At 51.9% G+C, this 57,671-nt stretch carries 38 protein-coding genes (1 of these 38 cut by a window edge); 18 read left to right on the forward strand and 20 right to left on the reverse strand.

The features are described from left to right. The 4 genes from lepA to AC5FXQ_RS13410 form a co-directional block, all read left to right on the forward strand. Positions 1–829, forward strand: the end of a protein-coding gene (gene lepA / locus AC5FXQ_RS13395; protein WP_493602932.1) for a translation elongation factor 4. Its footprint begins 956 nt before the window's first position; 829 of the gene's 1,785 nt are visible here — the last part of the coding sequence; the start codon falls outside the window, past its left edge; the stop codon is at positions 827–829. Positions 830–962: 133 nt separating this feature from the next. After that, the gene (locus tag AC5FXQ_RS13400; RefSeq protein WP_493602933.1) at positions 963–1,844 is read left to right on the forward strand and encodes a bifunctional 5,10-methylenetetrahydrofolate dehydrogenase/5,10-methenyltetrahydrofolate cyclohydrolase; all 882 of its coding nucleotides are present in this window, start codon (positions 963–965) and stop codon (positions 1,842–1,844) included. Between the two features lie 368 nt (positions 1,845–2,212). Beyond that, entirely contained in the window at positions 2,213–2,866 is a 654-nt protein-coding gene (locus AC5FXQ_RS13405) for a 7-carboxy-7-deazaguanine synthase QueE (protein WP_493602934.1), read from the forward strand. A gap of 7 nt (positions 2,867–2,873) precedes the next feature. Then, positions 2,874–4,799, forward strand: a complete 1,926-nt coding sequence (locus AC5FXQ_RS13410; RefSeq protein ID WP_493602935.1) for an OmpA family protein — start codon at positions 2,874–2,876, stop codon at positions 4,797–4,799. 194 nt (positions 4,800–4,993) lie between these two features. On the opposite strand, the gene AC5FXQ_RS13415 is transcribed toward AC5FXQ_RS13410, so the two are convergent. The 3 genes from AC5FXQ_RS13415 to AC5FXQ_RS13425 form a co-directional block, all read right to left on the reverse strand. Beyond that, the gene (locus AC5FXQ_RS13415) at positions 4,994–6,280 is read right to left on the reverse strand and encodes a citrate synthase (RefSeq protein WP_493602936.1); all 1,287 of its coding nucleotides are present in this window, start codon (positions 6,278–6,280) and stop codon (positions 4,994–4,996) included. Positions 6,281–6,485: 205 nt separating this feature from the next. Continuing rightward, entirely contained in the window at positions 6,486–6,806 is a 321-nt protein-coding gene (locus AC5FXQ_RS13420; RefSeq protein WP_493602937.1) for a hypothetical protein, read from the reverse strand. A 57-nt stretch (positions 6,807–6,863) separates the two neighbouring features. Next, entirely contained in the window at positions 6,864–7,325 is a 462-nt protein-coding gene (locus AC5FXQ_RS13425) for a hypothetical protein (RefSeq protein WP_493602938.1), read from the reverse strand. A 518-nt stretch (positions 7,326–7,843) separates the two neighbouring features. On the opposite strand from AC5FXQ_RS13425, the gene AC5FXQ_RS13430 reads away from it, so the two are divergent. The 3 genes from AC5FXQ_RS13430 (at position 7,844) to AC5FXQ_RS13440 (ending at position 13,022) form a co-directional block, all read left to right on the forward strand. Further along, positions 7,844–9,772 (forward strand): PrkA family serine protein kinase, encoded by a 1,929-nt coding sequence (locus AC5FXQ_RS13430; protein WP_493602939.1) that lies wholly within the window; start codon positions 7,844–7,846, stop codon positions 9,770–9,772. Between the two features lie 176 nt (positions 9,773–9,948). Further along, on the forward strand, positions 9,949–11,214 hold the full coding sequence (locus AC5FXQ_RS13435; protein WP_493602940.1) for a YeaH/YhbH family protein: 1,266 nt from the start codon (positions 9,949–9,951) through the stop codon (positions 11,212–11,214). A gap of 293 nt (positions 11,215–11,507) precedes the next feature. Then, positions 11,508–13,022, forward strand: coding sequence for a SpoVR family protein (locus AC5FXQ_RS13440; RefSeq protein WP_493602941.1), 1,515 nt, complete (start codon positions 11,508–11,510; stop codon positions 13,020–13,022). A 645-nt stretch (positions 13,023–13,667) separates the two neighbouring features. Here the strand turns inward: AC5FXQ_RS13440 and AC5FXQ_RS13445 are convergent. Both AC5FXQ_RS13445 and AC5FXQ_RS13450 read right to left on the reverse strand, forming a co-directional pair. Continuing rightward, complete coding sequence (locus AC5FXQ_RS13445) at positions 13,668–14,909, reverse strand: cysteine desulfurase-like protein (protein WP_493602942.1); 1,242 nt, start codon at positions 14,907–14,909, stop codon at positions 13,668–13,670. A 35-nt stretch (positions 14,910–14,944) separates the two neighbouring features. After that, positions 14,945–15,412, reverse strand: coding sequence for a MaoC family dehydratase (locus tag AC5FXQ_RS13450; protein ID WP_493602943.1), 468 nt, complete (start codon positions 15,410–15,412; stop codon positions 14,945–14,947). 924 nt (positions 15,413–16,336) lie between these two features. On the opposite strand from AC5FXQ_RS13450, the gene AC5FXQ_RS13455 reads away from it, so the two are divergent. Next, positions 16,337–17,233 (forward strand): aldo/keto reductase, encoded by an 897-nt coding sequence (locus AC5FXQ_RS13455; RefSeq protein ID WP_493602944.1) that lies wholly within the window; start codon positions 16,337–16,339, stop codon positions 17,231–17,233. Positions 17,234–17,237: 4 nt separating this feature from the next. On the opposite strand, the gene AC5FXQ_RS13460 is transcribed toward AC5FXQ_RS13455, so the two are convergent. From AC5FXQ_RS13460 to AC5FXQ_RS13495, 8 genes are all read right to left on the reverse strand, one after another. Further along, a complete protein-coding gene (locus AC5FXQ_RS13460) occupies positions 17,238–17,957 on the reverse strand; it encodes a hypothetical protein (RefSeq protein WP_493602945.1) in 720 nt (239 codons plus the stop codon). 4 nt (positions 17,958–17,961) lie between these two features. Next, positions 17,962–19,794, reverse strand: a complete 1,833-nt coding sequence (locus AC5FXQ_RS13465) for a hypothetical protein (protein ID WP_493602946.1) — start codon at positions 19,792–19,794, stop codon at positions 17,962–17,964. 380 nt (positions 19,795–20,174) lie between these two features. Then, positions 20,175–20,498 carry a hypothetical protein gene (locus AC5FXQ_RS13470; protein ID WP_493602947.1) on the reverse strand — a complete coding sequence of 108 codons (324 nt, stop codon included), beginning with the start codon at positions 20,496–20,498 and terminating at the stop codon, positions 20,175–20,177. A gap of 98 nt (positions 20,499–20,596) precedes the next feature. Next, complete coding sequence (locus AC5FXQ_RS13475; RefSeq protein ID WP_493602948.1) at positions 20,597–22,840, reverse strand: FUSC family protein; 2,244 nt, start codon at positions 22,838–22,840, stop codon at positions 20,597–20,599. A gap of 53 nt (positions 22,841–22,893) precedes the next feature. Beyond that, entirely contained in the window at positions 22,894–23,658 is a 765-nt protein-coding gene (locus AC5FXQ_RS13480) for a hypothetical protein (RefSeq protein ID WP_493602949.1), read from the reverse strand. A gap of 39 nt (positions 23,659–23,697) precedes the next feature. Next, a complete protein-coding gene (locus tag AC5FXQ_RS13485; RefSeq protein ID WP_493602950.1) occupies positions 23,698–24,093 on the reverse strand; it encodes an NUDIX hydrolase in 396 nt (131 codons plus the stop codon). A gap of 26 nt (positions 24,094–24,119) precedes the next feature. Next, on the reverse strand, positions 24,120–27,284 hold the full coding sequence (locus AC5FXQ_RS13490; RefSeq protein ID WP_493602951.1) for a DEAD/DEAH box helicase: 3,165 nt from the start codon (positions 27,282–27,284) through the stop codon (positions 24,120–24,122). A gap of 41 nt (positions 27,285–27,325) precedes the next feature. Continuing rightward, positions 27,326–28,276: an HNH endonuclease gene (locus AC5FXQ_RS13495; protein ID WP_493602952.1), complete on the reverse strand. Its 951-nt coding sequence runs from the start codon at positions 28,274–28,276 to the stop codon at positions 27,326–27,328. Positions 28,277–28,929: 653 nt separating this feature from the next. Here AC5FXQ_RS13495 and AC5FXQ_RS13500 point away from each other — a divergent pair. Beyond that, complete coding sequence (locus AC5FXQ_RS13500; protein ID WP_493602953.1) at positions 28,930–32,838, forward strand: hypothetical protein; 3,909 nt, start codon at positions 28,930–28,932, stop codon at positions 32,836–32,838. A gap of 183 nt (positions 32,839–33,021) precedes the next feature. Beyond that, positions 33,022–33,852, forward strand: coding sequence for a hypothetical protein (locus tag AC5FXQ_RS13505; RefSeq protein ID WP_493602954.1), 831 nt, complete (start codon positions 33,022–33,024; stop codon positions 33,850–33,852). 77 nt (positions 33,853–33,929) lie between these two features. Here the strand turns inward: AC5FXQ_RS13505 and AC5FXQ_RS13510 are convergent, their stop codons facing one another. From AC5FXQ_RS13510 to AC5FXQ_RS13520, 3 genes are all read right to left on the reverse strand, one after another. After that, positions 33,930–35,198: a cation:proton antiporter domain-containing protein gene (locus AC5FXQ_RS13510; protein ID WP_493602955.1), complete on the reverse strand. Its 1,269-nt coding sequence runs from the start codon at positions 35,196–35,198 to the stop codon at positions 33,930–33,932. Between the two features lie 137 nt (positions 35,199–35,335). After that, positions 35,336–35,770 (reverse strand): VOC family protein, encoded by a 435-nt coding sequence (locus tag AC5FXQ_RS13515; protein WP_493602956.1) that lies wholly within the window; start codon positions 35,768–35,770, stop codon positions 35,336–35,338. 25 nt (positions 35,771–35,795) lie between these two features. Then, positions 35,796–36,683, reverse strand: coding sequence for an SRPBCC family protein (locus tag AC5FXQ_RS13520; RefSeq protein ID WP_493602957.1), 888 nt, complete (start codon positions 36,681–36,683; stop codon positions 35,796–35,798). Between the two features lie 361 nt (positions 36,684–37,044). On the opposite strand from AC5FXQ_RS13520, the gene AC5FXQ_RS13525 reads away from it, so the two are divergent. The 6 genes from AC5FXQ_RS13525 (at position 37,045) to AC5FXQ_RS13550 (ending at position 46,961) form a co-directional block, all read left to right on the forward strand. Beyond that, positions 37,045–39,639, forward strand: coding sequence for a phosphoenolpyruvate carboxylase (locus AC5FXQ_RS13525; protein ID WP_493602958.1), 2,595 nt, complete (start codon positions 37,045–37,047; stop codon positions 39,637–39,639). A gap of 73 nt (positions 39,640–39,712) precedes the next feature. Further along, positions 39,713–41,347 (forward strand): transglycosylase domain-containing protein, encoded by a 1,635-nt coding sequence (locus AC5FXQ_RS13530; RefSeq protein ID WP_493602959.1) that lies wholly within the window; start codon positions 39,713–39,715, stop codon positions 41,345–41,347. Beyond that, positions 41,311–42,819 (forward strand): hypothetical protein, encoded by a 1,509-nt coding sequence (locus tag AC5FXQ_RS13535; protein ID WP_493602960.1) that lies wholly within the window; start codon positions 41,311–41,313, stop codon positions 42,817–42,819. Before AC5FXQ_RS13530 ends, AC5FXQ_RS13535 begins: the two co-directional genes overlap by 37 nt. An 89-nt stretch (positions 42,820–42,908) precedes the next feature. Continuing rightward, positions 42,909–44,237 (forward strand): ferredoxin reductase family protein, encoded by a 1,329-nt coding sequence (locus AC5FXQ_RS13540; RefSeq protein WP_493602961.1) that lies wholly within the window; start codon positions 42,909–42,911, stop codon positions 44,235–44,237. A 157-nt stretch (positions 44,238–44,394) separates the two neighbouring features. Further along, on the forward strand, positions 44,395–44,766 hold the full coding sequence (locus AC5FXQ_RS13545; RefSeq protein WP_493602962.1) for a SpoIIAA family protein: 372 nt from the start codon (positions 44,395–44,397) through the stop codon (positions 44,764–44,766). 221 nt (positions 44,767–44,987) lie between these two features. Beyond that, positions 44,988–46,961 carry a tetratricopeptide repeat-containing sensor histidine kinase gene (locus AC5FXQ_RS13550; RefSeq protein ID WP_493602963.1) on the forward strand — a complete coding sequence of 658 codons (1,974 nt, stop codon included), beginning with the start codon at positions 44,988–44,990 and terminating at the stop codon, positions 46,959–46,961. Positions 46,962–46,968: 7 nt separating this feature from the next. On the opposite strand, the gene AC5FXQ_RS13555 is transcribed toward AC5FXQ_RS13550, so the two are convergent. Continuing rightward, positions 46,969–47,523 (reverse strand): 3'-5' exonuclease, encoded by a 555-nt coding sequence (locus AC5FXQ_RS13555; RefSeq protein ID WP_493602964.1) that lies wholly within the window; start codon positions 47,521–47,523, stop codon positions 46,969–46,971. Positions 47,524–47,740: 217 nt separating this feature from the next. Here AC5FXQ_RS13555 and AC5FXQ_RS13560 point away from each other — a divergent pair, with 217 nt between their 5' ends. Beyond that, positions 47,741–50,056 (forward strand): GH92 family glycosyl hydrolase, encoded by a 2,316-nt coding sequence (locus tag AC5FXQ_RS13560; protein WP_493602965.1) that lies wholly within the window; start codon positions 47,741–47,743, stop codon positions 50,054–50,056. A gap of 699 nt (positions 50,057–50,755) precedes the next feature. On the opposite strand, the gene AC5FXQ_RS13565 is transcribed toward AC5FXQ_RS13560, so the two are convergent. Next, positions 50,756–52,180, reverse strand: a complete 1,425-nt coding sequence (locus AC5FXQ_RS13565; RefSeq protein WP_493602966.1) for a sugar MFS transporter — start codon at positions 52,178–52,180, stop codon at positions 50,756–50,758. Between the two features lie 27 nt (positions 52,181–52,207). Further along, the gene (locus tag AC5FXQ_RS13570; protein WP_493602967.1) at positions 52,208–54,526 is read right to left on the reverse strand and encodes a GH92 family glycosyl hydrolase; all 2,319 of its coding nucleotides are present in this window, start codon (positions 54,524–54,526) and stop codon (positions 52,208–52,210) included. 292 nt (positions 54,527–54,818) lie between these two features. Here AC5FXQ_RS13570 and arr point away from each other — a divergent pair, with 292 nt between their 5' ends. Next, positions 54,819–55,250, forward strand: a complete 432-nt coding sequence (gene arr / locus AC5FXQ_RS13575) for an NAD(+)--rifampin ADP-ribosyltransferase (protein ID WP_493602968.1) — start codon at positions 54,819–54,821, stop codon at positions 55,248–55,250. Between the two features lie 11 nt (positions 55,251–55,261). Here arr and pbpC read toward each other — a convergent pair whose 3' ends face one another. Beyond that, positions 55,262–57,610 (reverse strand): penicillin-binding protein 1C, encoded by a 2,349-nt coding sequence (pbpC, locus tag AC5FXQ_RS13580; RefSeq protein WP_493602969.1) that lies wholly within the window; start codon positions 57,608–57,610, stop codon positions 55,262–55,264. Positions 57,611–57,671: the final 61 nt, after the last annotated feature.

The following is a 57,671-nucleotide window of genomic DNA, read 5'->3' on the forward strand; positions in this document are numbered from 1 at the left end:
TGCTTCACTCGTGTGGGAGCCGGAGACATCAGCTGCGCTTGGTTTCGGTTTCCGTTGCGGCTTCCTGGGTATGCTGCACATGGAAATTGTGCAGGAGCGTCTGGAGCGCGAATTCGACATGACGGTAATCACTACCGTGCCGTCGGTACAGTTTCATGCCTATTCCACCAAAGGCGAATTGTTGAAGGTGAATGCGCCTTCCGAAATGCCGGAACCGAATTACATTGACCGTATTGAGGAGCCTTTTATTAAAGCGCAGATTATTTCGAAGGCAGAGTACGTAGGCCCGATCATCACGCTTTGCATGGACAAGCGCGGTATTCTGAAAAACCAGACATACCTGACCAGCGACCGGGTGGAGCTCTCTTTTGAGATGCCGCTTGCCGAGATCGTATTTGATTTCTTTGATAAACTGAAGACCATTTCCAGAGGCTACGCCTCCCTTGACTACGAACTGATCGGTTTCCGTCAGTCGAACATGGTGAAGCTGGATGTGATGCTCAACGGCGAGAAAGTGGATGCCCTGAGCGCCATCGTGCACCGCGACAAGGCTTACGATTGGGGCAAGCGCCTTTGCGAAAAGTTGCGTGAACTGCTGCCGCGTCAGATGTTTGAGATCGCCATTCAGGCGGCTATCGGTCAGAAGATCATTGCCCGTGAGACGGTGAAGGCCCTGCGCAAGAACGTACTGGCCAAGTGCTACGGCGGTGACATTTCGCGTAAGCGCAAGCTCCTCGAGAAACAGAAGAAAGGTAAGAAACGCATGCGCCAGGTAGGTAACGTGGAGATCCCACAAGAAGCCTTCTTAGCTGTGCTTAAACTCGACTAACAATACCAAGCCCCGACGTGCCCCTGCACGTCGGGGCTTGTCGCTTATAGTTGCCTGGCAAAGGTACCATGTCAAAGCCCTTCGCCCTATACATCAACACAGAACTCTTAACTCATAACTTTTAACTAAAAACATGATTCTGCTCGACGGTAAAAAAACATCCGAAGCCATTCAGCAAGAGATTGCAGCTGAAGTTGCCGAAATTAAAGCCAATGGAGGCAAGGTGCCGCATCTGGCGGCGATACTGGTAGGCAATGACGGCGGCTCTGTCACGTATGTGAACAACAAAGTGCTGGCCTGCGAAAAAGTAGGTTTTGGTTCTACGCTGGTACGTTATGAAGACGATGTGACCGAAGAAGAATTGCTTAACAAAATACAGGAGCTGAACGAGAGCGAGGAAGTGGACGGTTTTATTGTACAGTTGCCACTACCCAAGCACATCAACACGCAGAAAGTGCTGGAGGCGGTTGATCCCAAGAAAGATGTGGATGGTTTCCACCCGGCGAACGTAGGACGTATGGTTGCTGGCCTGACTTCTTTCCTGCCAGCCACTCCTTACGGCATCCTGCAGCTTATCGAGCGCTACGGCATCGAAACGAACGGCAAGCACTGCGTTGTGATCGGCCGCAGCAACATTGTGGGTTCTCCCATGAGCATCCTGATGGCCAAAGCCGCTTATCCTGGCAATGCCACCGTGACGCTTTGTCACCGCAACACCGTCGACCTGCCGTACTATACCCGCCAGGCTGATATCATAATAGCGGCCGTTGGCCTGCCTGGTCTGGTGACTGCCGAAATGGTGAAAGAAGGTGCCGTGGTGATTGACGTGGGTACTACTCGTGTACCTGATACTTCCCGCAAGTCTGGTTACAGGCTGCGTGGTGACGTAGACTTCGACAATGTGGCGCCTAAGTGCAGCTACATCACCCCGGTTCCGGGCGGTGTTGGTCCGCTAACCATTGCCATGCTGCTGAAGAATACACTGCGAGCTGCCAGAAAAGAGGTATACGCGTAGGTATTTTGCACCTCTTGAAATTTACTTAACCCCCTCTTGGAAACAAGAGGGGGTTTTTTATTTAAAAGAGCCGTTGCTCCAAAGACCTTTCAGCGTGCGCAGCTCCTGTGAGTGTCTATGCCGATCGCCGCGCTATACCCATCCTGTCTATACCTTGCTTCGTAGCTAATAAGACTCCCACATCACCTACTTACCAGAACTTATTAACTGCTCAGGTATTACGGAACATAAGTTGCTCTCTACCTTGTTGCTTTTTTAACTAACTTTGCAAGTTCGGTGCAGGCTTATAATAATGACAGGTATAGCTGCACCATCATTTAATGAAGGCCTGTACCTGACCTTTCAGGTATAGCCAAAGGAATACAGATTTGGAAACGACAAAAGCATACAAAACCGCCTCCATTCATTCAGTGCCCAAAGATGGCAGTGAACTTCCGCTGATGGAGGCTTTTTACACGATTCAGGGTGAAGGTGGCAACACAGGCACAGCAGCTTACTTTATCAGGCTTGGTGGCTGCGATGTGGGCTGTCACTGGTGCGATGTAAAGGAGAGTTGGGACGCCGAACAGCATCCACTCACTCCTGTAGGGGAAATTGTGACAACCGCTAAAACCTTTCCGGGCAAAACCGTCGTAGTAACAGGAGGCGAACCGCTGCTTTATAACCTCAACCCGCTGACAGCCGGATTGCAGGAAGCAGGTATACGCACCATGATCGAAACCTCCGGGGCTTATCCCATAAGCGGTTACTGGGACTGGGTGTGTTTGTCTCCTAAGAAGTTCAAGGCGCCCGATGCTTCTGTATATCCTTTTGCAGATGAGCTAAAAGTCATTATATTTAACAAATCGGATTTTGCATGGGCCGAAGAGCATGCGGCAAGGGTAGGAGCTGACTGCAAGCTATACCTGCAGCCAGAGTGGAGCAAAGCCGGGCAATTGATGCCACTTATTGTCGAATACGTTAAAAACAACCCCCAATGGCGTGTGTCTTTACAGACACATAAGTACATGGATATCCCGTAAAAAAGCTATGCTTAAGCCGCTGCTTCTTCTGATTCTGATCACATTAAGTACCGTTACCACCTGTCTGGCTCAGGGCAGACCGGCCTCCAATTCCAGAAAAGCAGTTACACTTTACTACAAAGCAGAAGAAGCCGCACAGGCACGTGATTTTAACAAGGCGCTTGCCTACCTCGACGAGGCCATCGAGCGTGACCCAAAATACGCTGATGCTTACCTGAAAATTGCGCATCTGCACCGGGCCATGGGCAATAAGCCGGAAGTGTTCGAAAACCTGCAGAAGGGCCTGACTCTCAAGCCATTTAACGCCGGACTGATGAACAGTTACTTCGACCTGGCTGACCTTTACTTCGAGCGGGGCGACTACGAAAACGCCCGCAAGTATTTCGAGCTTTTCCTGCGTGGTAAGCCGCGCAACGGGCGTATGGCAGACTTTGCCCGTCAGCAGATCCAGTCCGCTGACTTTGCTGCGGAGGCCATGAAGAAGCCAGTGAGCTTTAACCCGGTCAGGCTGCCTGACGATGTCAATCGCTTCGAGCTGCAGTACTTTCCCTCCACCACTGCTGACCAGCGTCATCTGATCTTTACAGCACGACTAGGCCATCGCCCTGACCAGGACGAGAACATATTTGTGAGCCAGTACCGCGACAACAAGTGGAGTCCGCCGAGCTCTATTTCCCCTGCCATCAATACCACTGCAAACGAAGGTGCCGCTACCATTTCCGGTGACGGCAAAACGCTTGTGTTTACCTCTTGCAACCGTTCCGACAGTCAGGGTGATTGTGATCTGTACATCTCTTTCAGAAGCGGGGATGAGTGGAGCAAGCCCAAGAACATGGGATCGGTTGTGAATTCCAAAGCATGGGACTCCCAGCCAAGCCTGTCTGCCGACGGACGTACCTTATACTTTACCTCTACACGACCTGGCGGCATTGGCAAAGAAGATATTTGGGTAACCCGCCTGAAAGAGGATGGCTCGTGGCAAAAACCTGAGAACATGGGGGAGCCCGTGAACTCCCGGGGACGTGACATGGCGCCTTTCATACATGTGAGTGGTAGCACCCTCTACTTTGTAAGCGATGGACACCTGGGTATGGGCGGCCTCGACGTGTTTATGACGACACAGGACAACAGGAGCAAGTGGAGTGAACCCGAGAACATGGGTTACCCCCTGAACACGCACGCTGACGAAGGCTCACTCTTCATTACCGCCGACAATAAAAAAGGCTATTACTCCCGTCAGGAGATGACGGAGGCGGGTGCCTCAACTATACAACTTTACGAGTTGGACGTGCCGGAGAACTGGCGCAGCAAAGTCAACAGCACCTATGCCCAAGGCCGTGTTTTCCACGCCGATACCAAAAAGCCGATTGCTGCCGTGGTGCAGCTCTATGATGTAAGTGCCGACTCGCTGGTACAGCAGGTTAACTCCGATAAGGTGTCGGGTGATTATACAATCGTGCTTTCGGAAGGAGGGCAGTATGCCCTATACGTTTCAGCTCCCGGGTTCCTGATGAACAGCCTGAGCTTTGACTATACCTCTGAAAAAGCACTGAGCCCGGTGGCGCTTGACGTATACCTGAAACCGATCAAATCCGGGGCAGCGATTGTGCTCAATAACCTGTTCTTCGACACAGGGCAGTATAAGCTGGAGCGCAAGTCGAAGACTGAGCTTGATAAGCTGATCACGTTCATGCAGCAAAACCCCGAGGTGCGTATCGAGATATCGGGCCACACCGACGACATCGGCTCCGACGCTGACAACAAGGTGCTCTCTGAGCGCCGTGCCCGTTCTGTCGCTGACTACCTGCGCAGCAACAAAGTGCCAAAAGACCGCATCACCTCAGTCGGTCACGGCGAGAGCCGACCGGTCAAGCCAAACACCTCAGAAGAAAACCGCAGCCAGAACCGTCGCATCGAAATGCGGGTGCTGTAGGACTTGTATAAACTTAGAATTTTCCTGTCATTGCTTATACCCGGGCCAGCGGCCCCACTATCGTAGACACGATCGTGGACCCGAATCTAGTCCGGGATCTGCGACTCGCGCCATAATCGCTTATTAGCATAAGCATAAAAAAACGGCCCGCTGCAAATCTGCAGCGGGCCGTTTTTTTATGAATCACAAAGAGATTATCTGTTCTCGATATCTACATAGTTACGCTCTGTTTCACCAGTGTAGATCTGACGCGGACGACCGATTGGCTCTTTCTGCTCACGCATTTCCTTCCACTGTGCGATCCAGCCTGGCAGACGGCCCAAAGCGAACATTACTGTGAACATGTCGGTAGGGATACCAAGCGCACGGTAGATGATGCCTGAGTAGAAGTCTACGTTAGGGTATAGCTTGCGCTCTACGAAATACGGATCATTCAGGGCAGCCTCTTCCAGTTCCATCGCAATGGTCAGGATCGGGTCGTTGATGCCAAGAGCTGATAATACTTCGTCAGCAGATTTCTTGATGATACGGGCACGTGGGTCGAAGTTCTTGTACACACGGTGACCGAAACCCATCAGACGGAACGGATCGTCTTTGTCCTTTGCTTTCGCAATGAACTTCTTAGAGTCGCCACCATCCGCTTTGATTTGCTCCAGCATTTCGATTACAGCCTGGTTGGCACCACCGTGCAACGGACCCCACAGGGCACTGATACCGGCAGATACAGAAGAGTACAGGCTGGCGTTGGCAGAACCTACCAGACGCACAGTAGACGTAGAGCAGTTTTGTTCGTGGTCAGCGTGCAGGATAAGCAGTTTGTTCAGCGCGTCTACTACCACCGGGTTGATCTCGTAATCTTCCGTAGGGAAGGCGAACATCATGTGCAGGAAGTTAGAGCAGTAGTCCAGCTTGTTTTTAGGATAGTTCACCGGATGACCTACAGAGTTCTTGTAAGACCAGGCAGCTATCGTAGAGATCTTCGCCATCAAGCGGATGATAGAAAGATCCATCTCCTCTTTTGTCTGGTTCGGGTTAAGTGACTCCGGATAAAAAGCAGTCAGGGAGCTGATCATAGCAGAAAGGATGCCCATAGGGTGCGCCGCAGACGGGAAGCCGTCCAGTATCTTGCGCATGTCCTCGTTCACGAGGGTGTGCATCTTGATCTTGCCGCTGAAATCATCGAGTTCCTGCTTGGTTGGCAGGGCACCGTAGATCAGCAGGTAAGCCACTTCAATGAAGTTTGACTTCTCAGCCAGTTGCTCGATCGGATAACCTCTGTAGTGCAGAATGCCCTGCTCTCCGTCCAGGAAAGTGATCGCACTCTTGGTAGCACCTGTATTTTTATAACCTGAGTCCAGGGTGATGTAGCCTGACTCCGAGCGCAAAGCAGCTATATCAATTGCTTTTTCATTCTCAGTACCAGTTACAACCGGGAACTTGTAGGACTTCCCCTCTAAAATTATTTCAGCGTGTTCTGACATGCCTGTATTTTTTATGTGTCCGTGAATTGTCTCTTATCGAAGCGAAATTATGTAAAAATGTAATTAAAATGAAATGGAATGACGGGATATATGGTAAATTAACAATGTTTTAACCCGCAGACCAGACCAACCATTGTATAAACGACAATCCGGTAAAAAGTTTGGCCCATTTGCGCGTTATCTTGCATTTCTTCGGCCAATTCCATTACCACGGACCGGAATTATCTTCCTCTTCTGATGATCCCCCAAAACCGTAGCGTGGTGTATAGGGAGTGCCGCGGCCTTCCAGGTGGTTCTGCATATCGAGGTGCAGCTTGATGCGGTCCAGTCTGATAAACTCCGCCCATAGCTCCTGGTCACTTTCTGACATCCGGTCGACCAGGTCTGCCAGTTGCAGGCCACCTGCTGCTTTCTGCAGCTCCCGGATGTAGGGGTCGGAGTCAACCATGCCCTGTATTTTTATCCTGAAATAGGTGTTCAGCTCCATATACCTAGCTTCATCCCAGCTTTCCATTTCCTGCTTCATGATCACCTTCTTTTTTGGTTTATACTCATTCCTGTGCCATATGGCTGCATGCACTTCTTAAAAGCCGTCCAGTCCCTTGTCCGGATCCGGGTCATCAGGCTGCACACCGGGCGGGTTGAACAGTCCCCAACGATCGACGGCGTAGTTCCAGGCGTCAAAGGTTTTGACCCATTCCACAAACAGCAGGCGGTACTCCTCCAGCGCTTCTTTGATCAGGTGCAGGTAGTGTATGTGCTCAAAGCCAAACATGGTCAGCGTGTTGCAGTGGTTCTGCAGGTCGCGGGCCGCCTTGCGGATCAGGGTGGCGCATTCCATCCGGATATCATACAGGTCACCACCCTCAGCACCTGCCACTTTCACGCTCAGCAGTGCGGCATCCTCCAGCATAAAAGCTTTGCTACTGGCAAGGCGGCGGTCATCATCAGGTATAAGGTCACTGATTTTTAGCGTCAAATCATAGATCTCGCGTCCCTTCTGGAAAAGCGGCATCTGGCGTGGGTTCAGGTGTTCTTCGTGCATAGGTGTCGTATTATTCTGCCATGCCCGGCCTGCAACAACAGGTATAGGGATAGACAATTTTGTACAAAATACGTATAGATGTGAAGTTATAAAATATTACCGTTTTTGAATTTAAAATGCAAGTGCGCTGTTCTGCAAATAAAGAGGGGCCGCACCTAACCACAAGGAGGTAAAATTCTTCGTATAACATAACATAGGGCACAGGGGACAGCCCATTTTGTCGCCGAGCCACTCTTCCCCTGTTCCGGGCAATGGAAAGCAGCGCCCTGCTTCATGTGTACGTGTACGCATTTCCTGCCCGCAGACCTGTGCATAAGCACATAGCCTCCTAATATCAAAGGCCTGGCCGATGCGCAGGTACCAGATATACAAACTTGCAAAGCGGCATTCTTTTAAGGGATGCAGACCATAACATACTCAAATGATGACACATTCAGCTGACAGGCAGTAAACGGGTCTTTTTCGGGGCCACTGCTTATTGCTCTCAGGTATAAAATGATTCTCTAAAAATACGCCCTATGAATATTTTAGAAAAAATCAAGACCAATTACAGTGCCTCCATGAACGAGATGACAGTAGCTGCCTATCTTGAGGAGTGCCGGAAAGACCCTAAAATGTACGCCAAGCCCGCTGAGCGTATCCTCGACGCCATCGGAGAGCCGGAGATGCTTGACACGCGCCAGGACCCTAAACTGAGCCGCATCTTCTCCAACAAAAAAATCAAGATCTACCCCGCCTTCCGCGACTTCTACGGGATGGAAAGCACCATCGAGCAGATTGTGTCGTACTTCCGCCACTCTGCGCAGGGGCTCGAGGAAAAGAAGCAGATCCTATACCTGATGGGACCGGTGGGGGGCGGTAAAAGCTCGCTGGCCGAGAAGCTGAAGCACCTCATGCAGCAGTACCCCATCTACGTGCTCAAAGCCGGTGAGCAAATCAGCCCGGTGTTTGAGAGCCCGCTCGGGTTGTTTGCCGACTATGCCGAAGAATTGGAAGAGGAATACGGTATACCTGCCCGGTACATCCCGGGCTGCATGAGTCCCTGGGCCTCCAAGCGACTGCGCGAGTTTGACGGCGACATTAACCGCTTTAAAGTAGTACGGCTTTTCCCCTCCATACAGGAACAGATCGCTATTTCCAAAACTGAGCCGGGTGACGAAAACAACCAGGATATCTCGACCCTGGTAGGTAAGGTCGACATCCGTAAGCTGGCCGAGTACCAGCAGAGCGACCCGGATGCCTACTCTTATACTGGCGGCCTGTGCCTCGCCAATCAGGGGCTGCTGGAGTTTGTGGAGATGTTCAAAGCCCCGATCAAGGTGCTCAACCCACTGCTTACCGCCACCCAGGAAAAGAACTACAAAGGTACCGAACCCATCGGCGCTATACCTTTCGACGGCATCATTCTGGCGCACTCCAACGAATCGGAATGGGCCAAATTCCTCAACGATAAAAAGAACGAAGCCTTTCTCGACCGCATTTACAAAGTGCAGGTGCCTTACTGCCTGCGCGTGAGCGAAGAGATCAAGATCTACGAAAAGCTGATCCGTGAAAGTTCTCTGAAGGAAGCGCCCTGCGCACCGAAGACGATCGAGCTGCTGGCCGAGTTCTCTGTGATGTCGCGCCTCAAGGAGCCCGAAAACTCCAGCATCTACTCTAAGATGCGGGTATACAACGGCGAGACCCTGCGCGAAACTGACCCGAACGCCAAGTCCATACAGGAGTACCGCGACGATGCCGGCATCAACGAGGGTATGCAAGGCATCTCTACCCGCTTTGCCTTCAAGATACTTTCCAAAGTATTCAACTTCGACAGCGAGGAAATTGCTGCCAACCCGGTGCATTTACTCTATGTGTTGGAGCAGGAAGTGATCAAAATGATGCTGCCGCCCGAAACGGAGAGTAAGTATTTACACCTGATCAAATCGGTGCTGGCCAGCAAGTATGCTGAGTTTATATCTGACGAAATCCAGAAGGCTTACATCGAGTCTTACAGCTCCTACGGACAGAACATCTTTGAGAAGTATGTGGTGTATGCTGACCACTGGATGCAGAACAACGACTACCGCGATCCGGACTCCGGCGAGATCTTCGACCGCAGCATTCTGAACGATGAACTGGAGAAAATCGAGAAGCCCGCAGGTATAGCCAACCCGAAAGACTTCCGCTCTGAAGTTACGAACTTCTTTCTGCGACACAAAGCAAACCACGGAGGCAAGAGTCCACGCTGGGACTCTTATGAAAAGATCAAAAACGTGATCGAGAAGAAGATCTTCACCAACACTGAGGACCTGCTGCCAGTGGTTTCCTTCAATGTGAAAACGAACGAGGAAGACGAGAAGAAGCACCGCGACTTCACCCGCCGCATGCGTGACCGCGGCTACACCGACAAGCAGATCCGCATCCTGGTAGACTGGTTCATGCGCGTACGCAAGACAATGGCATAGGAGAGTTTGGGAGTTGAAGAGTTTGGGAGTTTAGGAGTGGAATGAATAGTTTTCGAATTAATCTTCCTGTTCTAGCATTTTAACAACTAAACTCTTTGACTCTTTGACTCTTTCACTCAATTACTCCTAAACTCTTAAACTCCTAAACTCTCAAACTCCTAAACTCTCAAACTCATATGTCCCACATCATCGACAGACGGAAGAACGATAAGGGGAAGTCTACTGGTAACCGGCAGAAGTTTTTGAAGCGGGTGGAGAACCAGATCAAGAAGGCTATACCTGACATCATCTCGCAGGAGAGCATCAAGGACAGCAGTACCGGTGGTAGTGTGAAGGTGCCTGTGCGCGGACTTGAAGAACCGACTTTTCACCACGACCCTAAAACCGGTAAAAAGCAGACCGTGCGCCCCGGCAACGACAAGTATAGCGAAGGCGACCGTGTGCCCAAACCCAAAGGGGGAGGGGCCGGCTCGGGCAGCGGAAGGGGCAAGGGCTCCAACAGTCCGGAGGTAACCGAGGACGACTTTACGGTGGTGCTGTCGCGGGAGGAGTTTCTGAAGTACTTTTTTGATGACCTGGCGCTGCCCAACATGGTGAAAAAACTGATGGACAGCACCGAGAATTTTGAGATGCGACGTGCCGGTTATACCCGCGACAGCGTTCCTTCGCGACTCAACATCAAATCCAGCTACCAACAGTCGCTTGGGCGTCGACTGGCCCTCAAGGGTGTACTGGACAAGAAGTTGGCGTTGCTGGAGGAGCAGCTGTCGCTGGCGACCGACCCGGAACAGAAAGCTGCCCTCGCCGAAGAAGTGGAGAAGGTACGGCGACAGGCCAATACCCTGCCTTTTTTCGAAGACATCGACCTGCGCTACAACAATTTTGAGCGGGTGCCTATACCTGTTACTTCGGCTGTGATGTTCTGTATCATGGATGTGTCAGCCTCTATGGGGCAACATGAGAAGGACATTGCCAAACGCTTTTTCACGCTACTTTACATCTTCCTGACCCGTCAATACAAGAACGTGGAGCTGGTCTTTATCCGGCACCATACAGAGGCCAAGGAAGTGAGCGAAGATGAGTTCTTCAACTCCCGCGAGAGTGGGGGAACCGTGGTGGCGCCATCGCTCAAACTAATGGAGCAGATCAGGCGCACGCGCTACGATGATAGCTGGAACGTGTACTGCTGCCAGGCCTCTGATGGCGATGTGTGGTCGAAGCAGGATGCTACCGAGTGTAAGCGCCTCTTATTAGAGGACATTCTGCCTACTATCCAGTACATGGCCTACATCGAGATCAGCAACAATCCGCGTGAGAGCGATCTGTGGCAGGCCTACAGCCGCATCAGTGACGACGACGCCTTCTCGATCCGGCAGGTATACGAACCCTTCGAGATATGGCCTGTTTTCCAGGGGCTGTTCAGGAAGAGGAGTACTGTCTGAATCTTTGTATAGGGCCCTTACCCCAAGGATATTCAGGATTATATGATTAGCAGGATTAAATTACCTGAACCCTAAATCGATCGTATTTTGTCATTTCGACCTTAGGGAGAAATCTGGGATGCTGACAATGCTCTAAATTAATTCAGATCTCTCATTGCATTCGAGATGACATTTTAAAGTCACTGTTACGAAAGAGTAATAGCTAACGATCTCTAGTTGAGAAACAGAAACTAAGCAAATATTATGTAATATCTACAATCCTGAAAATCCTAGAATCCTGTAAATCCTGATCCATGAATGAAAAAGAGAAATACCGGGCGATGTTTTGTGATCCGAACTGGGATTATGAAACGCTGCAGGCGGCCGATGAGGTGATCAGCCGGATAGGGAAGGAGTACCTGAAGCTGAAGATATACCCGAACCAGATCGAGGTGGTAACGTCGGAGCAGATGCTGGATGCCTATGCGCTCACGGGTCTGCCTACCTCTTACCCGCACTGGAAGTTCGGCAAGGACTTCGTGCTCAACCAGAACAACTACACCAAGGGCCGCATGGGGCTCTCATACGAACTGGTAATTAACTCAAACCCCTGCATCAGCTACAACATGGAGAACAACTCCACCTGCATGATGCTGCTCGTGATCGCCCATGCCTGCCAGGGACACAATGCTTTTTTCGCGAACAACTACATGTTCCTCGACTGGACTTCGGCTGACTCTATCGTAGACTACATGGCCTTTGCGCGGGAGTATATCCTGAAGTGTGAGGAAGAGTATGGCGAGGAAGAAGTGGAGCGGGTTCTCGACGCAGCCCATGCGCTGATGAACTATGGCGTGGACAAGTATAAAAAGCCGAGTAAGATGTCGGCGCGGGATGAGAACGAGCGACTGAAGAAACTGACCGCCATCCGGCACGAAAACTACAACGAGCTCTGGCGCACCCTACCCCAGGGAGCTGACGAACCGGATGTACCTGTTTTAGACGAAGGCCGCTTCCCGAAAGAACCCGAAGAAAACATCCTGTACTTTATAGAGAAATACGCGCCCGCCATGCCACAATGGAAGCGGGAGATCGTGCGCATTGTCCGCAAAGTGTCGCAGTACTTCTATCCGCAGGGAGCTACCAAGGTCATGAACGAGGGCTTTGCCACCTTCGTGCACTACCACATCATCAACAAGATGTTCGAGGAGGGCTACCTCAACGACGGGTTCATGCTGGAGTTCATCAAGAGCCACAGCAGCGTCCTTTTTCAACCCGAATACAACAGCAAGTTCTACTCCGGCCTCAATCCCTATACCCTGGGCTTCAATATTTTCATGGACATCAAGCGCATCTGCCAGGAGCCGACCGAGGAGGACAAAGCCTGGTTCCCCGACCTGATCGGAAAAGACTGGCTGGACCAGGTGCTCTACGTGATGGAAAACTTCCGGGACGACAGTTTTATTCTGCAGTACCTCTCCCCGAAGGTGATCCGCGATATGAAGCTGTTTACGATCATCGACAACGAAGGAGAGTCGGAGTTCCAGATCGGGGCCATCCACAATGAACGCGGTTACCGACGGGTGCGGGAGCAGCTGGCGTCACAGTACGACCGCTCCAGCTACATCCCCAACATCCAGGTCACCCGCGTCGACCGCCACCAGACCAGCAAGCTATACCTGACGCATTACATGCAGAAGGATCGCAAGCTCGAGACCAAGAGCGCCCGCCAGACAATGGCGCATCTGCGCTACCTGTGGGGCTTCCCCGTAGAGCTGCACTCCAAGAATAAGCTGGGGATTAATGAGAGCTCTTTCGAAGTGAAGTAAGTTTGTTTTTGCTCACGGCTGAAGGCTAGCGAGTATATGGCGCGTGTGTCTTCGCTCTTGTCTATTATCGTGGGGCCTCTGGCCCAGTGTACCTATACCTAGCGTAGCTGCTGTATTAGTTTAACTGACTAAACTGTTCTATAGCTTCGCCTGTGCGGCGGGTACTCACTTTTTTCCTTGATGAAAAAATAGAGGGCCCCTACCCCCAGTAAGCAAAAAAAACAAGACGATTTTGAACTCGCTGAACGCTCAAACAAAAAATCGTCGTTGGTGCACCTGGCACTGCTGTCTGCTGCGTAGTTTAAGTGCAGGTTAGTCTTGCTATACCTGCCAGTATTAAATGACTGTAACACTCAGGCTTAAACCTTGCAAACAGTAGTGACGAGAGCTCCCCTCCTTGGATAAGGAGGGGCGGGGGTGGTTTGAACCGGTAATTGTTGCAGAAACTAAAGCGCTTATACCTTAAGACTTGTAGTTACCCAAAAGTCCCCCTTTGAAGGGGCAGGGGGATGACAGTAAACAACTGGTATACCTTTGCTACAACGCCTTATACCTTTCAACTGGCAATTCCAAACTTCCCCGCTGAAGCGATCTATGAGCTGTCACATTCTTCCACGATTATCACTCTTGGAATAGCTATTCCGACTACTTCTGCACCTTCATTTGAATAAACTCCCGCAACCCCTTCTCAAACAGCGCCACTTCCTCCATGGTATTATAAGGCGCCAGGCCTATGCGTACCCAGCCGCCCATAGGATTCACTCCTAGTTTTTCAGCCATGGTGGAGGCGTAGAAATGGCCGTCGGCGATGCACATGTTGTAGTGCTCCGCAAACCAGCTCGATACTTCGCGGGCTTTAATACCGGGGATCGTGAAAGCAAAGGTTGGTGTTTTGTATATGCCCTCTGCCGCACGGTATAACTTCAGCTGTGGTATTTGGCGCAGAAGACTGTCAATTCGGGCCGTCAGCTCCTGCTCGTGCTCCTCAATGCGCTGCATACCCGATGCTATTCGCTCTCTTCTGCTGTCTCCTTCGCCCAACTGCTCTATAAACGTAATCGCACCGATCAGTCCGGCAATAGCTTCGTGGTTTTGCGTGCCGGTCTCCAGCTTGTCTGGTATCTGCTGCGGGGCAGGGGCTAGTTTGTATACCTGCAGTTTCTCAAACAGCGAAGCTGCGATTACGGCTATTCCAATGTGCGGACCGAAAAACTTGTAGGCAGAACAAAACAGGATGTCGCAGCCCAGTTCCTGAAAGTCGATGGGCAGGTGTGGCACGGCATGCACGGCATCAACCACCACGATCGCGTTTACTTCCTTCGCTCTGGCAATCACCCGCCTTACATCGGTCACAGTACCCGTCACGTTCGACGACATGCCTACCGCCACCAGTTTTGTCTTCTCAGTGATCAGCTCGTCCAGCTTATCCAGGTCCAGGGTATAGGTATCTGGATTGAGTTCTATAAACCGAACCGTAGCGCCTTTGTCTTTGGCGAGTGTCACCCAGGGGTCTACGTTGGCGCGGTGGTCCATTTCAGTCACGACCACTTCGTCTTCAGTAGAAATAAAACTGCCCAGGCTGCGGGCGACGCTGAAAGCCAGTGTCGTCATGTTCTGCCCGAAAGCTACTTCCTCAGGAGCGCAGTGCAGCAGGTCTGCTACCGCCCTACGACCTTCCAGCAGCAGGTTGTCGGTGCTCACACTGGTCGGGAAGGCACCGTGCAGGTTGGCCATGCCACCCGTGATGTAGGCCATCATGCCATCGATGGCCTGCTGTGCCATTTGGGTGCCGCCAGGGCCGTCGAAATAGATGTACGGTTTTTTATCGCCTGATTCCTGTAAGGCTGGGAAGGCTGCGCGAAGCTTTTCTACTGCGAACTGACTCATAAGCTGTTTCTCTGGATGGCCTGCTGAAAGGCCGGTTAGTCATTAAAGTGATACAGGAAGGTCACGATCCCGTTATAAGCCGGTTTACGGCTGTTCTCGATCTCGAGGGTAACTTCGATCTGTGTTTTGGCGATGCCGCGCAGGTTTTTAACCGAAAGCATTTTGGCACGCAGGCGCACACGGCTGTTCACGGCTACTGCCTGGTTGAAGCGCAGACTTTCTATCTCGTAGTTCACCTGCATCTTCACATTCCCGATTTTAACGATCTGTCCCCACAGGTAAGGCAGCAGCGACACCGTGAGGTATCCGTGTGCGATGGTCGACCTGAACGGGGTTTCGATGGTAGCGCGGTTCTCGTCGAGGTGGATCCACTGGTGATCGAGGGTAGCGTCAGCGAAGTTTTTGATTTGCTCCTGCGTGATGGTGTGGTACTCCGACACCCCCAGTTCTTTCCCCTGGTAAGACTCCAGTTCTTCCAGGCTGCTGATAGTGATTTGGCTCATGTTAGGTTTAGTGTTTGTGTTGGAGGTATAAACATACGTTTTATTCTGGAAAATTAGTTGTTTCCTATATTAGAGTAAGGGGATTTATATGGTAATAATGTGTTTTTGTTATAGCCAGGTATGGCGCGAGCGTCCACGCTCGAGTCTGCTATCGTGGGGCTTCCCCGTGACTGCACCCAGGACAGACTGGCTCAGGTATACTTTACCGCAAGTTTAGCGGTAGCGTAACTTGTGGTTGTGCATGGGGCCAGTTTGTAACTGGCGTAGTAACTGCCTATCTATACCTTAACTTGTTTTCTTTCATAGTTTCGCCTGTGCGGCGGGCACTTACTTTTTTCCTTGATGAAAAAAGTAAGCAAAAAAATCAAGACGCTCCAAACTCGCTGAACGCTCTTGACAGGGGGACCCCTTCACCCCCAACAGTGGAGCGCCAAAAAGTGCACCTGGCTCAGTGATCTGTTTCATAGCTAAGGGGCAAGTTAGTCTTGCTATGCCTGCCAGTGGTCTGTGACAGTGACTACAGCGCTTATACCTGAGGGCTAGCATTAGCCGAAGCTCCCCTCCTTGGCTAAGGAGGGGCAGGGGTGGTTTGACCCGGTACAGCGAAAGGACTGCTGTAACTACTGCGGTTATACTCTTAGAGAGACAGCAGCAGAAAATCACCTCTCGAGAGCATGCTCGTTTCATTCTCCAAAAACGTGTTAAAATTAACTGTCATTCTATTAAGAAACTTGGTTGAAGGGAGGTTAAGCCTATACTAGTTGCGGGGGTAGGGGCCCTCTTAACCAAGATCCTTACATGATGACAAAAAAGTAGAATGAAACGATTCTGCTCTCAAGAGGGGGCAGGGGGATGACAATCGGGCACACCCCAACCTTCTCCCCCAAAGCACGCTATAGCTAAAATCCACATAACCCAACTACTATGAACTACAGGCAGCTCGGAAAATCAGACCTTCGCATCAGTGAAATTGCTTTCGGATGTATGTCTCTGGGCGCAGACCATGCGGCGAATACCAAACTACTGCGACAGGCGCTGGAGCAGGGGATAAACTTCTTCGACACCGCTGATCTGTACGACAAAGGGGCAAACGAAGAAACGGTCGGGAAGGCCTTTGCAGGTATACGGGATAAGGTGATCATCGCGACTAAAGTCGGTAACCAGTGGCGGGCCGATGGCAGCGGCTGGGATTGGAACCCCACGAAAAGCTATATCCTGCAGGCGGTAGAAGAAAGCCTCCGTCGCCTGCAGACTGACTATATCGACTTGTACCAACTGCATGGCGGCACCATCGACGATCCGATCGATGAAACCATCGAAGCCTTTAAGCAACTAAAGCAGCAGGGCAAGATCCGGCAGTATGGTATCTCGTCTATCCGGCCCAACGTGATACGGGAATATGTGAAGCGGGCCAATATTGCGAGCGTGATGCTGCAGTACAGTTTGCTTGATCGTCGGCCCGAGGAAGAAGTGCTGGAACTGCTGCAGTCGCAAGATATCGGCATACTGGCCCGTGGCAGTCTGGCGCAGGGACTGCTGGCCGGAAAGCCTGCCAAGCCTTACCTTGGCTACACCCTGGAGGATGTGCAGCAGGCAGCTAAAGCCATACAAGACATGGCCGGCTCGGAACGCCCGGCAGCTGAAGTGGCGGTTCGCTATACCTTGCACCACCCGGCTGTCAGTGCGGCGGTTTTGGGAATACGCACCAGTGAGCAGCTCGAAGAGGCGCTGCAGACCGGTAGGCGTGCATCCTTAACAACTGAAGAATTAAAGGCGCTGCAGCAAGCCCTGCAGGCTAACAGGTATGAGCAGCACCGCTAAGCAGCTACCGGACAATCGGAATAGAAACTGACAGGTTGATGCGCAAGCCCCCCCAGCCTGGCTGCACCGTTTTGTTGTTGCTGTTTATAACAAGCTGCTGCTTTGGCTCCCCCGGCACATGAAAGGGATAGTTCGTATCCAAAAAGTAGCCCAGTGAGAGGGTTGTCGGAAAATCCTTCAATGGATACTGCAGTCCCACAAATGGCTTTAGACCCAGGCCATAGGAGTTGAACTTATCTTCACTGCTCTCGGTCGAGCTGTTGATTTTGGTATATCCCTGCAGCTTCATGTTCGTCATCAGCATGTGCAATTCTGCTCCAGCCACATAGCGCACCTTACTTTCCTTGATCGTTTGGTGGTGATAGAACAAGCCGCCAAAGGCATTGTAATTAAGCGGGGTGTCCAACAGAAATTCACCGGAATAGTCCGAATAGGCTACCCGGCCGCCGGTAGAGCCGTGCTCTATGAAACCCCCGATGCGTGAATTCTCCCCCAGGTCAGACACTACATTGAGGCCGAACTGAGCATAGGAACCAAAGGTATCAGTTGCCTTTGCGTTCAGGCCGGTGTTGGCGATCATCACGCGCTGCAGCTCTTTCATCGATTGCATCCGGAAAGTGCCAAAGCCCAGCCGCGGCTCCAGGTATACCCTGGACTGGGCTACGGCTGCACTGGCAGTTAGCAGCAGGCACACTGCCAGCAATAAAGTTTTCAAGTGTGACATAGCCTTACAGTTTCAGATAGCGGTTGCGTGAATACAGTGTGTTGTTGTAGAGGAAAACAGGGGTCGTGTCTACTACTTCGAGTTTGTTGAGTAGCTGGCCCGTCTGGCTGTTGTAAATAAAGACCTGGTTATAATTGCTGCCATAGAGGTGGCCTGTCAGAGGATCCGTATCGGGCATGTACAGTTCCCGTTCTGTTTCAAGGGTTGACTGGAGCGTGCCATCCGTCGTGGAGTAAAAAGAGATGGTTGTCCCTTTGGTGGTGAAGAACAGCGGACTGGCCCTGTGAAAGGTGAGGGTATTCGCCTCCTGACTTGTTAGAGACAGTTTTTTCCAGTTGCCTTTAGACTGCTCTACATACACCTGATCCGAAGCGTTGATGGTTCTCCCATCCGGACTGATCGTGGAATAGCCATACGAGAGGTCAGATTCAACAGCCGTGACAACCTTTTTCTGCTCCATATCAATCACATAGGCATAATCCTTCGTGTCTTCGTAATAGTCCGCGTTGCGGGCCCGCAGAATCAGCCGGTTGGTATTGCTCACCCCATCCAGCATACTGAAATGATAGAACTCGTCCGGCAGTAGTTCGTGCATTTCATAGCTTGCCAGCGTCTGTAGCGTGAGCGGGTCCAGCCTGTGTATGGCATTGTTAATGATGCTATACAGGATTTTGCCATCCTGGGAGATCACGTCCTGCTTTTCACTTCCGATCTGCTGGTACATCACATTCCGCTCCTGCAAGACATGCCGGGTAGCGGCATCCACTATTTTGAGATAGCCTCTGTCAGTAAAATAAAGCTTTCCGGAAGCGGGCATCCCAAACAGACCTTCGACACTCAGCGGTCCCCAGGGAGCGCCTATACCTGATAAGATGGCATAGTCCACCTCGTACCTGGAACTGGACCCCGGGTATGACTTGGGGTAGGTAAACAGCGTGGCATGCAGCTCTTCACCAAAAATATTTGCAGGAGTGGTAATAACCGTATCCTTCGGGTTGGTAATGGTAAAAACTCTGTTTGAATTCAGGGTCAACTCATAATTGCCAAAATTCCGGTAGAAGGGAGTGGCGCTGATCGTGATTTCAAGCTCTCTGGCTGGGCTGACCTTGCTGCTTAGTACTTGCGGTTTCGGGTAAAAGTAAGGGATAGAATTGCTGTAGAGGTTATAATAGTAGCCGTTTACCCGCGTGACCACGTTGTAGGAAACCTGCTCTCCCAGGTAGTCGGTGTCGAACCAGGTGGTCTGGTTCGGATCGGTAATCGTGGCAGCGACCACACTAGTGAACTGGTGGCCCGGATACTGGCGCATGATCTCATACTTCTGGAAGCCGGTTCCCCTGTACTTTTTCCATTCCACCTTCAGACTGCCATCTTCGGCTTTCACGCTCGTGAGCGTAACAGGCTTTGGCGTTGTGTTATCGATGTACACCACCCATGTCCGATATACCTGAACGCCCTCGGCTCCCGCTTTGTCTGCCAGGCTTCCTGTGCCCGAGTTGCCTACCACATTCAGCTGTAGCCTGTAATAGCCGTCTTCAAAATCGGTTGTCTGCAGCTGGCGACTTCCTGTAGCTGACGTAGCCGTGCCCAGCGACCGACTCCCCAGCAAAAGCTCAACAGAATAGATGGTGCGTCCTGGAAGGGAAACGTTGAATTGCAGGTTGACCGATCCCCGCAGCATCAGGGTGTCCTGCTCCGGGAAGTTGTCTAACTGAATATCGCCTATCACTTCGACGTGAGGGTTTACCTCCTCAAAATGACTCCCCGAAGGGCTGTAGTCGCAGGCAAGAAAAAGGCACGGAATGATCCCGAGCAGCAGGCGTAAAATTTGCTTCATAGGCTGGTAGATCAATAAGCTTCAGCTAGGTATAGAAAGATGCAAATATACAGGTTGTCTGCTGTTTACAGGTATAAATCAAGATAATTATATACCTGTTGTTATCGTAAAAGAAATGGAACCGCCTTATGCCTGACCGCTACGTTGCGAAACAAAAAAGCAGCAACCGCTATGGCTGCTGCTTTTCAATAGGCTGTATGCTATACCTGCCAATTGGGGCAGGGCATATACGCTAATCGTAGCTTTTCTTTTTCTTCTCGAGTTTCGCCGCCTGCTTTTCCTTTGGAGTTTTGGCTGGCTTTTTCTTTACGTCCTTTTTTGCGTCTTGTGACTTTGCCATAGGTATAGGGTTAAGGTATAGTTAAAGGTACGTTATTTTTCTATTCAAAGTGCACCTCCAGCTCATCTTCTGCCAGACCGAAGGCAATGCCCCGCATCAGGATCTGGGCGTTGGGGTGGGAGAGGTCCTGCAGGTCCTGCTCTATCTCCCGGATGCTGACGCCCTGCGTGTCGCCTCCAAATATGCGGATGCGCAGCGTCTGAACAACAAAATCGTCTTCTTCACTTTCATCCCCGGCATCCGCCTGTAGCTGCAGTTCCATTTCCTGCAAACGCCCGATCAGGGTGTCGCGGTCTATTTCCCGGTCCAGGAACTGGCCAAACAACTGCCGGGCCATAGGGGAGTAGTGAGGTTGATGGGGCATGGGTGCTAAGCTGTTTATTTTATTTAAACGCAAGATAGGGGAAATGTGCCTGAATTGCCGCCTCTGTCTGCGAAAGAGCACCGGGCAGTTCGTGAAACTCAGGCCAGTCCCTCTACCGCATCCTTCAGGTTGCCGGAAATGGTGTGCAGCCACTTCAGCTGATCCGAGATCAGGCGGGCCTCTTTCAGGTTCTTGAGAAAGCCGGGGGCGATGGGCTTGTATGTGGCGCCGGCCAGCTCTTGCGTTCGTATGGCTACCAGTTCGTTATACCTGCCCTCCAGGTGGTCGTAGGCCTCCACCAGCTCATTTTTCATCACTTCTTCTGCCTCTGCCTCCTCTTGCAGGGTCTGCAGGGCCTGTGCCAGGTTGGCGTCTATCGATTTGATGATCAGGTGCAGGTCTTCCGAGGCAGCCTCTGTTTTATTGTCCCGGATAAAGGTGCCGAGCGCAGCCGCAGCCGCCAGGAAGGTATGGTTCAGGCCGACAATCTCGTAGATCTCCATCAGTTTCAGCTGCGCAGACTTCGGCTCCTGGCTCATCCGCTGGAAAGCCGCGTTCAGGTTGCCCATCTGCAGAAAGGCTTCTTTTCTGGCGAGCTTGTAGGCCGTGGTGTTCTGCGACTTGTGCTGACTATACCTATCAATCTCGGCCAGGTAGCTGCGGTTGGCGTGCAGGGCCTTTACAATGTTGCTCTTTATGCTCAGCGACTCCCACGTAGGCCACAGAAAGGAGATCGCCACGATGGCAATGGCAGCTCCTGTCAGGGTATCGATCACCCGGAACTGGATCGCGTCGAAGGCATCCGGGGTGATGAGGGCGTAGATAAAGATGATGCCGGTGGTCACGAAAATAGAGGAGGTGCGGTAGTTGCGCTGGATAAAAGCAAAGGAGAGGATCAGCGATATCAAGGCCAGCACACTATAGAGGTATACGTTCTGCACCAGGAGCACCACTAGTCCCGCGATCACAGCACCCAGCAAAGTGCCGTAAAGCCTGTGCTTCGACCGCTCTTTGGTCAGGGTATAGCCGGGCCTCAGGATCACCACGATCGTGAGCAGGATCCAGTAAGCGTTCTGAATCGGGAAGATGATGCCCAGCAGATAGCCTAATAACATCGCGATCGTCAACCGGCCGGCGTGCTTAAAGATGGGCGACTCCGGGGAGAAGTTATCCCGCAGGATCCGGACATCATAATCCTGCTGGGTGATAAACTGGCGGCTCTCCCGGCTTTGCAGGCCAATGCTCTGCTGCTCTCCCAGGTCCAGGTATACCCGCTCGATGGAGGTGATCTTTTGCAACAACTTTTCCTCGTAGTCCAGCAGGTTGTGCAGCAGGAGCGCGCCCTCCCGGGCCTGGGGCAGTTTCAGTTCTTCCACGTACTGCCGGATGCTGTCATTGCACTTTTCCAGCAGGGGCTCCAGGTTATTTTCGACCGAAAGTGCTCGTCCCTGCTGCATGCTGTCGGCCAGGTTGTCCAGCTTGGCAGACAATTCAAAAACCAGCTTAATGAAGGGCAGCAGTATCCTGACCGAGTGGCCGAACAGGGCTCTGGCACGCTCGTAATTGGCCGGGTTGGCAAGCGATAATTCCAGGATGTCGATCAGCTCGATAAAGATCAGGAGCTGCTTGCGGTGGTAGTTGGAGGTACCCGAGCTTTGTCTTTCGTGCAGGAGCACTTCGCGCAGGGCCTCGTGCGTCTCGTTCAGTTTCACCTGCAGGTTGTACAGCTCCTTCTGCAGCGCCTCCTGGTCCGGGCTCTCCGTCGTCAGCTTGCCACGCAGCTGTATGTAACGGGCAGTCTGCCGCAGACAGGTAATGATCAGGTTTTCAGCCTGTCGCCTTTGCAGCAACGAATGGAAGACAAGTGAAAGCAGCAGGGCCCACAGGCCGCCGGCGCCCAGCAGCAAGCCGTGAATAAAAATGTCGGCGCCCGTATGCGCATGCACAAAGCTCAGCACAATGGCCATCAGGCCCGCAAAAGATACCAGCGAAGCCCGGAAGCCATAGACGGAAATAAAGGAGATGGCGAACACCAGCACCGCCAGCACCGGAAGCAGCAGGTACAGACTACCCGAAGCCAGGCCAATGGCAATACTGGCGGTCATGGCAATGGCAGCCGAAACGAGAATGCCGACGGTTTTATGCTTCCGGCTGCCCGGCACATCGCTTCCCGAAGCCAGGACAACGCCCATGGCGACGCTCAGAAAGTAGGGCACCTGCTCCAGCCATAGCCCCAGCGAAACAGGCACAGCGGCACCAAAGGTGATCACCAGCGCCTTTACAAAGTCGGTACTCCTGAAAAATTGTCTCAGCTCCTGCAGCATACCGCAAATGTACGGCAAGTGCGGGTGGGAAGCTGTGTCGGGAGGGGGTTAAAATGAGTTACTGTATTAAATCACCGCTGAAGGTTGGGCGTGATTTGGTATTTGCTTAGTTGTTTCTGCCAGAAAGGGGAGAGTGAGTTGAAATCCATTTCGCTGAATATACCTTCGGCTAACACCTGGTTGTTTTGTACTACCCGGTAGCGTACCGGAAAAATGAGCTTATCAGAAACTTTAATGAAGTCATACTCATCCCCGAATCGTTTGTAGTCGCCAGTTTCAGGATCAGGCGTAGAAGAAGTGATTACCTCACCTTTTTGGTTCACAAACAGGTCAAGACGCATGTCAGGTGATTGGCTGTTGTGTACACGCATAACGTCGAGCTGCAGGCCTTTGTAAGGGTAGGTGCCCAGGTAGGTATAGCGCGCCTCCGGGGAGTTGAGCAGGTATAGGAAATGGAAAAAGACGGATCGTCGGAGCGCATCGTGGATCGTCTTGTTTTCCTGTTCCGATAGAGTAGGCTGGCTGATTGCCGTGCTCACCGTTGTTGTGTCTGCCCCACCCACATCCAGTCGCATGATCTGCGGTTGACGCAGGTGCACATACCAGTGCTGGATCGTCCGGAGCGTATCCTCCCCCCGGTAAGCCTCCCGCGTGAGGGTATAGGTCATGAAATCTATCTCCCGCAGTGCTTTGCGTCCCCCCAGGGCTTTGATCATACGGGCCTTCACTGCAGCAGCCTTGCGCTCAGCTGTTTTCGGGTGAGCCGGGCTCTGGGCAAGCAAATGGGGAGCGGAAAGGAAAAAATAAAGGACTATGACAGCCAGCAGCTCTTTCATAGAGTTAAATGGATGATGTTTTAAACGAGCCTTTTACTGTTAAAGAAGCTTCCGTTCTTTTAGCCAGTCGAAGATGATCTGGTCAACGGGCGACACAGCCTCTCTGTCCTGATAGGTCAGCCACACTACTTCCTCAATTTCATTGGCTGCAGTGATGGTGCCGGTGTAGGAGCCGGTATAGCAGGTCATTTTCACCTGTACCCCATCGGGGTGGCTGTCGGCCTGCGCCTGAAATATCCCCAGGAATTGGGTACTGTCCTCAATCAGGGAAATGCTGAGCTCTTCGTTTATTTCCCGCGACAACGCCTCGAAGTCGCTCTCGCCCGGCTCCCTTTTCCCGCCGGGAAAATAGTACTTGGTTCTGCCCTTGCTGCGGGTACTTAGTATTTTGCCATCCTGGATTTCGATCCAGGCTAGTTTGTCGATTAGCTTCAATCCTGTGATGTTTGTTTAAATTATTATTACCCCACTGCCATTTTAGCCGCTCCCTTCCACAAGAAAGCAGGCATTGGCTCATGTAACTCCCAGTTTATACTCATTGGTTTAGAACCCTTATGTGACACATAATTTACAGGACCTAAGAAGTAATAAGGACTTGTGAAACCATATGCGTCTTTCTTCTCCTCCCGCACAAACAACAGAAGGCGCTTCTCGTTTTCCTGGTGCCTAATGTAGGAAATGCCTACAGGACTCTCAGGTGCTGTTTTGTTTTGTGACTGCCAATGGAATATTTTTTCGTTAATGGCATAGTCTTCATACTGTGTACTTGGTGAGAAGTCCTTGTCTGATTTATTGAGTGTAACGAGCAGGAGTTCAGTATTAAGAGCTGGTATATTGATCACGCCTTCCTGTGAAGGAAATGCCCTTTCGGGAGTTGTTTTACCAAAAGCACATAATATTTCATCTCTTGAATAACGAGCATGTAATTCTAATGCAAGTGGATAATCTAATGTAACTGCTTTAGTAGTATGATCGAGTTTGGTTCTTAAATAGGAGATGATTTCATTCAATTCTTCTTTAAGAACAGGATAATTTCCAATTACCCGTAGTCCTTCTTTAATATTTGTAAAGCCATACTCTCCAATTCCTTTTTGCCAAATATCATAGTAAAGCATAAGTGCGAACTGACTGTCAAGCCCATTAGTATCAGTGTAATCAAAATCATGCTCAATAAGACTGGCAATAAACTGTAAATAAGAAGTGGAGTCAATTTGTACAACTCGCTTTAAACCTTTCTCTATTTGGGTATGATATCCACCTCTCTCATAATTTAGAATTCCTGCATCTCTTTTTAATTCAGACCAAGTGGTTGTACTGTAGATGGTGCGGATGTCCAATTGGTGGTACTGTAGAAAGTTAGCAAGTGTCAGTTCCTGATGTGCATGATGCCTAAAGTTGGCAACTTCACGTCGTAGTCTGCGGAGGTTAAAGACCGCATTTCTAATATTCTCTAAAATATACTCCTTTGCCTGCTTTTCCATCCTAATATTGCAGCCTGGAGGAAGGTGTGGGAAGTTATTTTCAACTTCTTTCTGAATGTTAAATCTAGATTTGCCGGCCAATGCTCTAAATTTATCGGCAAAGTTATAGTTAACATGCGCTTGGCTAACAAAATCCAAAACCGTTAAGCATTCTTTACCTTCTGAAATTCTAAGACCACGGCCCAACTGCTGTAGGAACACTGTTAAGCTTTCAGTAGGTCTTAAAAATAAAACGGTGTCAATTTCAGGTATATCTACACCTTCGTTGAATATGTCAACGACGAATACAAAGTTGATCTCGCCTTTTATTAGTCGCTGCCGAATGGTTGCTCTTTCTGTATCATTTCCGTTTCCACTGACTAGAGAAACGGCTCTGTAGCCTGCTGCATTAAACGCATCGCTCATAAATTGAGCATGAGCCTTTGAGCTACAGAAGCCGAGGGTTTTCGATTCAAATGGATCAGTCAGGTAATGCTCTACGGCATCTAGAATCAAAGCCGCTCTTTGCTTGGTTGAGAGTACTGCTGTCAGGTCAGTGGTGTTATATCTGCCAGCCTCCCACCTCACATTTTTAAGGTTTACGCTCTTTTCATCAGAGATACAAAAGTACTGGAAAGGACTGAGCAGCTTTAAAGTCAGCGCATCTGCTAGCCTTATTTCAGCTGCTATTTTATTATTAAAATCGGGGAGCAGACTTCTGCCATCCATTCGCTCCGGTGTTGCTGTAAGACCTAAAAGTATCTTTGGCTCGAACAAGTCGAAGATAGTTCTATAGGTTTCAGCTTGACTGTGATGTGCTTCGTCTATTATTATAAAATCGTAATAGTCTTTCGAGAGCCTTTCTTGAAAGAGTTCTTTCTGTGAGTTGAAGGTTTGAATAGAGACAAAGAGATGTTTTAAATCCCCATCCTGAGGGCTGTAATTGCCGACCCATAATTGGCCGAAGTCATTAAATCCGGCTCCGAGAACTGCTCTAAAAGAAGCTATGGCCTGTTCTAAAATTTCCTTCCTGTGCGCTATGAAAAGTAGGTTTGCCTTGCCCTTTTGTGCTAGGAAAAATCGTTGATAATCGAAAGCTGAGATAATGGTTTTACCTGTTCCTGTAGCAGCAACAACAAGGTTTCTGTAATTGTCATAAATCTCCCGCTCTACTTTAAGCTTTTCGAGCACTTCCTTCTGAAATGGGAAGGGATTAATTTTAAAGTAATCAGTTAAGGAAACGACATTGTCCCGCTGCTTTTCGTGTTGTATTGCTTCTTTAAATTTCGCTATACCGCCGATAGCTAGATCTTCAAAATCAATGCTGTTCCAGTAATGATCGAAAGTGGCTTTAGCCTTTTCTATAATGTGAGGATTCTCCTGACTTGTTACTCTTAGGTTCCATTCAAGGCCTTTGGTTAAAGCAGATTTTGAAAGGTTAGAAGAGCCTATGAATGCAGTATTAAAGTCTGTATTTCTCTCAAAAATGTAGGCTTTTGCATGCAAACGCTCTATTTTAGTCTGGTAAGATATCTTTATATGTGTGTTAGGAAGTTTAGATAAGAAGTCCAACGCTCTTGCCTCAGTAGCACCCATGTAAGAAGTAGTGATTATGCGCAGTTCGGCACCTTCACGAGAAGTAAACTCTTTTAAGGCTCGCTCAAAGATGCGCAGGCCAGACCATCTAATAAAAGAGACAATCCAATAGATCTTATCTGCAGATAAAATATCTCTTTCTATTTCTGTGTCTATCGAAATATCAGAATTACTTCCGGTAAATAGGTTACTAACAGTTAAACCTGTTTGTGGGATTTTGCGGTTTAAGTCGTCTATTAGCTGCTTATCTGTTTTACCAATTTTAGACAATACAGCAGTCAGTATTTGTCCTTCGTGATAGATCAAGCTATTACTTGCCTCCAGGTTTATTCTTTCATCTATAAACTGAATGATCTCATTACAAAATTGCACCTGTTTCTTTAAGTCATCCTTCTTTAGCTCCCGAAGTGCTAGCTGAATCAAACTGATCATGTATTCAGAGAGAATCTGAGCAGCTTCTTCTTTATCTATTTCGGACTGAGCGATAAAGAATTTTTCTGTAGATAAAGCGTCAATTTTGTCTTTTAGAGCAGTTGTGATAAGCTGTTCGTAAATACCTTCTTTGAGCATTTGTTGGGGATTATGCTGAATAGGGAAACCTGTACTTCAATTTAGTTTTTAAACACATAATCCCGATGCCAAGCAAGGTTTGAGGCATTGGGGTAGTGCTTTTCTCCGAATGGCAATGTTAATGGCTTACCTCTGAGATGTAAAAGTGCATAGCTATTTGACAAGTCCTCTGCAATCGCATTAGATACCAGCACTTTCAGATTTCCATCGACTGAGATAAGACCGCGATCAAAGGCACGGTGAAGGTTAGGGCAGAGCGCCAAACCATTGTTGATCTTATCATCCTTGCTGAGGCTGAATGGTACAATATGACAAGCATCAATCATAGAAAACCCGTGATTAGAAACTAATCGCATACCTGTAATACAACAGGTATGGTTGTATACCTGAGGTACAAGTTTTTTGAACATCCCTCCCCGTATAAAAGCTTCTTCTTCGTCTGTATCGTTCACTGCCAAGGTATAGCCAGCAGGACTTTCATTAAGAAGATAGCTTTGCAAGTTCTGAATGTACCCGCCTTGTTTTGTGTTTAGATACTCCGCTTTTGTAGAGGGGAAATAATGATCAAGTATGGCAGTTTTTAAAATATCGCGAGACGCTGAGTTTAGAAGTAGTAGATAGAGGTCTTCAGCAAAACAACCGAAGTCCACAATCTCGCTGAGGGTATGGATGCTTTTGATGTGCATTTGGAGTGGGGAGCCTAGCTTTGTTTTAACATGCCAAAATCCTTCCGTTGCCAGGTGGTAAAACGGCAAAGAGAAGTCAGATGTATGGGCTGTTCTGACCAGTAGTGCAAATGTCTCCTTAAACCTCGCTACCAGTTCAGGTGAAATGTATACCTTGTTCTCTGATAGTTCAGCCTTCTCAAAAAGCTCAATAAATGTAAGCAACAGCACAGGTTTGTGTGGTGCCCTTCCATATTTAGTCACGCCTTGGCGCAGCTTAATGAATTTCTTAAGGTATATAGTTAAGGTTGAGGAATCCGCTTTCATTATGAAAATTTATGCATGAGAATCAGTGCATTAAATTAATGCTGATAACATCTGCCATTAGAATTAGTGGTCATACGCTTACACCTGGCTCCAGCCTTCGTTATACCTGAACATTGAACACTGCCTGTTGAACTAGAGTTAGATGATGCGCTTCTTGTTTGATTAGATGTATTGCTCTGAAAAGTATTAGAAGAAGTAGCAGGAGAGCTACCAGTTGAAGGTCTACAAACACTACATGGAGTTAGTCCCTCTGACTTTGCTTGAGCAACCGTTGTCTCAAAAGAGCTTTTTAAGTACCTGCAAGACTGAACATGGTACTTTTCCCCTGTTCTTGTTTTATAGACCGTTTGTGCCTGACTTGCTACTGTGATAAGTAGGAGTACGAAGAGAAGTAAATGCCTTTTCATAGTGAGCAGTGCTTTTTGATAGCAGCATTATATATGGTAAATGTAATATTATTTACTAAAAAGTGCCTGAATTCTATGTTTTACTTTAAAGAAAGCTCTCTTCCAAAGCCCTCTAAATTTCCAATCTGACTGCCACTGCCTTTCATATCTACCACCCCCAAAAACATCCCAAACCCCTTCCTCCCGTAAAACAAGGCACTGGCATCAGGTTATGCCTTTCACCATTTCCCCCAACTACAACGATTTATGTCAGAACCAGCTACGCCCGGCAAGGGCCGAAAAGCCTTGAAAATTGCGAGCATCGTGCTTTTGAGCCTGGCTGGTTTGCTACTGTTGGCGCTGTTTATCGTCTTCCTTTTTGCCGAGCCCATGGTGGAGCGCTATCTCAAAAAGCAGGTAGCCGAGCAAACCGAGGGGCTTTACCAACTCCACCTCGACGAACTGGATCTGAGCTTCAGCAACTGGGGCGCCACCCTGCATGGGCTGCATCTATACCCTGATACCGCCGTGCACCGGCAGCAAAAGGAGAAGGGGCAGGCCAGTCCCAGCCTGTTCGAGGTGCAAAGCCCGAAGCTGGAAATCTCGGGCATCAACCTCCGGGCCCTCATCTTCAACGACCGCCTGGCCATAGGCAAGGTGGCGGCAGAAGGACCCGTAATCACGCACTTGCACGATGTGTCAGTCGCGAAAGAAAGCGCTCAGCATTCCAAAGGGGGCGGTGGTCTGGAAGAAGTGCGTATCCGGGAGATCGACCTGCAGGAGGCCAGCTACCGCTACCAGCTGCTGGGGGAGCAGGGGAGGCCACGGCATGACATCCCGCAACTGTCGCTGCAGGTGCAGGAGCTGCAACTGGACCTGCAGGCGCAAGGCGATATCAGCCAAATGTTTCAGGCAGATGGCCTTGACCTCGACATCCGGCGCTATACCTACCAGGCACCCGACAGCGTGTATACCATCCGGGTCGGAAGCTTTACCTACGCTTCAGGGCAGCAGGAGCTGAAAGCGCAGCACATAGACGTGCAACCAAACCTGCAGGCCAATGCGGCGCTCCCACAGGATCAGGCCCATCGCACGCTTTACCGCTTCAGCTCGCCGCTCTTCGTTCTACAGGGTTTGGATATAGCCTCGGCCTGGGAAAAGAAGGAATTGCAGCTCGACCAACTGTTGCTGGGGCGAGGCAGTCTGCAGCTACACGAGATCCCGAACGTGCCCGATGCCGAACAGAGCCCCAGTCTGGAAGAGCAGTATGCCCGGCTGTCGCCATACCTGCGTGCGCTGGGTATAAAGGAGCTTCGCCTGAAAGATGGCAGCTTTTCTTACCACCAGGGAGCAGATACAGCTCAGGCTATTCACCGCCTGGCCGAAGCTAACCTGCACCTGGAAGACCTGCAGCTCGATTCCGTTTCACTGTTTGCACCCAAAGAAAAAGCCTTCGCTGAAGCTATCAGCATCACAACAGGTCGCTATACCTACCAACCTATGCAGAGTCCCTATACCTTGCAGGCGGGCGGGATGCAGCTTTCCACCCGCGACAAGCTGCTCGAAGCAAAGGCCCTGCACCTGGCCGGCGACTGGAACAAAAACGACAGGTTGAAAAGTCTGAACCTGGCGAAGCATACGCTCTACAATGTCCGGCTGCCGCAACTGCGTTTTCAGGAAATGGATCTGCTGGAGGCCATCCGCTCGTCCCGGCTTACGATCGGCAGCATAGCGGCAGAGCAGCCGGTGATCGATGTGCGCACCGACCGGCGTGTTCCGAAGTCAGACGAAGGGCCCGATCTGCAGGAGCTGTACCGGCAGGTGTCAGGTATGGTGAGCAGTCTGGAAGTAGGGGAGATCAGTATCCGCGATGCCGCCCTCACGCAGCACAGCAAAAACAGGAAAATACAGCGCCTGCAGCAGCTGGAACATGCCTCGCTGGTAGCTACGGGGCTGGAGTTGGATTCGGCTTTTGTGTTTGATCCGGATCATGTGATCCCCCTGCAGGACCTGGTGGTAACGGCACGGAACTACCGCTACCGGATGCCCGACAACACCTATACCTTTACCCTGGGCGGACTCCGCTACTCCACACGCCAGCAGGAGTTCCTGGCCCGGTCGCTGGATGTAAACTCGAACCTGCAGGCCAATAATAATCAGAAGCGGTTCAACAATGCCAGCCGCAAGCTCGTCGACCTGTCGGCACATTCGCTGCAGATCACCGGCCTGGACTTGATCCGGTCGCTGAACTCCGGTCGGCTGGAGGCAGACCAGCTCGTGCTCCGTCAGCCGGATATAGCCATGCTGCTCGACCGGCAGGTGGCAGAGTCGTCTGGCTCAGGTCAGCAGGACGCGGGAAAGGCCCTTTTTGAAATGGTGGATCTGATTTCGGTAAACACCATCCGGCTCGAAGACGGCTCCTTTACTTTCAGCGAAAAACTCAGGCCCGTCATGCGCACCCATCAGCTGGAGCACGCCAACGTCACGGTATCCGGATTTGAGCTGAACCCCGAGCGTTTTGCCAACCTGAACGACACCCTCCCGATGGAGGAACTGACCCTGGAGGCAACAGACTATACCTACCGCTCCACCGACAGCCTGTATACCATCCGGCTGGATAGTCTGCACTACTCGAGCAGGCAGCAGGAGCTGGTCGCCCGCACGCTGGAAGTAAAGTCTGACAGGGAGGTGAACGAGCGCCTGAAAGTCAATAGTCCGGATTTGGCCAGCTACAACCTGATCGATATTTCCGCCAAAAGGTCGCGCATCTCGGGCTTTAACCTGATACACGCTTACGCAACGGGCCGCTACCACATGGACAAGCTGCTGCTTGCCGGACCCGAGGTCACCATCCTGCAGGACCACCGTGTACCTGCCATCAAGAGCGTCGCAATGGCCGAGCAGGACACAGCCTCAGAAAATGGCGGGGTAGAAGCAGCAGAAGAACTGGTGACGACCTTGCGTATAGGGCGGATCGATGTGACAGACGGCGCCTTTGACTTTGAAATAATCGGGAGCGATACCATCAGCACCAGCCATACCCTGGCCCATGTAACGCTGGGGATAGATCAGCTCCGGCTGGTGTCGCTGGAAGAAAACGACCCGCTGGATATATTTGATGTGGACGACATCGAGGTGCTGATACAGGGCTATACCTTTCAGCTGCCCGACAGTCTGTATAGGCTGGAGATAAAGGAGATTGCCGCTTCCTTGCAGAACAGTTCGCTGCGCATCGACAGCCTTCGCATGCGGCCGCTTTTCAGTAAAGAGGAGTATGCCGGTATTTTTGAATACGCCCAGGACCGGGTTGACCTGGAAGTGCCAAGGGTCGAACTGGTGAACGTAAGTTTGCGGGCCTTATTCAACAACCAGGACCTGATCGCGCAGAGAATGCTGGTCCGGAATCCGAGTGTGGAGATCTACCGCGACAACAGCATCGGCATTAACCCGGAGCGTCAGCCCCCGACCCTGCAACAGATGCTGCGCGATGCTGACCTGTACATCCGGCTTGACACCGTCTTAGTTGATAAAAAGGACCTGGTGCATCCGGTTATTGCCATTAATGCTGATAAACCGGGCGTGTTCCGCCTGGAAGACATCCGCCTGGAGCTGTTTAACGTCACGAACGACACAGCGCTTATTCGCCTGAACAACATCATTACCGCGAACGTTTCGGCCCAGTTGATGGGCGCCAGCACGCTGCAGGGGCGCTATGAATTTGAGATGGACCATCCGGAAGACCGCTATACCTACAAGGGCACGCTGGACCCGATGGACTTCAGGGCGCTTAATCCTTTGTTTGAGAACATGCTCTTTATCCGGATCAAAAGCGGGCAGATCGGCAAGGCTTCTTTCTCGATTGAGTCAACGGGTACAGCTTCTACGGGGCAGGTGCATTTTCCCTACAGTAACCTGAAGATACAGCTCCTGGGCAAAGATGATCCGGACAACCCCGGCCTGCTGCTCCGGGTAGGGACCCGGCTGATAAACGCGCTGATCATCAAGTCCAACAACCCCTCCACGCTGGGCAAATTCAGAGAAGGGGATGTGGAGGAAGAGCGCGATATGCAGCGGGCAGTTTTTCACCACATGGGCCAGTCCCTGTTCGATGGCGTTGCCACCAGCCTGATGAGCAAATGGGTGGAGCGGATCGTTCTGGTATTTGTGGATCTGTAAAAATTCCTTTGCCCCAGCCATTAGTGGACACCTCTTGTCCATTCATGAACAACTCCCTTCTGTTTCCATAGGCCAGCTCCCTATTCACCATCACTTTTCTTCCTTTCACCCCAAATATTAGCCTTTACTAATTTTTGGCATATATCTTGTTAACGGTATTTTATATATGTCACAAATAAAACTATGAAAAGTTCTAGTGTAAAACCCCGTTTATTCTTGCTGTTGGCCGGATTTGGATTTTCCCTGCTAACGCTCACTTCCTGCGAACATGAGGACGTACTGCCTGCCGCTCCAGCCAAACCTTCGACAGGCACGCCAACTACCACACCGCCGACTACCACACCACCCAACAGCCACGAACAGCCACTGGTGACGACCAATAGCCTGCTCAGGCAGCTTGGCAGCCGCACGTTCCGCTACGATTCGCAAAAGCGGCTGGTGGAGCTGAGTTATACCGATCAGCAGTGGCATGGCTATACCGTGATCTGGGAAGGCGACAAGCCGGTGCGGCTCAACTTTAAAGGAGGGGAGCACTACCTGCTCTATACCTACGAAGGCGATAAAGTAGTCAAGGCGATTACCTACTCACGCGATCATCAGCCGATCTACCACTATACCTACGCCTACGAGGGCGACAGGCTGGTAAAGGAGGTCAACATCAGCTATGCGACTTCAGCGGAGGGCAGACTCCATGTCATTGACTATAAGTATGACGCGAAGGGCAACCTGACGGCACTGGTGCAGGCCTGGTCGACCGACAACAAAGCCGAAAACCTGGGCAGACCGGTTGTCATTACCTGGGGAGGCTACGACGACAAGCCAAACCCGCTGCCTTACGTACAGAGCACCATGTTTTTGCCTGGCGTGAAGCTGTTCCAGAACAACCCGGGCTTCCGTGACGAGGAGATCTATACCTACAGCTACCACGAGTCCGGCATGCCGAAGCAGCGCTTTACCAGACTGAAGGCCTACCCGCACGTGCCGGCCATGGCCGAAACCTTCACATACGAGTAACAATTAGTCAAGCTATGAATGAAAAGAGCCGCCTTTCTGGATAGAAAGAGCGGCTTTTTTGCTTTGATGATGTCTGATCACTTTGCCGCATGTTCAGGTGTGGATTGAGAACGTGCGCGCTGCCCCGTGACTTTGCCGTAGAGTTTTGATAAAGGGGTGGAGCTCACGCCATGGGCCAGCACCGAAGTGCAGATCACCAGGCTCACCACATCCCAGATCAGGGGCTCGTGAAGCTTGTGCTCCGCCAGTGAGCCGTAATAGATCGCAGCTACCGCAATCGGGCCGAACCACCCCAGGAACATAGCATCTTTGTACGTTTTGAGATCGGGGAGCAGCGGCTTGAGCAGCAGCAGCACCGGCGGGCGGCGGAGCAGCAGAATGGCCACTGCGAGCAGCAGTCCGCTCCAGCCCAGGCTCCACCAGCCGCTCCAGGGTATAGCCGTGCCGAGCAGCGCGAAGATAGGGTAGGAGAAAAAGCGGTTCACCGCTTCCTGTCCTTTTTCCTCTTCGCCCCGTTCGTCTTCGCTCACCAGCTGCACAAAGGCTGCTCCGGCGGCAAAAACCACCAGCACTTCATCACTTTTGATGAGCTTGCCACCGCCCACCGCCAGCAAGGAGAGCGCCACCGTGTAGATGAGGCGCCAGTTCTCCTGAATCAGGTCTTTTTTTTCCGCAAACCGCAGCAACTTGGCCGCACCAAATCCCAGGAGTAGGCCTAAGGTCGTGGCGCCCAGTACTTCCCACAGAAAAGTATGCGTAAACCAATGGGAGAGGGCGCTGTCAGGCGTTTTGGTGAGCATGAGCAGCGGCAGAAAAACAAGGAGGTAGCTCAGACCGTCGTTGGCCCCGGATTCAAACGAAATGGCATTGCGCAACCGCTCGGGCAGGTTCTTTTCGGCAACGGGCCCTGTTACAATGGGACTGGCGGCAATGGGGTCGGTAGGAGCAAGGATGGCTCCTATGAGCGCGGCCATCCAGAAGGGCAGGTCGAGTATCAGGTAGATCAGCAGCGTGCTGATCGCCCACATCAATACCATGCCCAGGCCGATGAGCGTCACCATCTGTCCCCATTTCTGGCGGGTGTAGGATTTGGGTATACGCAGGGCCACACTCACCAAACCGATGCCCAGCACCAGGCGCGCCACCTTCTCCAGAATAGACGACCGGTCGCCAAGCTCTTCCGGGTCTATTACATCAAATACTTCCGGACCTAAAAGGATGCCGATGAGCAGGGCGACCAGCGTAGCAGGTATAGGACTTCTCTCCAGCTTTTTAGAGCACAGGCCTAATACCAGCACCAGGCCCCCTAAAATGGTTACAATTGTGTTGATCTTTTCAGTATTCATTCTCTTGCATTTGCTCCGCAAGCAGTTGGTATACCTCATACGGCAGCAGCAGCAATAGGTGAATTAATTGTACGAAAAGAGCCGCCTTTCAAAATTGAAAAAGCGGCTCTTGTTGTCTCCAGTATTGCTATTTGTGGTTATTTCTGATCGCAGTTGAACATCCAGTGAATGCCAAATTTGTCTTCGCAACTGCCGTAGTAGTCGCCCCAGAACATGTCCTGCAGTTCCTGCTCTACTTTGCCGCCTTCCGAAAGTGCCTTGAACAGGCGGCGGGTTTCTTCGCGGGAGTCGGGTTGCAGCATGATGTATACGTTGTTGCCCTGCGTCAGCCGGAAGCCCATCGATTCAGGCGCGTCCGTCCCCATGATCACATGCCCACCCAAAATTGGCAAAGCGATGTTCATGATCAGGTTTTTGTCGGCCTCAGGTATAGGGGGCATGTCCTCGGATGGAGGGATGTCGCCAAAGCGGGAAATGCTGCCGATAAACTCTGTTCCGAAAACGGATTTGTAGAAAAGAAAAGCTTCCTCGGTCTGGTTGGTGAAGTTGAGGTAGGTGCTGACTGTCGCCATCGTTTTATTTTGTGGGTTTAAAGGTTTAGGATACGGTTTCGCACATGGCCTTTATTTTCTGCAGGGCCTCTGGCCAGGTTTCCGAGAAGTGGGCTTCAAACTCCTGGTTCGTATCCACATCAACTGCCAGTATGGTTTCGCCCTGTTCCTCCGTAAAGGTATAGTTCTCCAGCGCCCCGGCCCATTCGGCTACTTCCGGTCCGCTCGTGATCTCTTCGTCATCCTGCACCAGTCCCAGGTGCTCGATGCTGATGAAGTGGTTTGGGATATTCTCCTTTATCCGGCTGACCATGCCGCCAACTTTACCATCTTCCCCTATACCCAGAAACTGTATTTTAGCGCCTTTCTCCCAGGAGCCTTTGTAGTGAGAGGTCGGATGAAACACGGCGGTCCAGGCTTTGTACTGCTCCGGATCGAGCATGGTGTGGTATACCTTGTCGGCAGGAGCCTCAATGCTGATTTCATAATGCAGGGTGCGGGGCCTGGCAGCGGCTTCCACGTATTTTTTGAAATTATCCAGAATAGCCTGCCAGCCCGCCTGCTGCATCTCTACCGAGTGGCTTGTGTCTGCGTCAAATATTTCGGTGACACGTGTCTCTGTGCCGTTTGGCTCAAACCTGATCTCTACTTTGCGGCCGTCCTCCAGGGTATAGGCAATACGCTCGTGCTCCTGCACATCGGTGTAAGTGCCGTTGAAGTCGAAGCCCATGCTGCCGTCTTTTGCTTCCATGCGGGAGTTGAATTTGCCGCCTGCCCTGAGGTCGTTTTCTGCCCGTGGGGTATGCCAGTCATCGGAGGCATTGTTCCACCGGGTGATGTGCTGTGGTTCTGTCCAGAACTTCCAGACTTTTGCTACCGGCGCCTGTATGTTGGTGCTAATTGTGACAGTGGCGGTTTTTGCTGTGTTTTCCATAGTATTTAGCTTATTTTGTGATCATTAACTTGTTATCAGGATTGACAAAGTGCAGCATGAATGTACATATAAAAATCAATTGGAATACAGGAGTAATCAATTGAAATTCATGTTGCTGCTGCGCCTGAAACTAATTGCCTCAGGCCGGTTGCCTTCGTTGTTTTAACTATTACAAATGTACACGAATAGCGCCGGAAAGAGGGGGTGAAAACTGACAAATGAAGGGCCATTTGCGACAAAAATGCGAAGTCTGGTTTAGGCGCTGATGCAGGCACTTGCCACAGGTTATAAGCTGTATACCTGTGCCCTCCAATCAAAATTTCTTATCTTAAGAAAATTTTACGACTGATCTCCTGAAACTATGAACACGCACAATACCCTCCGTGCCGACACCAACCTGGAAGCCTTCTCCACCCTGGTGGGCACCCGCTATGAAATGTATAACAGCCTGTTTTCGTCGCTGCCCTTTCACCGGGTAGAGAAAACAGGCGTGCTGCTTTCGCTGCTGGTGCTGCACTGTGAGGACGGCTACCAGCGACAGCAGAGTCCGGAGGAGATCATCCAGAGTTTTTTTGCGCAGTACACCCACTACCGCACCGAGCAGGAGCAGCACGACCTGCTCTTCCGTTTTGTGCAGTATGCCGAGCGGCAGGTAGTGCTGTTCGATGCACTGGAAGAGGCCGCCTTCCGCGATACCCACGACATGCACGGCGCAGGCACCCTGAACCAACTGAGCATCGCGGTGCTGCATGAGCAGGCACAGGAGCAGCTGGCCCGTAAGCTGCAGGACTTTGCGGTGCGCATGGTCCTCACGGCGCACCCCACGCAGTTCTACCCGAGCAATGTGCTGGGCATCATCAACGACCTGTCGCAGGCGCTGGCTACCGACAATACCTCGCAGGCGCATTCATACCTGCGGCAGCTGGGCAAAACGCCTTTTTTCAAGAAAGAGAAACCCACGCCTTATGAAGAAGCCATCAGCCTGATCTGGTTTCTGGAGAATGTTTTCTATCGCGCTGCCGGCGATATTATTTCTTACCTGGATGCGCAGTTTCCGGGTGTGATCCGACCGGGCTTTAAGCTGATCCGGATGGGCTTCTGGCCGGGAGGGGACCGCGACGGCAATCCTTTTGTAAAAGCAGATACCACCTTGCAGGTAGCCGATGCGCTGCGGGTCGCGGCTATCCGTGCCTATTACGCCGACGTGCGCCGACTCAGGCGCCGCCTGACGTTCAGGGGTGTGGAAGATCTGCTGAAGGAGTTGGAAGCCAAACTATACAATCATTTGTTTGTGCCCGGCTATACCCTGGACCTGAATCAGGAGACCATACTTGGTTCGCTGCGGGAGATCGGCAAATTGCTGTTGGAGGAGCACAACAGCTTGTTCTTAAAGCAGGTGGAGGCGCTGATCACCAAAGTGGAGCTCTTTGGCCTGTTCTTCGCCACCCTCGACATCCGGCAGGATTCCTCGGTACACAGCCACCTCTATGAGGAGCTTTCGCAACGTACCGACCTGCTGCCCAGGGACTATGCGCAGCTTCCGGATGCGGATAAGATAACTGCCCTGGCAGGTATAGCAGAGAGTCTGCAAGACGCCGACATGTTTGCAGACGACGAGCTGCTGCAGGACACCCTGCAAACAGTCGCCACTATCCGGACGATACAGGAGCGCAACGGGGAGGACGGCTGCCACCGCTACATCATCAGCCACTGCACCAGCGCCCTCAACGTGCTGGAGGTTTATACCTTGTTCCGCCTGAATGGCTGGCAAGCCGAGGCACTCACGGTAGACATCGTGCCGCTCTTCGAAACGATCACCGACCTGCGGGAGGCGGCATCTGTGATGCGGCAGCTCTACGAACACAAGGTATACCGGGAGCACCTGCAGCGGCGTGGCCATACCCAGACCATCATGCTCGGCTTCTCCGACGGTACCAAAGATGGCGGCTACCTGATGGCCAACTGGAGCATCTACAAAGCCAAAGAGGCCCTGACGCAGGTGAGTCGGGAGTATGGCATTGAGGTCATTTTCTTCGACGGGCGGGGTGGTCCGCCGGCACGGGGTGGCGGCAAGACGCAGCAGTTCTATGCTTCCATGGGCAACAACATCGCCAACAAAGAGATCCAGCTGACCATTCAGGGACAGACCGTAAGCTCCAACTTCGGCTCGGTGGATGCGGCCCGCTTCAACCTGGAGCAACTCCTGCACGCCGGCATCAGCAATAGTCTTTTCAACCGCAAAAAACCGACCCTGAGTCAGGAGGATGACCAGCTGCTGCAGGAACTGGCGGAGGTGAGCTTCGATGCCTATTCCGAACTGAAGAACAACCCGGTTTTCCTGGAGTACCTGACTTATGTGAGTCCCCTCCGCTACTACGGCGAGGCCAACATCGGCAGCCGTCCTTCCAAGCGCAAAGCGGGCAAGCTGAACCTGGATGATCTCCGTGCCGTGCCTTACGTGGGTGCCTGGAGTCAGCTGAAGCAGAACCTGCCTGGCTACTATGGCGTGGGCAAGGCGCTGGAAGCACTGCATGCCAAAGGAGAATGGCCACGGCTGCAGCAGCTTTACAAGCACTCACTCTTCTTCAAGACCATGCTCGACAATTGTGAGATGGCCATGAAGAAATGCTTTTTCCCGGTGACAGCCTACCTGGCGGAGCATCCCACCTACGGAGAACTCTGGAAGCAGATCTATGAAGAGTTTGAGCGCACCAGGAAGTACGTGCTCATGCTGGCGGGTGCCGACACGCTGATGGCCGACAAACCCATGGACGAGCTTTCGATTCAGCTGCGGCAGCGCATTGAGTTACCCCTGATCACGATACAGCAGTATGCCCTGGCCCGCATCCGGACCCTGGAGGAGCAGGACCCGCAGCAAGCGGCAAAGCAGGTATACGAAAAGCTGGTGGTGCGCTGCTCATTCGGAATCATCAATGCGGAGCGTAACTCCGCCTAGATTTAAAGTCACTTTTAACACAAAATAAACGTACACTTTACTACCAGATTTTTAGAACAAAAACACCTTGGTGATGGTAGTCAGCAATTACCGTCCCACCCACACGGCCAGTAAAGAGAGAAAACGTGGGACCATCCTCAAATGGATGCTCTTTGGCGCTACCCTCATCCTCTTGGGAGCTATCGTCGCGGCCGTGCTATATGAAGCCCGTACATCCCGTTTGCAGGCGCGAGAACTAACGCGCTATGCCCGCACCCTGACCTATCAGGTAGAGACTGGCCAAAGCGATGCGATCATATATCCCAAGCCCGGACCTTTTGATAAACGGCTCGGCTATGCGCAGCTGCCCCAGCTGCTCGGCCGGGCGCAGGAACGGGGCATGGAGGTGGTACAACAGGCGCGCTTTTCGGAGGCGCTGATGCAGTATACCTCTCAGGGTTACTTTGCCCCATACCCCGAAAAAACGCAGGCCGGTCTGCACATCGTCGATTACCAGGGCAGGCCCGTCTACGATTTCAAATACCCGCGTCGCCTGTACGCCAGCTACGAGGCCATCCCTTCGCTGATCACCTCCTCTCTTTTGTTTATCGAAAACCGTGAGTTGCTGGACGCTGACAAGCCTTACATGAATCCGGCCGTTGACTGGCTGCGCTTCACCAAGGCCAGTCTGCACCTGGCAGCCAGCCGGATGGGGCTCGCGTACCAGACCATGGGAGCCAGCACACTCGCCACCCAACTAGAAAAATTCCGTCATTCTCCGGCGGGCATTACCGTGAGTCCGCGTGCCAAGCTGCAGCAGATGGTGTCGGCCAGCGTACGTGCCTACCAGGCTGGTCCCGAAACACTGCCGGCCCGGCAGTCACTGGTGCTGTCTTATCTGAACAACCTGCCACTCTACGGTGCGCCGGGCTATGGCGAAGTGCACGGGCTGGGCGATGGGCTGTGGGTATGGTTTGGAAGTGACCTGGAGAGAGTCAACCGCCTGTTGAGTTTGCCGGCCGCTGAAGGAGACAGTCTGCTGGCACAGGGACAGGCACTGCGGCAGGTGCTGTCGCTGTTCATCGCCCAGCGCCGACCTGCTTACTACCTGAACGAAGGCGGGCATGCAGCGCTGAACGAGTTAACCAGCAGCTACCTGCGCCTGTTGGCCGAGCACGGGCACATCAGTCCGGCGCTGCGCGATGCGGGCCTGGCTAAGGACATCTTCTTCCGGGATTTCAGTGCAGCGCCGATTACTGTGCCAGCCGAAACAAACAAAGGTTCGCTGATGGTGCGCACGCACCTGGCAGGTATGCTGGGCAAGACCCTCTACGACCTCGACCGCATGGACATGGGTGCCACGACTACCCTGGAGCATGCGCTGCAGGGCGAGGTGAGCACTTACCTGAATCGCCTGAGCGATCCGGCTTTTGCCAGGAGCGTGGGGCTGTATGGAGAGCGTCTGCTAAGTCCGAAACAAGCAGCTGAAATCAGGTATAGCTTTACCCTGTATGAGCGCAGTCCGCAGGGTAACCTGGTGCGCGTGCAAACCGACAACACCGACCAGCCGCTGGACCTGAACGAAGGCAGCAAACTGGAACTGGGTTCCACCGCTAAGCTTCGCATGCTAGTCACTTACCTGGAGATGATCGAAGCACTCCATACCCGATATGCGGGGAGTCGGCTGGGGAGTTGCGACGGGCACTGGCCGGTTCGCAGGACAACCTGAGTCGCTGGGTGCTGCGCTACCTGCTGCAGGCCAAAGACAAGAGCCTGGCCGCCACACTCGATGCCGCCATGGAGCGCCGCTATTCGGCCAGTCCGCATGAGCGCTTTTTCACGGGCGGCGGCATGCATACCTTCCACAACTTCAGCGACACCGACAATGGCCGCAACCCGACCGTGCGCGAAGCCTTTCTGAAATCGATCAACCTGCCCTTTGTCAGGCTGACGCGGGACGTGGTGCGGCACAGCATACAGCAGCAGACAGGAGGCAGCGGCAGTTTGCTCGGCAACGATGCTGACCCACGCCGCCGGGAATACCTGACCCGCTTTGCCAACCGGGAAGGGGAGACCTACCTGCTTCGCTTCTGGCATAAGTATAAGGGCAAGACAGAAGAAGAGCGCTTCGAAACGCTGCTCAAAGGCATGCACCTCAACTCCGTCCGACTGGCGACGGTGCACCGCTTCTTTTACCCGCATACCGACTCCACCAGCTTCACCCGCATGATGCGGGAGCGGCTACCCTGGGAAAAGAAGCTCAAAGACAAGCGCATCATGGAGCTCTACCACCAGTTCGGACCGGAGGCCTTTGACCTGAACGACCAGGGCTATATTTCACGGGTGCATCCGCTGGAACTGTGGCTCTTGCAGTACCTGCAGCAGCATCCGGAGGCCCGGTGGCCGGAGGTGGCGGAGGCGAGCATGGACACCCGGCTGGAGGTATACAAATGGCTGTTCCGCTCACGCCACAAGAGCGCCCGTGACTCCCGCATCCGCACCATGCTCGAGCTCGACGCCTTTGCCGACCTGCAGCAGCGCTGGCACAAACTCGGGTATCCTTTTCAGCAACTGGTACCTTCCCTGGCGACGGCCCTTGGCTCGTCCGGCGACCGCCCCGAAGCGCTGGCCGAACTGATGGGCATCATCCTGAACGATGGCGTGCGTCACCGCACCCGCCGCATCGAGGAACTGCACTTTGCCAAAGAGACACCCTATGAAACCGGCCTGAAGTGGCAGGTAGGGGAAGGGGAGCAGGTGCTGGCACCGGAAGTAGCCGCCCTCGTGCGGGAAACGCTGCTGGATGTAGTGGATACCGGCACTGCCCGTCGGTTGCAAGGTGGTATACCAGGTACGGATGGAAATACGCTGCGGCTTGGCGGCAAGACCGGCACGGGCGACAACCGGGTCGTGACCATGAATAAAAGAGGGGAGCGACTGTCCTCACGCAGCGTCAACCGCACCGCCACCTTCGTGTTCTTCATCGGCGACAATCACTTCGGTACGCTCACCGCCTTTGTGCCAGGCCGTGAAGCGGCGGAATTTCATTTCACCTCTTCACTGCCGGTGCAGGTGCTGCGGGGTATGGCCCCGATCCTGGCGCCCTACCTGGAGCAAAACAATAGTATAGAGCAGCCTACTCCTCCGGATTCCGTCTTTCTGTCGACCAATATACCTGAAAATCAGTATACTATACATTAGGCTTTAAACGATGAACCGTCCGGTTTCTAAGCCCTGACATTGGGTATAGGGTAGTGACAGGTATAGCCGGATAGGATAATTGACAAGAGATGAGATATTCTTACCGGAGAGGTTTTTCCTGGCTTTTACTATTCACCATACTTGCCCTGGTGCCGCTGGGCCTTGCCCTGGTAGGGCCTGTACCTGCCGCCCGGGATTTCTGGACAGAGCTGGGAGTGGCGCTGGGTTTCATCGCCCTGGCAATTTTTGGTTTGCAGTTCCTGTTCTCCGGCCGCTTCCGCTGGGTGGCGCCTACATTCGGCATGGACAATATCGTGCATTTTCACCGCAAGATGGGGCTGGTCGCTTTCTTCTTCATACTGGCTCACCCGGTCATCCTGATCCTGAACAATTCTGAATTTCTCTCTTATTTCGACCCAAGTGTTAACCTGCTTCGGGCTATTGCGCTGTCTTATGTTTCTGTCGCGCTGATCGCCATTACAGTTACAAGCGTCTGGCGGCTGGCCTTTAAACTGAGTTATGAGAAGTGGCGGCTGCTCCATGGTTTTCTGGCACTCTCGATCGTGTTTGTGGGCGTGGTGCACTCCATACAGGTATCACACTACCTGGACCCACTCTGGAAAAAGATTGTGCTCGCCCTGCTGCTGGGTGCCTGCATGTACCTGGTGCTGCACACCCGTCTCGTGCGGCCCTGGCTGAACCGCAAAAAGCTCTACCGGGTAACGCAGGTAAAAGATGATCGGGACGAGTGCTGGACGCTCACCCTCCAACCTGAGTCAGGCAAAAAGATGCAGTTCAGACCCGGGCAGTTTGCCTGGATCACCGTAAACGACAGCCCCTTTACCTTGCAGCAGCACCCCTTCTCCTTTGCCTCCAGCGCCCGCGACAGTACGATCAGCTTCACGGCCAAGGAGTCCGGCGATTTCACCTCTACTTTCAAAGACATACCCAAAGGCGCCAGGGTATACCTGGAAGGACCTTTCGGGTCGTTCACCCCTGAGCCGGACAGTCACCTGTTTCTGGTGATGGGCGGCATCGGGATTACCCCCGGCATGAGCATGCTGCGCACCATGCGCGACGACAAAGATCCCCGCCAAGCCATCCTGCTCTATGCCAGCAAAAAGTGGGAGGATGTGACCTTCCGGGAAGAACTAACCGAGATCAGCAAAGTGATCGACCTGCGCATCATTCATGTGATAGAAGATGTGCCGGATGAAGAAGAGCTACCGGAAGATATTGACGGGGAGGGAGGCCGGATAGATGAGGAGATGCTGGCCAAATACCTGCCTGACAAGCCGGAAACTTTCATGTACTTTATCTGTGGTCCGGGTCCGTTGATGGATGTGGTCGAGATCGGCCTGCACAACCTGGGTGTAGACTGGCGCCGCATCTACTCCGAACGTTTTGAAATTGTGTAATTAACCAGACAGCCCATGCAAGAGAAATACAAAAAACTACTTTACAAGATCATCAGCCGCCTGGGCGACCTGGTCGGGCTGGTGCTATTGCTGGCAGCTGTTTTATTCGCCTCAAGGGCACTGTGATAGATAAGCTATACCTTTAAAATGAAGCAGGATGATAAAGAAAATAGACATTGGCCACGACCATGTGCTGGCATTCAGAGTGGAGGGAGAACTGGATGTGCAGGACATGAAAGAATCGCAGCAGGTCATCAAACCGGAACTGGAGTCGGCAGCTCCTTTCAATCTATACCTGGAGATGGCAGCCTCGGAAGGAGTGGAGCCTGCCGCCGTTCAGGAGCGGGTAAGCTTCATCTTATCCAACTTCGGTGACGTGCTGGAGAAGGTGAAAAAGATTGCACTTGTCACTGATAAGAACTGGCTGCAGCACCTGATGTCAGGCGTGTTCACAGTGGTGCCTTCCATTGAGCAGCGATCCTTTTCTTTTGAGGAGAAGGAAGCCGCCCGCCGTTGGGTGGCGCATTGAGATTTTATAAAAAAGACGAAATAAATATAGGGCTCAATTGTCTGTGATTCAGCTGTGTAAATTATTTTGTGAAGTGTTTGGTTAGGAGTGTCTCTTTTGCATAAATTTGGTGTTTCTAAGTATCGGAGAGTATTTTGTGTTCATAGCTGCATTGTCAGTTCAAGACAGGAAGAGGGTAGAATTCTAAGTGCTGAAGGTCCGATCAGAATTGCACAGTTTATATGAGAATACTTTTACTTTTTCTGTTCTGTCTTCCAGGTGTGCTGACAGCGCAGGACAGAATTGCCGATAGCTTGAAAGTGGAGTTAGCCAAGGCTGTAAGCGACTCAGCCAGAGTGAAGCTCAATGGCAGCCTGAGCAGGCACTACGGTCTGACGGACGCCTTAGTGTCACGGAAATACGGGCTGGCAGCCGAGCAGCTGGCACAGTCCATCGGCTTTCAAAAGGGACAGGCCAATGCGCAAATATTAGTGGGTAACTCTCACCTGATGATGGGAGAGTATGATGAAGCCCTGCAATACTACTTTAAATCTCTCCGGCTAAGCGAAGCCTCTCAGGATACCCTCCACCTGATCTCTTCCTACATCAACCTGGGCAATGTTTACAATAGGACCCATGATTTTGACCGTGCGGTGCAGCACTACAGCAAAGCAGCCGAAATAGCTGAGCAAGCACGTGACGTGCAGCGCCTCGGCAGTGCTTACAATAACCTGGGAGATATTGCAGAAGCCCGCAAAGATTTCCCTACAGCGCTTAGTTACTATAAAAAAGCCATCAGACTGCAGGAGCAGGCTGGCAACAAAAAGGGGCTGGCCATCGGGCTTCACAACCTAGGCTACCTGCACCTGCACCTCGGGCGACCGGCTGAAGGACTGGTACACCTGTTCAAATCCGTTGCGCTCAACCTGGAGGTGGGCAACGACATGATCAGGATGTCGACCCTGGGCCGCATATCAGAGTTATACCTGGCCATCGGAAAGCCGGAACAGGCGCTGCAATATGCCAGCGAAGGCTACCAGATGGCGGCCTTGAGCGGATCGAGCAAAAAGATAGCGGAGGCCAGCTGGAACATGCACACCGCCTATGCCGCCCTGCACGATTATACCCGCGCTTATGAATACTTGCTTTTGCACAACAAGCACAAAGATGTGCTGCACGAGGAGAGCCGTGAAAAAATGGAAGCGGAGTTGACGGTGCAGTATGAAACTGAACAGATGGAGGCGGAAAACAACTTGCTGAAGGCAGAGCAGGAGCGTCAGGCAGCCGAGCTGAAGACACAGCGCTGGTTCATTGCTTCTGTCATGGGGGTGCTGCTGGTGCTGCTAGTGCTCCTGGTTGAGTTAATTAAAAGCCGCTCGCGTCAGCAGGCGGCCTACAGAAGGCTGGAAGAAGCGCACACGCTCGCCCGTTCGCAGCAGTCCGAGATCGCCCTGCAGTCAGAGCAACTGCGGGTGCAGAACGAGCGCCTTGCCAGGCAAAGTGATTTCCAGCACAAGGTGTTCTCCATTATTTCGCATGACCTGAGAGGCCCTTTTGCTTCTGTAAAAAGCGTGCTGACACTGGCAATGCGCAAGAGCATGACAGAAGCCGACACAAACCGGATCTTTGGGCTGCTTAACCGCGACATGGAGGTTGCCAACAACATGCTCGACAACATCCTGATCTGGGCTAAGGCGCAGCTGGACGATGCAAACGTGCAGCTCCTGCCAGTGAGCCTGCAGACCTTGGTCGATGAAGCCATGGTACAGGTGAAGTCCCATGCCGACAGGAAGGAAATCGTGCTGATGAATCAGGTGGACCCTGCCGCTTTTGCTCTGTCTGATAAAGAGCGACTCACCTTTGTGCTTCGAAACCTGCTAATGAACGCCATCAAATTCTCTACTACAGGAGGTGAGATTGTAGTGGCTGCATCGGTAGCAGAAAACAGCATCGCATTGCAGGTAAAAGACAGCGGGAAAGGAATTTCGGCGACGAATATTTCGAAGCTGTTTACTGAAAAGCGCTTCACTACCCTGGGCACTGCAGGTGAAAAAGGAACCGGACTGGGCCTGATGCTTTGCCAAGAACTTCTCGAAAGCTTCGGTGGCAGCATCCGGGTAGAAAGCACCGAAGGGGTAGGCAGTACCTTCTTTGTCGAGATGCCGGTTGCTATACCTGTGACCGAGGCTGTGGAGAGGGAAGAAGAACTGGTTTGATGATACGTTAAACACGGGCAATCTTACTTCCCATCCGCACAACAAATTCCTCTTCAGAACTGGTGCCCGTCAGCTCGAGGGCCTTCAGCGATAGTCGGGCGCAGGCGTCGGCGTCGGAGGCGGCACGGTGATGCAGGAAGTTGATGCGGTGCATGTTGCAGAGCGTTTTGAGGTCGTACTTGTGCATGCCCTTCCAGATGTTCTTCGAAAATTTCAGGCTGCAGGTATAGCGCGCCTCAGGTAGCGGGATGTTATATGTTGCCAGTGTTTTGCGCAGCACGCTCATATCAAAGCTTGCATTGTGGGCAATCAGCAGCTGCCCTTCCAGGTAGGGTTTTAACTCCGGCCACAACTCAGCAAAATCAGGCTGGTCTTTCACGTCAGCAGGCCGGATGCCATGCACGGCTATGTTGAATGAATTGAAGTGAGGGTAATACAAAGGCTTGATCAGCCAGGAGCGTGTTTCCACAATCTTCCTTTCCCGCACCACAGTTATACCTATCTCACAAGGGCTGTCACGCTGTGGTGTGGCCGTTTCGAAATCAAGCGCAATAAAATTCATAAGGAGGGTGCTTTTAAATGCTGGGAGTACAGATCAATCAAAGTGCAATTTAATCATTTTGCCGCGAAATCTTCTGAATGCTTCTGCTGACAGGTATAAATCCAGTTATAGCGCTTTGTTAGGTAATTGTCGTAGCTGATTGAGGGCTAAGTTTTTAAAAATAAGCTTTAACTTTAAGCTATCTTTAAAACACGATTCTCCACAAACAGCTCGTCTTATGAGAAGTATCGCCCTTTCAGTTTTATTGCTTATACCTTGCCTGACCTTTGCGCAAAAGAAGGCAGCGCCTGACCTGGTGAAGTACGTCAACCCGATGATCGGCACCGCCAAGATGGGCCATACCTATCCGGGTGCCACGGTGCCGTTCGGCATGGTGCAGCTGAGTCCTGACACCGACACCATTCCTTATGAGGTGAACGGTAAGTATAACAAGGACGTGTACAAGTACTGCGCCGGCTATCAGTACGACGACAAAACGATTGTCGGCTTCAGCCACACCCACTTCAGCGGCACGGGCCACTCCGACCTGGGCGACTTCCTGATCGCGCCGACTACCGGCAAACTTCAACTGAACCCCGGCACGGCCGACAAACCGGAGAGCGGTTATCGCTCGGCTTTCTCCCACGCTAATGAATTGGCAGAACCGGCCTACTACAAAGTAAAGCTCGATGACCACAACATCATGGCTGAACTCACGGCCAGTAACCGGGTAGGCATGCACCAGTATACCTTCCCGAAGTCAGAGGAGGCGCATATTATCCTGGACCTGATGTCGGGCATTTACAACTACGACGGCAAAACCACCTGGACTTTTGTGCGGGTGGAGAACGATACCCTGATCACCGGTTACCGCCAGACCAACGGCTGGGCCCGCACCCGCACGGTTTACTTTGCCATGGCCTTCAGCAAGCCTTTCCACCAGTATGGCAACAAAGATTACTCGGAGGCGCAGGTGTATAAAGGCTTCTGGCGCAAGTTCGACCAGACCAAAAACTTCCCTGAGTTTGCCGGCAAAAAGATAAGAGCCTACTTCGACTTTAAAACAGAGGAGGGAGAGAAGATTAAGATCAAGTTTGCCTTGTCGCCGGTTAGTACCGAAGGCGCTTTGGCTAACATGAAGGCCGAGATACCGCACTGGGATTTTGAGCAGGTGAAGCGCGAAGGACAGGCCGCCTGGAACAAAGAACTTAACAAAGTAGTGGTGGAAGCCGGTAAGGATGACCTCGTGAATTTCTATACCGCCATGTACCATTCCTTCCTGGGACCCACCACCTACATGGACGTGGACGGCAGGTATAGAGGCATCGACATGAACGTACACCAGGCCGATGGATTTACCAACTACACCAGCTTCTCGCTTTGGGATACTTACCGGGCGCTGCACCCGCTATTCAACATTCTGCAGCCGGCCCGCAACAACGACATGATCAAATCGATGCTGGCGCACTACGACCAGAGCGTGCACAAGATGCTGCCGGTGTGGTCGCACTACGCCAACGAGAACTGGTGCATGATCGGTTACCATTCCGTGCCGGTGATTGCCGATGCTGTGATGAAAGGCAATGGCAATTTCGATGCGAACCGTGCCCTGGATGCCTGCGTACAGACCGCCCGCACCCGCTACTACGATGGCCTGGAATACTACATGGACATGGGCTACGTGCCGGAGGACAAAAACGGTTCTTCCGTATCGAAGACGCTGGAATACGCCTACGACGACTGGTGCATTGCCCAAATGGCAAAGAAGCTCAACCGGCAGGACATTTATGAGGAATTCAGCAAACGCGCCCAGAATTACAAAAACGTGTACGATGCCAGATCCGGTTTTATGCGCCCTAAGCTGAGCGACGGTACCTGGAAGAAAGAGTTTGACCCGCTGGACACCCACGGGCAGGGCTTCATCGAAGGTAACTCCTGGAACTACAGCCTGTACGTGCCGCACGACCCAGCCCAGATGATCGCGATGATGGGAGGGAAGACCCGCTTTGCCCAGCACCTGGACTCGCTCTTTACCATGGAGCTTCCGGACAAGTATTTTGAAAACACCGAAGACATATCCAGAGAAGGTATCATCGGCAACTACGTGCACGGCAATGAGCCTTCGCACCACGTCCCTTTCCTTTACAACTGGACCGACCAGCCCTGGAAAACACAGGAGCGAACCCGCATGGTGCTCAAGGCCATGTACAAACCGACAGTAGACGGTCTGGGCGGCAACGACGATTTCGGGCAGATGAGTGCCTGGTATATTTTCAGCGCCCTGGGCTTTTATCCAGTTGCACCGGGGTCTGATCAGTATGCCATTACCAGTCCGGCTATCAAATCAGCCACGATCAACCTGGAGAATGGCAAGATCTTTACGATTGAGGCGAAGAACCAGAGTGACAAGAATGTCTTTGTCCAGAAGATGGAGCTGAACGGGAAACCTGTCAATCGCACCTACCTGACGCATGGGGAAATTATGAACGGCGGGAAGATTATCTTTTACATGGGGAGCAGGCCGAACAAGAAGCTTTTTGCTGTAGCGCCTTGATCAGGTATAGCTTGCTTTGTAGCAACTGCTGTTATAGGTATAACATCCCGTGCTGTTCTATAGCTTGCCCTGGCCGGGCGGGCCCTACTTTTTGTCTTGACACAAATCGAGGGTCCCTACCCCCTAAGCAAAAAAGTCAAGACGCTCCAAATCGAGGGCCCCTACCCCCACTCGCTGACCGCTCTTGACAGGGGGACCCCTTCACGCCCAACAGTGGAGCGCCAAGGTGCACCGGGCCAAAGCGATCTGTTTCATTGCTCAAGGGGCAAGTTAGTCTTGCTACCCCTGCCAGTGGTGTGAGAGTAACTGAAACTACAATGTATATACCTGTAAAGTAGTAGCTACAGACTCCCCGCCTTGGCTAAGGAGGGGCAGGGGTGGTTGGACCCGGTAATACCAAAGTACTGCTGTAATTACAACGCTTATACCATTAGAGAGACATCAGCAAAAAATCCGCTCTTGAGATGGACAAGGGTGTGTGATAGCAACTGCCTGTCCTCCCTTTCACTAAGATCCTTTCAGGATGACATAAGGGAAAGCAGTAGCTGAAATTCCCCTCTTGAGAGGGGCAGGGTGTGTCAATCGTGCATGTGAATCCTGAAAATCCCTAAATCCTGAAAATCCTGATTCTGACAAAAAAAAGACCGCAGGCTAACCCGCAGTCTTTTGTCTTTAGTCTAGTGTGCTTTTGTCCGGTATCTATACCTGAGCTTCCCTCACCTTATACCCCACAAAGCCATAATACACAATGTAGGCATAGCAGAGCATTGGGATGATAAAGGAAAGTTGCAGGTCACCACTCAGGTCGGCGAACAAACCCTGTAGCGGAGGCACGATCGCACCACCCACAATGGCCATAACCAGCAAAGAAGAGCCCTGGCTAGTGTGTCGGCCCAGCCCTTTGATAGCCAGGTCGAAGATGGTTGGGAACATGATGGAGTTGAACAGACCAATGGCGATGATGGCCCACATGGCCAGCGAACCTTCTGCAAACACACCAATCAAAAGTAAACCAATTACGGCCATGGCAAACAAGCCTACGGTGTGGTTAGGTATGAAGCGTGCCAGGAGCAATACGAGCACGTTCAGCGCAATCAGGCCTAGTATGATGAGCGCCTGGTTCATGTCATAGAGTGCGTATACCGTCAGGAAAGTAACTAAAGCAATCAGAGAGATTACAGCAAATTTGCCCGTACGTTTGAAGGTACTCAGCGCTACAGCACCGAAAAAGCGGCCGATCATGGCACCACCCCAATAGAAAGCCAGGTAATGCTTCGCCTCCGATTCAGACAAGCCGGTGATTTGCGGAAGTTTAATGTAATTGATCAGCGCACTGCCGATGCTCACCTCGCCACCCACATACATGAATATACAGATGATGCCCAATACCAGGTGCGGATACTTTGTGGCCGCGGCACCGCGCTCTATTTTACCGCCTCCTTCCAAACGCGGCAGCTTCGCCACTTTGATCAGCACAGCCAGGAGCAACAACAAAGCAGCAAGTCCCAGGTAGGGGAGTTTGACAGAATCTGCGGTGTCAATTTCAGCTGAAGCCACCTGGTCGAAGATCAGGTAACCCCCGATGATTGGTGCGATCGTGGTGCCAAAGGAGTTTAGTGCCTGCGACAGGTTCATGCGGCTGGAAGAGGTTTCGGGTGAGCCCAGTATGGCCACATAGGGGTTTGCCGTGATCTGTAGCACCGTTATACCGGATGCCAGCACAAAAAGCGCCATCAGGAAGAAGCCGTAGCTATGAAACACGGCCGCCGGGTAAAACAAGGTACAGCCCAGCGCCGCTACGATCAGGCCGATGATGATGCCGTTCTTATACCCGATCTTCTGGATGGGGTCACCTTTGCTGACGGACAGCAAAAAGTAGAGAAATGACACGATGAAATAAGCTCCAAAAAAGGCTGTCTGGATCAGCATGGCCTGCCAGAGCTGCAGTGTGAAGACCTCCTGCAGTTTTGGGATCAGGATGTCGTTCATGCAGGTGATGAAGCCCCACATAAAAAAGAGGAGCGTAACGACGATCAGCGGCGAGGTATAGTTTTTATAGTCTCGCGTAGACTCTGTGGGCTGAGAAGCAACTTCTTCAGCTGCAATAGGCGTTATGGATGGCATCAGGGTATAGTTTAGTGTTGATAAGGTTTATTTTAAGTGCTGTGTTGCGGTTTTGTCGTTTGAGAAAGAATAAGGAGCTGCACTTTCCTGTGTGCCCCGGCTTTTGTTGGGCTCGGGGCCCATGTCAAATTTCAGCTTGCCACCTTTCAAAATATCCTCGTGTGAGATCCAGTTCTGCTCGTGCTTCTTACCGTTGAGAGTTACTTTCTGCACATACAGATTTTCCTTGCTGTTAGACGGCGCTTCGATCACGAACGTTTTGCCATTTTCGAGTTTTATCGTTGTTTTTTTGAACAAGGGAGCGCCTAGCACATACTGGTTCACTGCCGGAGTAACCGGATAAAAGCCCAGGGCTGAGAAAACATACCAGGCAGAGGTCTGTCCGTTGTCTTCGTCGCCACAGTAGCCATCCGGAGTAGGCTGGTACATGCGGTTCATGGTCTCGCGTACCCAGTACTGCGCTTTCCAGGGTGCGCCGGCGTAGTTGTAGAGGTAGATCATGTGCTGAATGGGCTGGTTGCCGTGCGCATACTGACCCATATTAGCAATCTGCATCTCGCGTATCTCATGGATCACGCTGCCATAGTAACTCTCGTCGTAGATCGGCGGCAGCGTGAACACAGAGTCCAGCTTGGCCACAAAGTGCTGCCGACCACCCATCAGATCGATCAGCCCCTGCACGTCATGGAAAACTGACCAGCTGTAGTGCCAGCTGTTGCCCTCGGTAAAGGCATCGCCCCACTTAAAGGGGTTGAACGGCGACTGGAACGTGCCATCCTGATTTTTGCCGCGCATCAGGCCTGTGGCGGGGACAAAGAGGTGGCGGTAATTCTGGCTGCGTTTCGCATAGAGGGCAATTTCCTCCTGCGGCCTGTTCAGGGCTTTGGCAAGCTGATAAATAGCAAAGTCGTCGTAGGCATACTCGAGGGTGCGGGCTGCATTCTCGTTAATCTTCACATCGTAGGGCACGTAGCCCAGCTTGTTGTAGTAAGGTGCCCCGGCACGACCAATGGCCGTGATCGGACCTTCGTTGTTGGCGCCGTGCTGCAGGGCTTCGTATAGCGTGTTGATGTCGTAACCGCGCAGTCCTTTCAGGTAGGCGTCTGCCACCACGGAGGCCGAGTTGTTGCCGATCATGATGTTGGCATAACCCGGACTTGACCACTCCGGCAGCCAGCCACCTTCTTTGTAGTCGTTTACCAAGCCAGCCTGCATTTCTTTGTTGATGCTCGGGTAAGCCAGGTTCAGGAAAGGGTAGAGCGCCCTGAAAGTGTCCCAGAAACCTGTGCCGGCGAACCGAAAGCCAGGGTATACCCTGCCATCGTAAGGACTGTAGTGCACTGGATTGTTGCTGGCATCAAGTTCATACATTTTATGCGGGAAGAATAAGGTGCGGTAGAGGCAGCTGTAGAAAGTGCGTAGCTGCTCGTCGGTGCCGCCCTCCACTGTAATGCGGCTCATTGCTTCGTTCCAGAGCGCTTTCGCTTTCTGTTTGGTCGCCTCAAAATTATCGTTAGCCAGTTCGCGTTTTAGATTCAGCTCCGCCTGCTCGAGGCTGATAAAGGAAGAAGCCACCCGCAGATTCACTTGCTCACCTTTTGCTGTTTTGAAACCGACAATAGCGCCGACGTGATTGGCATTCATCTCCAGTTTGTCCTTTACCAGCGTGGAGTCATGCCAGGTATAGGCGATGGTGAAAGGCTTGTCTGCATAGATGACAAAGTGATTTTTGAAGTCAACCGGGTTGCTGCGGGCGTTCTTGGTGGTATAGCCTACGATCTTGTTCTCACCAGGTATAACTTTTACATAAGAGCCTTTGTCCAGGGCATCGATCACGATAAAGGAACTGTCGGATTTTGGGTAGGTGATGCGGAATTGGGCGGCACGTTCCGTGGGCGTGAACTCGGTGGTTACGTCGTGGTCGGCCAGGTATACGCTGTAATAGTAGGGCTTGGCCACCTCCGATTTATGAGAGAACCAGCTGGCCCGGGCATCCTGATCAAAGCGAAGTTTGCCCGTCACCGGCATGATCACAAACTGGCCGTAGTCGTTCATCCAGGGTGAGGGCTGGTGCGTTTGTTTGAAGCCTCTGATCTTGTCCGCATCATAGGTATAGGCCCAGCCATTTCCTATTTTGCCGGTTTGCGGTGTCCACAGGTTCATTCCCCATGGCACAGCCACAGCAGGGTAGGTGTTGCCATTCGATAGGCTCACCTTGGAGTCGGTGCCCATCAGCGGGTTTGCCAGCTCTTCGGGCTCAAACTTCTCCTTCTTTTGTTGCGCCAGTAGCGTAAAAGGTGTGCAGAGCAGGACCATCAGGACTAGGGAGCGTATTCGTTTTTTCATATGTATGCGATGCTGGTTTAGCAGCCTGTAAGTTTACTGAAACGATTTACAGGCTGTAAGTTAAGCTGGTGATTGTTCAAGACACCGAATATAGTAAAATATAGAAAGAATATCGTTGTTAAAATAGCTGGTTGTAATTGTATAATGTAGGCTTTTTATACCTATGGCTTGAAATGAAGAAACTAATAAGCTGTCACTGCATTTCTACCTGGTGCAGTAGGTGGGTAAATGCATGTGTTTTCTAGCAGGTAAATCATATTAGGGAAAAAGCATTCGCGTAGAATAAATCAATATGAAATCAGTAAGTAGAGGGGAAAAGGATGATCAGAGTTCAGCGCTATTTTATCATGGCACGAAAGCTGATCTAAAGCCTGGAGACTCGATTGAGCCCGGCTTCAATTCGAATTACGGGAAGCGGAAGAAAGCGGCTTATGTCTATCTGACTGCCACCATGGACGCCGCTATTTGGGGAGCTGAACTTGCTCAGGGGGAAGGCCGGGGCAGGATTTATACAGTAGAGCCGACCGGTACAATAGAAGATGACCCCAATCTGACGGACAAGAAATACCCGGGCAACCCGACGAAGTCATACCGCTCTCGGAGCCCGCTTCGGGTAACAGGTGAAGTAATGGACTGGCAAGGGCATCCAGAGGAGCAACTGAAAGCTATGAAAGACCACTTGGAGCATTTAAAGCAACAAGGTATAGAGGCCATAGAGGATTGATTTGCTGTGTTCTACAAAAACCTCACAGTAATATAACTATCCGTATTCCGTCCCTGATCATCGGTGCAGGATATCTTATACCTGCCGGCCTTTTGCGGCTCAAAAAACACCTTCTCGTTGGCGGGGGTGGCTTTGAGAAACTTGTCGTTGATGTACCAGAATACCTGCTTTACTTCGTTGTGGGTATTGCTATGCAGCATCAGTTGCTGGTGTTCTTCCTGCTCGAGCAAATACTCCATTCCCGCAGCAGGAGAGGTGATCACCGGTGCATGCTCTTTAAAAATGCGGCTGCAGCCTGGGTTGTGCGCCGGAATCTGTTGGTAGGGAATCCGCTCCGCATCGTAAAAGGTGAGCAGCTCCGGGGCATGGTTGGGGTATAGCTTTTGTACAAAGCCTGTAGCTGGCTGGCAACTGGTGCAGTAGCTGTGCCTGTTGTCTGCTGAAACAGCAATGCGCTTCAGGTGACTGCACTTTTGTGTGGACGAGATGCCAGGTATAAAGGTATCCAGCACCTGGTTCTTACAGAAGCTGTTGGAGGGGCTGCCGCTTTCGGCGCACACCGCTCTTAAACCGATGCCCTTGGGTTGCTGAAACCACCCGTCAGAAGAGTTATAATCGATGCTGTTAAAGATGTCGAATAGCAGGGGAGTGGCTGAGTCGGTGCCGTTGAGTTCCGGTACGCCCTCGCCGGAGAAATTGCCCACCCACACGCCCACCGTATACTTTTTGTTATAGCCGATGCTCCAGGCATCTTTGCGGCCATAAGAGGTGCCGGTTTTCCAGGCGATCTTGGGTAGATTCGGACTATTATGCGCATTGTGCGGCAGGTCAGGGCGCGTGAGCTGCGTCAGGATCTGGTTCGTCATGTAGGCAGATGCCGGCGAAAGCAGTTGCGTTTCCTGTTGCGTGGTATCCTGCTGCAGCCACCTGGCAGGCGTATACTTCCCCTGGTTGGCAAAGGAGGCGTAGAGCAAAGTCAGCTCTTCCAGTTTCACATCACAGCCTCCCAGGATCAAGGAAAGACCGAGCTGATTGCCCATGCGCTTCATCTCCGAAAATTCTGCCTGCTTCAGCTTCTGCACAAAAGCATCCACGCCAAACTGGTCGAGCACTTTTACGGCGGGTACATTGAGCGAAGTAGCCAGCGCATGTGCTATGGTCACATTGCCGTTGTAGTTGCCGAAATAGTTTTGCGGACGATACCCGGCATAATCCACGGGCACATCCGTGATCACCGCTTTAGGTGTGAGCAGGCCTTTATCAAAAGCAGCGGCATAAAGAAATGGCTTTAAAGTACTGCCCGGAGAGCGTACCGCCCGAATACCATCAACCTGCCCGTGGTGTGCAAAATCGTTGAAATCAGCAGAGCCCAGGTAGGCCTCTACTGCCCGGGTTTGGTTGTTGATCACCAGCACGGCTGCATTGTGGATGTTCTGGTAGCGCAGCCGCTGCATGTAGTTGTAGGCCAGTTGCTCCACCTTTTCCTGCACCTGCCGGTTAAGAGTAGTTTTGATGATGGGCTGGTTCTTATACCTGCGGAACATACGATAGGCGAAGTGTGGCGCTACTTTAGGCGCCTCCTGCCGGTGTGCCTCCAGTGGCTCCAGCAAGGCGTCTTCAATCTCTGCGGCTGGAAAAGCCTGTTGCTCCCGGTAATAATGCAGCCACTTGTTTCGGAATTCCACGATCCGCTCGTTCTGCTCCCCGATACGCAGCGAAGAAGGCTTGTTTGGAATAACCGTCAGCGTGACCGCCTGCGCCAGGCTCAGCTGCTTCGGCGACTGATGAAAGTATAAAACAGAAGCCGCCTTTACACCCTCAATGTTGCCGCCAAAAGGCACCAGGTTCAGGTATAGCTGCAGGATCTCGTCTTTGCTGTAATACCACTCCAACTGCAGCGCCCGGAACATCTCGTAAAGCTTGTTTGCATAGGTGCGCTGCTGGGGGTAAAGCAGTCGCGCAACCTGCATGGTAATGGTAGAGGCACCGGATGTTTTCCTGTCCCTGATCAGGTTGTTAGCCAGCGCCCTGGTAATGGCAAAGGGGTTAATGCCGGGGTGGTAGTAAAAGTACTTGTCCTCCTTCAGCAGAACAGCCTTCTTCAGGACAGGATTGATCTCATCCGGCTCCAGCTGCATCCGCCACTTATCATCCCGGCTCAGAAATGCATTGATCACGCTGCCATCTGAGGCTGTGATAACGGGAGAGTAGGAGACGTTTACTTTGAGCGGGTATAGGTGGTTGAGAAGAGTAAAGGCCAGGCAAAGCAGCAACACAAGGTATAAGCCATACCTGAGCCAGGGCTTGCTGTAATTAATCAGCCGGCGGCTTTGGTTATACTTTGGTTGTTGTGTTTGCATTTCTAGTTTTACGGGCTTCGCTTCTTCAACTTTTTAACTAGTACCTTGAGCCTTATTGTCA

The sequence above is a fragment of the Pontibacter sp. LHS1 genome (assembly GCF_058932855.1).

Excerpts from the sequence above, each read along its gene's own strand:
- AC5FXQ_RS13400 (WP_493602933.1), top strand. The coding sequence starts at position 963 with ATGATTCTGCTCGACGGTAAAAAAACATCCGAAGCCATTCAGCAAGAG.
- AC5FXQ_RS13410 (WP_493602935.1), top strand. The coding sequence starts at position 2,874 with ATGCTTAAGCCGCTGCTTCTTCTGATTCTGATCACATTAAGTACCGTT.
- AC5FXQ_RS13415 (WP_493602936.1), bottom strand. The coding sequence starts at position 6,280 with ATGTCAGAACACGCTGAAATAATTTTAGAGGGGAAGTCCTACAAGTTC.
- AC5FXQ_RS13420 (WP_493602937.1), bottom strand. The coding sequence starts at position 6,806 with ATGAAGCAGGAAATGGAAAGCTGGGATGAAGCTAGGTATATGGAGCTG.
- AC5FXQ_RS13425 (WP_493602938.1), bottom strand. The coding sequence starts at position 7,325 with ATGCACGAAGAACACCTGAACCCACGCCAGATGCCGCTTTTCCAGAAG.
- AC5FXQ_RS13430 (WP_493602939.1), top strand. The coding sequence starts at position 7,844 with ATGAATATTTTAGAAAAAATCAAGACCAATTACAGTGCCTCCATGAAC.
- AC5FXQ_RS13435 (WP_493602940.1), top strand. The coding sequence starts at position 9,949 with ATGTCCCACATCATCGACAGACGGAAGAACGATAAGGGGAAGTCTACT.
- AC5FXQ_RS13440 (WP_493602941.1), top strand. The coding sequence starts at position 11,508 with ATGAATGAAAAAGAGAAATACCGGGCGATGTTTTGTGATCCGAACTGG.
- AC5FXQ_RS13445 (WP_493602942.1), bottom strand. The coding sequence starts at position 14,909 with ATGAGTCAGTTCGCAGTAGAAAAGCTTCGCGCAGCCTTCCCAGCCTTA.
- AC5FXQ_RS13450 (WP_493602943.1), bottom strand. The coding sequence starts at position 15,412 with ATGAGCCAAATCACTATCAGCAGCCTGGAAGAACTGGAGTCTTACCAG.
- AC5FXQ_RS13455 (WP_493602944.1), top strand. The coding sequence starts at position 16,337 with ATGAACTACAGGCAGCTCGGAAAATCAGACCTTCGCATCAGTGAAATT.
- AC5FXQ_RS13460 (WP_493602945.1), bottom strand. The coding sequence starts at position 17,957 with ATGTCACACTTGAAAACTTTATTGCTGGCAGTGTGCCTGCTGCTAACT.
- AC5FXQ_RS13465 (WP_493602946.1), bottom strand. The coding sequence starts at position 19,794 with ATGAAGCAAATTTTACGCCTGCTGCTCGGGATCATTCCGTGCCTTTTT.
- AC5FXQ_RS13470 (WP_493602947.1), bottom strand. The coding sequence starts at position 20,498 with ATGCCCCATCAACCTCACTACTCCCCTATGGCCCGGCAGTTGTTTGGC.
- AC5FXQ_RS13480 (WP_493602949.1), bottom strand. The coding sequence starts at position 23,658 with ATGAAAGAGCTGCTGGCTGTCATAGTCCTTTATTTTTTCCTTTCCGCT.
- AC5FXQ_RS13490 (WP_493602951.1), bottom strand. The coding sequence starts at position 27,284 with ATGCTCAAAGAAGGTATTTACGAACAGCTTATCACAACTGCTCTAAAA.
- AC5FXQ_RS13495 (WP_493602952.1), bottom strand. The coding sequence starts at position 28,276 with ATGAAAGCGGATTCCTCAACCTTAACTATATACCTTAAGAAATTCATT.
- AC5FXQ_RS13500 (WP_493602953.1), top strand. The coding sequence starts at position 28,930 with ATGTCAGAACCAGCTACGCCCGGCAAGGGCCGAAAAGCCTTGAAAATT.
- AC5FXQ_RS13505 (WP_493602954.1), top strand. The coding sequence starts at position 33,022 with ATGAAAAGTTCTAGTGTAAAACCCCGTTTATTCTTGCTGTTGGCCGGA.
- AC5FXQ_RS13510 (WP_493602955.1), bottom strand. The coding sequence starts at position 35,198 with ATGAATACTGAAAAGATCAACACAATTGTAACCATTTTAGGGGGCCTG.
- AC5FXQ_RS13515 (WP_493602956.1), bottom strand. The coding sequence starts at position 35,770 with ATGGCGACAGTCAGCACCTACCTCAACTTCACCAACCAGACCGAGGAA.
- AC5FXQ_RS13520 (WP_493602957.1), bottom strand. The coding sequence starts at position 36,683 with ATGGAAAACACAGCAAAAACCGCCACTGTCACAATTAGCACCAACATA.
- AC5FXQ_RS13525 (WP_493602958.1), top strand. The coding sequence starts at position 37,045 with ATGAACACGCACAATACCCTCCGTGCCGACACCAACCTGGAAGCCTTC.
- AC5FXQ_RS13530 (WP_493602959.1), top strand. The coding sequence starts at position 39,713 with ATGGTAGTCAGCAATTACCGTCCCACCCACACGGCCAGTAAAGAGAGA.
- AC5FXQ_RS13540 (WP_493602961.1), top strand. The coding sequence starts at position 42,909 with ATGAGATATTCTTACCGGAGAGGTTTTTCCTGGCTTTTACTATTCACC.
- AC5FXQ_RS13545 (WP_493602962.1), top strand. The coding sequence starts at position 44,395 with ATGATAAAGAAAATAGACATTGGCCACGACCATGTGCTGGCATTCAGA.
- AC5FXQ_RS13550 (WP_493602963.1), top strand. The coding sequence starts at position 44,988 with ATGAGAATACTTTTACTTTTTCTGTTCTGTCTTCCAGGTGTGCTGACA.
- AC5FXQ_RS13555 (WP_493602964.1), bottom strand. The coding sequence starts at position 47,523 with ATGAATTTTATTGCGCTTGATTTCGAAACGGCCACACCACAGCGTGAC.
- AC5FXQ_RS13560 (WP_493602965.1), top strand. The coding sequence starts at position 47,741 with ATGAGAAGTATCGCCCTTTCAGTTTTATTGCTTATACCTTGCCTGACC.
- AC5FXQ_RS13565 (WP_493602966.1), bottom strand. The coding sequence starts at position 52,180 with ATGCCATCCATAACGCCTATTGCAGCTGAAGAAGTTGCTTCTCAGCCC.
- AC5FXQ_RS13570 (WP_493602967.1), bottom strand. The coding sequence starts at position 54,526 with ATGAAAAAACGAATACGCTCCCTAGTCCTGATGGTCCTGCTCTGCACA.
- arr (WP_493602968.1), top strand. The coding sequence starts at position 54,819 with ATGAAATCAGTAAGTAGAGGGGAAAAGGATGATCAGAGTTCAGCGCTA.
- pbpC (WP_493602969.1), bottom strand. The coding sequence starts at position 57,610 with ATGCAAACACAACAACCAAAGTATAACCAAAGCCGCCGGCTGATTAAT.